At 41.0% G+C, this 57,671-nt stretch carries 39 protein-coding genes and 3 tRNA genes (2 of these 42 only partly in view); 26 read left to right on the top strand and 16 right to left on the bottom strand.

Translation table 11 applies throughout. The annotated features are described in order from the left end of the window. Together AC1XUE_RS02800 and AC1XUE_RS02795 are read right to left on the bottom strand one after the other, a co-directional pair. Window positions 1–1,511, bottom strand: partial view of an ABC transporter ATP-binding protein gene (locus AC1XUE_RS02800; RefSeq protein WP_483354406.1) — the 5' portion only. 265 nt of this gene lie to the left of the window's left edge; 1,511 of the gene's 1,776 nt are visible here — the first part of the coding sequence; it begins with the start codon at window positions 1,509–1,511; the stop codon falls past the left edge of the window. 110 nt (window positions 1,512–1,621) lie between these two features. Further along, window positions 1,622–1,695: transfer RNA gene (locus AC1XUE_RS02795), tRNA-Met, on the bottom strand. 197 nt (window positions 1,696–1,892) lie between these two features. On the opposite strand from AC1XUE_RS02795, the gene AC1XUE_RS02790 reads away from it, so the two are divergent. From AC1XUE_RS02790 to menD, 6 genes are all read left to right on the top strand, one after another. Continuing rightward, window positions 1,893–2,285, top strand: coding sequence for an START-like domain-containing protein (locus tag AC1XUE_RS02790; protein WP_483354405.1), 393 nt, complete (start codon window positions 1,893–1,895; stop codon window positions 2,283–2,285). Continuing rightward, window positions 2,285–3,769: an LptF/LptG family permease gene (locus tag AC1XUE_RS02785; protein WP_483354404.1), complete on the top strand. Its 1,485-nt coding sequence runs from the start codon at window positions 2,285–2,287 to the stop codon at window positions 3,767–3,769. Before AC1XUE_RS02790 ends, AC1XUE_RS02785 begins: the two co-directional genes overlap by 1 nt. 106 nt (window positions 3,770–3,875) lie before the next feature. Further along, window positions 3,876–4,151, top strand: a complete 276-nt coding sequence (gene rpsO, locus AC1XUE_RS02780) for a 30S ribosomal protein S15 (protein WP_115828675.1) — start codon at window positions 3,876–3,878, stop codon at window positions 4,149–4,151. Window positions 4,152–4,261: 110 nt separating this feature from the next. Next, complete coding sequence (locus tag AC1XUE_RS02775) at window positions 4,262–6,397, top strand: polyribonucleotide nucleotidyltransferase (protein ID WP_483354403.1); 2,136 nt, start codon at window positions 4,262–4,264, stop codon at window positions 6,395–6,397. 68 nt (window positions 6,398–6,465) lie between these two features. After that, on the top strand, window positions 6,466–7,329 hold the full coding sequence (locus AC1XUE_RS02770) for a sigma-70 family RNA polymerase sigma factor (RefSeq protein ID WP_115828673.1): 864 nt from the start codon (window positions 6,466–6,468) through the stop codon (window positions 7,327–7,329). A gap of 63 nt (window positions 7,330–7,392) precedes the next feature. Next, window positions 7,393–9,102 carry a 2-succinyl-5-enolpyruvyl-6-hydroxy-3-cyclohexene-1-carboxylic-acid synthase gene (menD, locus tag AC1XUE_RS02765; RefSeq protein WP_483354402.1) on the top strand — a complete coding sequence of 570 codons (1,710 nt, stop codon included), beginning with the start codon at window positions 7,393–7,395 and terminating at the stop codon, window positions 9,100–9,102. A 7-nt stretch (window positions 9,103–9,109) separates the two neighbouring features. Here menD and AC1XUE_RS02760 read toward each other — a convergent pair whose 3' ends face one another. After that, window positions 9,110–10,090 (bottom strand): tetratricopeptide repeat protein, encoded by a 981-nt coding sequence (locus AC1XUE_RS02760; protein ID WP_483354401.1) that lies wholly within the window; start codon window positions 10,088–10,090, stop codon window positions 9,110–9,112. Window positions 10,091–10,185: 95 nt separating this feature from the next. Between AC1XUE_RS02760 and AC1XUE_RS02755 the strand changes: the two genes are divergently transcribed. The 7 genes from AC1XUE_RS02755 to trmB all read left to right on the top strand — a co-directional run bounded on the left by AC1XUE_RS02755 (window position 10,186) and on the right by trmB (window position 19,426). Continuing rightward, the gene (locus AC1XUE_RS02755; RefSeq protein WP_483354400.1) at window positions 10,186–10,437 is read left to right on the top strand and encodes a hypothetical protein; all 252 of its coding nucleotides are present in this window, start codon (window positions 10,186–10,188) and stop codon (window positions 10,435–10,437) included. A gap of 168 nt (window positions 10,438–10,605) precedes the next feature. Continuing rightward, a complete protein-coding gene (locus tag AC1XUE_RS02750; RefSeq protein WP_483354399.1) occupies window positions 10,606–13,617 on the top strand; it encodes a tetratricopeptide repeat protein in 3,012 nt (1,003 codons plus the stop codon). Window positions 13,618–13,649: 32 nt separating this feature from the next. Continuing rightward, window positions 13,650–15,317: a TonB-dependent receptor gene (locus tag AC1XUE_RS02745; protein ID WP_483354398.1), complete on the top strand. Its 1,668-nt coding sequence runs from the start codon at window positions 13,650–13,652 to the stop codon at window positions 15,315–15,317. Window positions 15,318–15,347: 30 nt separating this feature from the next. After that, window positions 15,348–16,391 carry an HU domain-containing protein gene (locus AC1XUE_RS02740; protein ID WP_483354397.1) on the top strand — a complete coding sequence of 348 codons (1,044 nt, stop codon included), beginning with the start codon at window positions 15,348–15,350 and terminating at the stop codon, window positions 16,389–16,391. A gap of 115 nt (window positions 16,392–16,506) precedes the next feature. Continuing rightward, on the top strand, window positions 16,507–17,436 hold the full coding sequence (locus AC1XUE_RS02735; protein ID WP_483354396.1) for a hypothetical protein: 930 nt from the start codon (window positions 16,507–16,509) through the stop codon (window positions 17,434–17,436). 5 nt (window positions 17,437–17,441) lie between these two features. After that, on the top strand, window positions 17,442–18,740 hold the full coding sequence (locus AC1XUE_RS02730; RefSeq protein WP_483354395.1) for a bifunctional folylpolyglutamate synthase/dihydrofolate synthase: 1,299 nt from the start codon (window positions 17,442–17,444) through the stop codon (window positions 18,738–18,740). 26 nt (window positions 18,741–18,766) lie between these two features. After that, window positions 18,767–19,426 carry a tRNA (guanosine(46)-N7)-methyltransferase TrmB gene (gene trmB, locus AC1XUE_RS02725; protein ID WP_483354394.1) on the top strand — a complete coding sequence of 220 codons (660 nt, stop codon included), beginning with the start codon at window positions 18,767–18,769 and terminating at the stop codon, window positions 19,424–19,426. Window positions 19,427–19,514: 88 nt separating this feature from the next. On the opposite strand, the gene gap is transcribed toward trmB, so the two are convergent. Next, window positions 19,515–20,525 (bottom strand): type I glyceraldehyde-3-phosphate dehydrogenase, encoded by a 1,011-nt coding sequence (gene gap / locus AC1XUE_RS02720; RefSeq protein ID WP_483354393.1) that lies wholly within the window; start codon window positions 20,523–20,525, stop codon window positions 19,515–19,517. Window positions 20,526–20,913: 388 nt separating this feature from the next. On the opposite strand from gap, the gene AC1XUE_RS02715 reads away from it, so the two are divergent. Further along, a complete protein-coding gene (locus AC1XUE_RS02715) occupies window positions 20,914–21,729 on the top strand; it encodes a 2,3,4,5-tetrahydropyridine-2,6-dicarboxylate N-succinyltransferase (RefSeq protein ID WP_483354392.1) in 816 nt (271 codons plus the stop codon). 275 nt (window positions 21,730–22,004) lie between these two features. After that, entirely contained in the window at window positions 22,005–22,349 is a 345-nt protein-coding gene (locus AC1XUE_RS02710; protein WP_483354391.1) for a helix-turn-helix transcriptional regulator, read from the top strand. Between the two features lies 1 nt (window position 22,350). On the opposite strand, the gene AC1XUE_RS02705 is transcribed toward AC1XUE_RS02710, so the two are convergent. Continuing rightward, a complete protein-coding gene (locus tag AC1XUE_RS02705) occupies window positions 22,351–24,234 on the bottom strand; it encodes a T9SS type B sorting domain-containing protein (protein WP_483354390.1) in 1,884 nt (627 codons plus the stop codon). A 204-nt stretch (window positions 24,235–24,438) separates the two neighbouring features. On the opposite strand from AC1XUE_RS02705, the gene AC1XUE_RS02700 reads away from it, so the two are divergent. The 7 genes from AC1XUE_RS02700 (at window position 24,439) to AC1XUE_RS02670 (ending at window position 38,578) form a co-directional block, all read left to right on the top strand. Then, window positions 24,439–26,715 (top strand): DUF1549 domain-containing protein, encoded by a 2,277-nt coding sequence (locus AC1XUE_RS02700; RefSeq protein WP_483354389.1) that lies wholly within the window; start codon window positions 24,439–24,441, stop codon window positions 26,713–26,715. A 153-nt stretch (window positions 26,716–26,868) separates the two neighbouring features. Next, window positions 26,869–28,290, top strand: a complete 1,422-nt coding sequence (locus AC1XUE_RS02695; protein WP_483354388.1) for a DUF1501 domain-containing protein — start codon at window positions 26,869–26,871, stop codon at window positions 28,288–28,290. Between the two features lie 456 nt (window positions 28,291–28,746). Further along, window positions 28,747–31,950, top strand: coding sequence for a SusC/RagA family TonB-linked outer membrane protein (locus AC1XUE_RS02690; protein ID WP_483354387.1), 3,204 nt, complete (start codon window positions 28,747–28,749; stop codon window positions 31,948–31,950). A gap of 37 nt (window positions 31,951–31,987) precedes the next feature. Then, window positions 31,988–33,496, top strand: a complete 1,509-nt coding sequence (locus AC1XUE_RS02685) for a RagB/SusD family nutrient uptake outer membrane protein (protein ID WP_483354386.1) — start codon at window positions 31,988–31,990, stop codon at window positions 33,494–33,496. A gap of 276 nt (window positions 33,497–33,772) precedes the next feature. Further along, window positions 33,773–36,478 carry a c-type cytochrome gene (locus AC1XUE_RS02680; protein ID WP_483354385.1) on the top strand — a complete coding sequence of 902 codons (2,706 nt, stop codon included), beginning with the start codon at window positions 33,773–33,775 and terminating at the stop codon, window positions 36,476–36,478. A gap of 303 nt (window positions 36,479–36,781) precedes the next feature. Next, window positions 36,782–37,675: a hydroxypyruvate isomerase family protein gene (locus AC1XUE_RS02675; protein ID WP_483354384.1), complete on the top strand. Its 894-nt coding sequence runs from the start codon at window positions 36,782–36,784 to the stop codon at window positions 37,673–37,675. Between the two features lie 12 nt (window positions 37,676–37,687). Then, the gene (locus AC1XUE_RS02670; RefSeq protein ID WP_483354383.1) at window positions 37,688–38,578 is read left to right on the top strand and encodes a hydroxypyruvate isomerase family protein; all 891 of its coding nucleotides are present in this window, start codon (window positions 37,688–37,690) and stop codon (window positions 38,576–38,578) included. 919 nt (window positions 38,579–39,497) lie between these two features. On the opposite strand, the gene AC1XUE_RS02665 is transcribed toward AC1XUE_RS02670, so the two are convergent. Together AC1XUE_RS02665 and gyrA are read right to left on the bottom strand one after the other, a co-directional pair. Next, on the bottom strand, window positions 39,498–40,952 hold the full coding sequence (locus AC1XUE_RS02665) for a tetratricopeptide repeat protein (RefSeq protein WP_483354382.1): 1,455 nt from the start codon (window positions 40,950–40,952) through the stop codon (window positions 39,498–39,500). A 76-nt stretch (window positions 40,953–41,028) separates the two neighbouring features. Further along, window positions 41,029–43,653 (bottom strand): DNA gyrase subunit A, encoded by a 2,625-nt coding sequence (gene gyrA, locus AC1XUE_RS02660; RefSeq protein WP_483354381.1) that lies wholly within the window; start codon window positions 43,651–43,653, stop codon window positions 41,029–41,031. Window positions 43,654–43,935: 282 nt separating this feature from the next. Between gyrA and AC1XUE_RS02655 the strand changes: the two genes are divergently transcribed. Genes AC1XUE_RS02655 through AC1XUE_RS02645 form a run of 3 tightly spaced genes read left to right on the top strand, consistent with a single transcriptional unit; the run spans window position 43,936 to window position 46,907 of the window. Further along, complete coding sequence (locus AC1XUE_RS02655; protein ID WP_483354380.1) at window positions 43,936–45,240, top strand: gluconate:H+ symporter; 1,305 nt, start codon at window positions 43,936–43,938, stop codon at window positions 45,238–45,240. Window positions 45,241–45,281: 41 nt separating this feature from the next. Further along, window positions 45,282–45,749, top strand: coding sequence for a RidA family protein (locus AC1XUE_RS02650; protein WP_483354379.1), 468 nt, complete (start codon window positions 45,282–45,284; stop codon window positions 45,747–45,749). 48 nt (window positions 45,750–45,797) lie between these two features. Then, window positions 45,798–46,907 carry a D-TA family PLP-dependent enzyme gene (locus tag AC1XUE_RS02645; protein ID WP_483354378.1) on the top strand — a complete coding sequence of 370 codons (1,110 nt, stop codon included), beginning with the start codon at window positions 45,798–45,800 and terminating at the stop codon, window positions 46,905–46,907. Window positions 46,908–47,496: 589 nt separating this feature from the next. On the opposite strand, the gene AC1XUE_RS02640 is transcribed toward AC1XUE_RS02645, so the two are convergent. From AC1XUE_RS02640 to AC1XUE_RS02625, 4 genes are all read right to left on the bottom strand, one after another. Continuing rightward, window positions 47,497–49,734: a bifunctional alpha,alpha-trehalose-phosphate synthase (UDP-forming)/trehalose-phosphatase gene (locus AC1XUE_RS02640; RefSeq protein WP_483354377.1), complete on the bottom strand. Its 2,238-nt coding sequence runs from the start codon at window positions 49,732–49,734 to the stop codon at window positions 47,497–47,499. A 269-nt stretch (window positions 49,735–50,003) separates the two neighbouring features. After that, window positions 50,004–50,076 (bottom strand) — tRNA-Thr (locus AC1XUE_RS02635). A gap of 43 nt (window positions 50,077–50,119) precedes the next feature. After that, window positions 50,120–50,192, bottom strand: a tRNA-Thr gene (locus tag AC1XUE_RS02630). Between the two features lie 113 nt (window positions 50,193–50,305). Then, window positions 50,306–52,216, bottom strand: a complete 1,911-nt coding sequence (locus tag AC1XUE_RS02625; RefSeq protein WP_483354376.1) for a DUF349 domain-containing protein — start codon at window positions 52,214–52,216, stop codon at window positions 50,306–50,308. A gap of 106 nt (window positions 52,217–52,322) precedes the next feature. Between AC1XUE_RS02625 and pdxH the strand changes: the two genes are divergently transcribed. Next, the gene (gene pdxH / locus AC1XUE_RS02620; protein WP_483354375.1) at window positions 52,323–52,961 is read left to right on the top strand and encodes a pyridoxamine 5'-phosphate oxidase; all 639 of its coding nucleotides are present in this window, start codon (window positions 52,323–52,325) and stop codon (window positions 52,959–52,961) included. 107 nt (window positions 52,962–53,068) lie between these two features. Here pdxH and AC1XUE_RS02615 read toward each other — a convergent pair whose 3' ends face one another. From AC1XUE_RS02615 to AC1XUE_RS02595, 5 genes are all read right to left on the bottom strand, one after another. After that, window positions 53,069–54,352, bottom strand: a complete 1,284-nt coding sequence (locus tag AC1XUE_RS02615) for a citrate synthase (RefSeq protein WP_483354374.1) — start codon at window positions 54,350–54,352, stop codon at window positions 53,069–53,071. A gap of 287 nt (window positions 54,353–54,639) precedes the next feature. Beyond that, on the bottom strand, window positions 54,640–55,113 hold the full coding sequence (locus AC1XUE_RS02610) for a hypothetical protein (protein WP_483354373.1): 474 nt from the start codon (window positions 55,111–55,113) through the stop codon (window positions 54,640–54,642). 33 nt (window positions 55,114–55,146) lie between these two features. Further along, the gene (miaA, locus tag AC1XUE_RS02605; RefSeq protein WP_483354372.1) at window positions 55,147–56,091 is read right to left on the bottom strand and encodes a tRNA (adenosine(37)-N6)-dimethylallyltransferase MiaA; all 945 of its coding nucleotides are present in this window, start codon (window positions 56,089–56,091) and stop codon (window positions 55,147–55,149) included. Beyond that, window positions 56,088–56,999 carry a hypothetical protein gene (locus AC1XUE_RS02600; RefSeq protein ID WP_483354371.1) on the bottom strand — a complete coding sequence of 304 codons (912 nt, stop codon included), beginning with the start codon at window positions 56,997–56,999 and terminating at the stop codon, window positions 56,088–56,090. Before AC1XUE_RS02600 ends, miaA begins: the two co-directional genes overlap by 4 nt. A 115-nt stretch (window positions 57,000–57,114) precedes the next feature. Next, window positions 57,115–57,671, bottom strand: the 3' portion of a protein-coding gene (locus tag AC1XUE_RS02595) for a hypothetical protein (protein ID WP_483354370.1). 49 nt of this gene lie beyond the right edge of the window; the window shows 557 of its 606 coding nt (coding positions 50–606); its start codon lies beyond the right edge, outside the window; its stop codon occupies window positions 57,115–57,117.

The raw sequence follows: 57,671 nt of genomic DNA, 5'->3' as shown, positions 1-57,671 counted from the left end.
TCAAAAATCATCAGATTAGGATTTCTCAGCAGTGCACGTGCAATGGACAAACGTTGTCTTTCTCCGCCTGATAGTTTCAATCCACCTTCTCCAATTACTGTTTCTATGCCATTTTCCGCACGACCCAGTAGATTATAACAAGCTGCTTTATAAAGTACATCATTAATCAGTTCATCAGACGCTTCGGGATTTACAAACAGAAGATTCTCCTTGATGGTGCCAGAAAATAGTTGCGTATCCTGAGTAACGAAGCCTATCTTATGTCTCATTTCATCGAAGTCGATTAAGTTACCATCCAGGTTGTTATAGAATAAGGTCCCATTAATAGGATGATATAGGCCAACAAGCAATTTCACCAGCGTTGTTTTACCAGATCCGGACGGCCCGACAAAGGCAATGGTTTCTCCCTTTTTAACGGTAAATGAAATGTCTTCCAGCGCCGGTTTGGTTGCCGACTGATGTTGAAAATGAACGTGATCGAATTTCAGCTCATTGATTTCGTGAATGATCTGTGGGTTAACGGGCTTTCTTTCTACCGGACGTGCCAGGAGCGTCTGTAGATTACCCAAAGAGGCTTCTGCTTCCCTATACGAAAGAATTACATTACCTAGTTCTTGCAGAGGTCCGAAGATGAAAAAAGAATAGAACTGCATCATCATCATTTGTCCAACGGTAATCTGTTCATGAAAGACGTAGAACAGCAATGCAAACATGATGCACTGTTGAAGGAAGTTCACAAAAGTCCCCTGAATGAAACTGATAGACCTGATACTTTTAACCTTCTTGAGTTCCAGTTTAAGGATTTTAAATGTGGTTGTGTTCAGTCTTGAAATCTCCTGTGAAGTCAATCCTAAGCTTTTAATCAATTCAATATTACGAAGCGATTCGGTAGTTGAGCCGGCCAGCGCGGTTGTTTGTTTAACGATGTTCTTTTGTATACTTTTTATTTTCTTGCTTAGAATGCCGGTTAATACAGCGAGTACCACGGATCCTATCAGATAAATAACCGGTAACATGGGACTAAGTTTGAAAGCTACGATCACTACAAACACGATTCCTACCAACGTTGCGAAAAGGACGTTAACGAAGCTGGTGATGAATTTTTCGCAGTCAGCTCTTACTTTTTGTAGTACGGACAGGGTTTCTCCGCTTCTCTGGTCTTCAAAATCCTGAAAGGGCAGGCGCAAAGCATGTTTCAGTCCGTCCGTGTAAAGACTGGCACCGAATTTCTGAATCACGACGTTCACTACATAATCCTGAAATGCTTTGGCGATCCGGGAAACCATGGCCGTACCGATCAGCAATAGCAAACCAATAGATACACCTTTAAAATACGCATTATCCAGGCCGCTGTCCCGGAATTCCTTTGCCTTATTGGCAAAAGGATCTATCAGATAGTTACCTAAAATGTATGGGCTTAATAGAGAGAATATCTGATTCACTGCGGCCAGTAGAAGGGCCAGCAGAATAAGCAATTTATAATTGCCTAAATAGCGTAATAATAGTTTCATGATGTGGTGAGTTTGGGAGAGTAGATAAAGACTCGTCCTGAGGGTAAACTAAAAGAAGGGTAATAAAATTCTGTATCAAAAGAAAAAGGCACCCGTTGAGGTGCCTTTTGTAGCGGGGAGCAGAATCGAACTGCCGACCTTAGGGTTATGAATCCTACGCTCTAACCATCTGAGCTACCCCGCCGTAATCGTGGTGCAAAAGTATGTTAAATAATTTTAATGTACAATTGATTTTGCGAAATAAACGTTAAAAAAAATAATTGAAGAAAAACCGACGCCAACTATAATGCTTTATATAGTTGAATTATGCTATATTACAACTTTTAAATCCGTGTATAAGGCGTATGCTGGTTCTTGCTAACCCTATTTCTTTTTGAAAGTATGGAAAAGTTTAAATTTGTAACTGAGTATGAATTGAGATCATCTCCTAAAGTATTGTTTCCTTATATATCCACGCCTTCCGGGTTAGAACAATGGTATGCTGAGAAGGTGACTGTTTTACCTGATCACCGGTTTGATTTTCAATGGGATGGTGAAAGTCATATTGTCAGACAAACCGGGCTCCGTATCAATAAAGCGGTAAAATTTGAATTTGAGCATACCAGTGACGATGATCTTGATAATGATCATGTGGAACTTAAACTGGAAGTTAGTGAGTTGACCCAAACAACGTTTCTTCGAGTAGTAGATTATTCGAAAAATAAGGATGAGGCGGAACTTGCTTCACTTTGGGACGGCTTTTTAGACAATCTTAGAGAAATAGTAGGGAGTTGATGAAAAAGCTTGATAAGCTTATTTTTATGTCCTTTTGGGGACCTTTTATAATTACAATGTCTGTGGTGGTCTTCGTTTTTTTGATGAGGATCATGATCTTTTATATCGACGATTTCGTTTCGAAGGATCTGGGACTTATAGATTACGGACAGCTGTTTTTTTATTTTAGCCTGATCACTGTTCCGACCGCGTTGCCTTTGGCAATGCTGCTGTCTTCACTGATGGCTTTCGGTAACTTGGGCGAATTCTTTGAACTTACGGCTATCAAGAGTGCAGGGATATCCATTGTGCGTGCGATGGCGCCATTATTTATCATTGCAGTTGGAATCAGTATATTTTCATTTTTCTTTAATGACAGGGTTTCGCCCTGGGCGAATCTGAAAGGTTACAGTTTGCTGTATGACATAAAAACAGCGAAAGCAACACTTAAGATCAAGGATGGTATTTTTTACAATGATTTGCCCGGATACAGTATTAAGGTAGATAAAAAGGAGGACAATGGTAAGCTAGTTGGAATGGTAATATATAAACACTCCAACAGATCCTATGAGATCGGTAATACCGAAATTATTCTTGCGGACTCGGGGCGCATGTATTCTATTAACGAGAACCGATATTTGGTGATTGAGCTTTACAATGGTACACACTATACAGAAGTTGTGAATTCCGGGACGTCAGGGTCATATATTTCTTCGCCTTCCACATCTGTTATACACAACTTTCAGCGTGATGCCTTTAAACACTATAAGTTGACAGAGAGTCTGTCTTCTTTTGGAATGAAACGAACAGATGAGGGGCAGTTCAAGTATCACGAATTTATGAAAAACATCGGCGATTTAACAAAGACTGCAGATTCGCTCAGAAAAGCTTACGATCAAACCAAAAAAGACCTCGTTCCCAATAGTCAGCAATACTACACGTATAACTATAGAAGCAATACTGACAAAACACTTAAGCCTGGGAAGTGGATTGACTCTCTTCTGACAGTTCCGGTAAGTGATAGTTTAAAAAAGGATATTTTGACAACAGCCAAAAATGCTTCCGGAAGTATGTTAAGCTATGCTAACTCTCAGGCGGATTATTTGCAGACTCGGCTGAAAGACGCCAACAAATACGAACTGGAAAAGCATCACAAATATACACAGGCGTTATCCTGTCTGATTATGTTTTTGATCGGGGCGCCTCTGGGGGCTATTATCAAAAAAGGAGGGTTTGGTGTGCCGGTGCTTATCTCAATCATATTTTTTATTCTCCTGTATGTACTTACCAATCAGGGAGACAAATGGGTAAAAGAGGGTATATTGGCGGTTCCGGTCGGGGCATGGCTGGCAAATACCATCCTGTTGTTTACAGGACTTTACTTTGTCGACAGGGCCAGAAGCGATTCCCGGTTGTTTGAGAAGGATGTATATGTTATCTTTTTCAAAAGAATTAAAGATAAATGGATAAGTAGATTTAGAAAAATGAATCTTATACCATCATAGTCAAGATATATTTTCATTTCAAAGAAAAAATTAGTAATTTTGCAACCTTATTTGCAGCAGGGTGCTGTGAATTATATATTAAAAAATTTAATCTGTCGTTACAATCATGTATTTAACCGCGGAAAAGAAGAGAGAGATCTTCGAATCTAAGGGATTCAAGAAAGAAGGTGCTGACACCGGTTCTGCTGAATCACAAATCGCACTTTTCACGTACCGTATCAATTATTTGAACGAGCACTTGAAAACGCACAAAAAAGACAATGATACCAGACTAGGCTTGCTTAAGATGGTAGGAAAGCGTAGAAGATTGTTAGACTATCTTTTCAAAAACGACATTAACCGCTATCGTGCGATTATTGCCGAGTTGAACATACGTAAGTAATTATCGATCAGGGAACTTCTACAAAGATAGTTCCCTGATTTCTTTGCAGGAATTTCATCAAAAGTAACTTTCTGGACGGCGTTCAGCGGTTTTCAAATAACACATATTTTATGCTATTTAATATAGTTAACAAAACTATAACTCTGCCGGATGGTAGAGAAATCACAATTGAAACAGGGAAATTAGCGAAACAAGCGGATGGTTCTGTAGTAGTTCGTATGGGAAATACGATGTTACTTGCTACCGTTGTTGCTAATAAAGATATAAAGGAAGGACTGGATTTTTTACCGCTATCGGTTGATTATCAGGAAAAATTCGCTTCTGCAGGTAGAATCCCTGGTAGCTTCATGCGACGTGAAGGCAAGCTTTCGGATCATGAGGTATTGGTGAGCCGCCTGGTTGACCGTGTATTGCGCCCATTGTTCCCGGATGATTTCCATGCTGAAACACAGGTAAACATTGTTCTTATGTCGGCAGATACAGAAGCATTGCCTGATGCACTTGCTGCACTTGCCGCTTCTGCCGCACTCGCTGCTTCTGATATTCCTTTCGGAGGACCTGTTTCAGAGGTACGTGTTGCAAAAATTGATGGTGAGTTTGTAATCAATCCAGGTTCTGCGGCACTCGAAAGAGCGACACTTGAATTGATGGTAGGAGCAACCTACGATGATATTGCAATGGTTGAAGGAGAAATGGAAGAGGCTACCGAAGAAGAGGTAATCGAAGCATTGAGGCTGGCACATGAGGTGATTAAGCAGCAGTGCCTTGCCCTGAAAGAATTTGAAGCAGCAGTTGGTAAGACAGAAAAGAGAGCATACATAGGTGATGAGCAGGATGAAGAACTGGAAGCGAGAGTAAGAGCTTTTACTTATGACAAAGTTTATGCTGTTACACAACTTGGATCTCAGAATAAAAATGTTCGTAAAGACGGTTTCAAGGCTGTATGGACAGAATTCGTTGAAAGTATCGGTGAAGAGGAAGAAGTAAACGGAGCATTGGCGAAACGTTATTTCAATGATATCGTTTGGGAAGCATCGCGCCGTTTGGTATTGGACGAAAGAAAGCGTCTGGATGGTCGTAAGTTGGATGAAGTTCGCCCTATCGCTTCGGAAGTTGACTTTTTACCGAATGCACATGGATCGGCCCTTTTTACAAGAGGTGAAACTCAATCGTTGACTACTGTCACATTGGGAACCAAAAATGATGAGCAGATCATCGATACTCCATTAAAATACGGATATAGCAAATTCTTGCTACACTATAATTTTCCCGGATTTTCAACTGGAGAAGTGAAACCTAACCGCGGACCTGGTCGCAGAGAAGTAGGACACGGAAATCTGGCACTACGTGCTTTGAAAAAAGTGCTTCCTGCTGTGGAAGATAATCCATATACAATTCGTATCGTTTCTGATATTCTGGAATCTAACGGTTCGTCATCTATGGCGACAGTATGTGCTGGTTCACTTGCATTGATGGATTCAGGTTTGAAAATTAAAGCCCCTGTATCCGGTATTGCAATGGGATTGATCTCTGATGAAAAAACAGGTCAATATGCTGTTTTGTCTGATATTCTTGGAGATGAAGATCACCTTGGCGATATGGACTTCAAAGTAACCGGAACTGAAAAAGGTATCACTGCCTGTCAGATGGATATGAAAGTGAAAGGTCTTTCTTTTGAAGTTTTGACAGAAGCATTGCTTCAGGCAAAAGCCGGCAGATTGCATATTCTGGGTGAAATGAATAAAACAATCACAGAAAGTCGCGCAGAGCTGAAACCTCACACGCCTCGTGCCGTCATAATAAAGATTGACCGCGAGATGATTGGTGCGGTAATCGGGCCGGGTGGTAAAGTTGTTCAGGATATTCAGAAAGAATCGGGTGCTACTGTTTCTATTGAAGAAAAGGATGGTGCTGGTTTTGTAAGTATATTCTCTGCTGATAAGACTTCAATGGATAAAGCAGTTTCACGAATTAAAGGAATCATTCTTGTACCGGAAATCGGTGAGATCTATAGTGGAAAAGTGAAATCAATCATGCCATTCGGAGCTTTTGTAGAGTTCCTTCCTGGTAAAGATGGCCTTCTGCATATTTCTGAAATCAAATGGGAAAGACTCGAAACAATGGATGGTGTACTTGAAGTTGGCGAGGAAGTTCAGGTTAAACTTGTTGAAGTGGATAAGAAAACAGGAAAGTATCGTTTGTCAAGAAAAGCTTTACTTCCTAAACCAGAGAACAAAAACGCATAAAACGGTGTTTTTCTAAACGAGGGCATTGCATGATGCCGTTATTTATACATATTAATATAAGAATGTAGATGAGACAGCTAAAGATCAGTAAGCAAATTACCAACCGAGAAAGTCAGTCATTAGATAAGTATTTGCAAGAAATCGGTAAGGTTGATTTGTTAACGCCGGATGAGGAAGTGACGTTAGCTCAAAAAATACGAGATGGTGATCAGTTCGCACTGGAAAGACTGACAAAGGCGAACCTTCGTTTCGTTGTTTCGGTTGCGAAACAATATCAAAACCAGGGGCTTTCATTGGGTGACCTTATTAATGAAGGAAACCTGGGTCTGATCAAGGCAGCGCAGCGATTTGATGAAACCAGAGGTTTTAAATTTATTTCCTATGCGGTATGGTGGATTCGTCAGTCTATACTTCAGGCATTGGCTGAGCAGTCACGTATTGTTCGTCTTCCACTCAACCGTGTTGGATCTTTGAATAAAATCTCGAAGACTTTCTCCGAGCTTGAACAAAAATTTGAGCGTGAGCCTTCTCCTGAGGAGTTAGCAGAGGTGCTGGAGATATCTTCTTCTGAGGTTGTTGATACAATGAAAATTTCAGGTCGTCACGTATCTATGGATGCACCTTTTGTTCAGGGTGAGGAAAACAGTCTATTAGACGTTTTAGAAAATGACCTTGAAGACAAGCCTGATAGCGGCCTTGTAAACGAATCTTTGAGAAAAGAAGTGCAAAGAGCACTTTGTACACTGACTCAGAGAGAGGCTGACGTAATTGCACTTTACTTTGGATTAAACGGAGAGCATGCTATGACGTTGGAAGAGATTGGTGAAAAATTCAATCTTACCCGTGAGCGTGTTCGTCAGATCAAGGAAAAGGCAATCAGAAGACTGCGTCATGTTTCAAGAAGCAAAGCTTTAAAAACTTATTTAGGATAATATCCAAAATAATTATTGAATAATGAAATAGCCTCGAAAGAGGCTATTTTTGTATCAACCAAGATGGCAATACTTCAACCATTAATTGATTTTGCGGCTGTTAGTTATCTGCATGGAGTTCGTCATGTAGTACTTTCTCCCGGCTCCCGTAGTGCAGCACTTACGCTGTCTTTTTCGCGTCATGGTGGCTTTCAGATACACCCGGTTATAGATGAACGCTCAGCAGGTTTTATCGCGCTGGGGATGGCACAACAGCTTGGCAAACCTGTTGTTTTAATATGTACGTCAGGAAGTGCAGGATATAACTTCGCACCTGCTGTTTCAGAGGCATTTTTTCAGCAAATACCTCTTATTATCCTCACTGCAGACAGGCCGCGGGAATGGACACATCAGTTTGACGGACAGACGATCTATCAATCTGAATTATATGGCAAGCACGTAAAAAAGTTCTTTGAACTTCCCTCAGATTACAGTCACCCTGATTCCATATGGGCTATTAACCGGACAGCAAATGAAGCGGTTAATCTGGCATCACAAGCGCCATATGGGCCTGTACATATAAATGTGCCTGTAAGAGAGCCATTTTATCCAACAGAAGGGGAGGTATTAGCACCTTCACCATCGATCAGGTTAATTCAACAAACTCCTATTGATCGTCGGTTACATCAGAGTCAATGGAACGAGCTGCTTGATGAATGGGAGGATTCTGGAAGAATACTGATTGCAGGAGGGCAACACGTTCATTCTATATTGCTTAACGAATCTTTGTCGCAACTGACAAATGATTTGCAAGTTCCTGTCCTGGCCGATAGCATAGCAAATCTGTCAGGCAATGAGTCGTTTATATCTCACCATGACCTTATACTTTCCGGCGAAAATAACCCTGATCTGGCGCCTGATTTGCTAATTACATACGGATTATCATTCGTATCCAAAGAGCTTAAAACATTTCTGAGAAGAAATCCAGCTATAAAACACTGGCACATCGGCCATGACGGAGTATGGGCGGATCCATTACAATCGGTGACAAGACAAATTGCCGTCGGGCCCGATTATTTTTTCTCTCAATTATTTGAAAAAATTGACTATCAATTATTTACAGAAAATGCTGAGCCTGAGAATGATGCTGGGTTCTTGGACAAATGGTTAAAAAAGGAATATGAAGTAAGGCGTAGAAGTCAGGAGTTTCTGAACAACCTGACCACATTGGTTGATCTATCAGCCATTAATGCTGTATTGTCACAGTTGATGGAAGGGGAGCAATTGCATATTGGTAATAGTATGCCTATCCGTTATGTAAATGCTCTTGGAATGCCAGATTCTGTCAAGGCATTCTGTAACAGAGGAACAAGTGGCATAGACGGGTCGCTCAGTACTGCGATAGGTGCCGCACTGACGAATACCTGCCCGACTACGCTGATCATCGGTGATGTTTCATTTCTCTATGACCGCAACGGTTTGTTGGCCAATTCACTGCCACAAAATTTGAAAATCGTGGTTGTCAATAATGGGGGTGGAAATATATTCCGAATGATAGATGGCCCGGCCAGGCAGCCCGAACTGGAAGAATACTTCGAAACCCGACATCCACATACAGCTCGAAGAACTGCAGAAGATGCCGGTATTACTTATTTTTCTGTCAGTAGGATCGAAGACCTGGCTACTGAGCTGGACGACTTTCGAAGGTGTCAGCAAATATGCTTGTTGGAAATATTTACAAATCCGGAAGAGAACCGGAATGTATGGAAGCAATTCAAGCAATTACTGATCTAAGTGGTCATTATTTGCAATGTAATTTCAGTTCTGAAATAGCCAGATGATCTTTCAGAACCGATCCTTGCTTCCATATTTTACAAGCATTTGCCAAGTCTCCTTTTTTTAAATATGCCTGGCCTGTAAGTCCATAAAGTTCTTCTACGGGCTCTGCTATTTCAATGGCCTTATTGTATTCTGTCAGCGCCCTGTCGGTATCGCCCGACTTCATATAATAAATACCCATGTTGCGAAACGCATATCCATTTGCCGGCATAATATCCAGCGATCTGTCTATTAGTTTTACAGCTTCATCTAAACGACCCAACTGCAGCAGGGTGTAACCTTTATTATTTAGTGCCAGTGCATTGGCGGGGTTCAGATGCAAAATCTGATCAAACAAATCCAGTGCTTCCTCTTGTTTACCCTGATGAATGGCGATAAGCCCCAAATTGTTAAGAGCTTCTATTTGTGAGGGGCGTATAGCGAGCGCTTTGCGAAAGTCGCGCTGAGCTGATTCATAATTCCCCTGATTGTAATATAAAGCTCCACGGTTAACAAGTGCTTCTGCATTATTGCCATCTAACAAAATTGCTTTTTCGTAATCGGTTACGGCTAAGGCGAGATCGCCTCTAGCTTGAAACATATCACCCCGAATCAGATAATAGCGGGTGGAATCCTTGAAGTCTTTTTCAATCAGTTTCAAATCTGCGTCAGCTTCCATGGTTTTACCAATGATAAGTGCAACTTCCGATCGGACGAGATTTGCCTGTGTAAGAGTCGGATCAATTCGTATTGCTTCTGTCAAAACCTCATAAGCTTCGACGGATTGATTCATCTTCATTAGACAGATACCCTTATTCATAAATGCATCAGCAAAGTCAGGATTTTTATTAATTGCTTCGTCATACAGTCGCAGCGCTTCGGTATAATTTTTTTGTTGGAAGGCATGATTGGCTTTAAGAAAAAAATCGGCTGCGTCCTTTTTTTTCTGGTTGCCACATCCCATTGAAATTAATGCTAAAAAAATTAGTAAACATCTGTAAGAAAATTGGAAAGTCATTAGAGTAGTTAATTGATTACTTTTGAGAAAAAATATGTTCAATGAGATATATTAAAGACGTACCCAGTAAAGACTTTAAGATTGGTATATACCAATGGAACAATAAGTACATTATCAAAGTGGAAACCGGAATGTTCGAGCAAACTTACAAAATCGATCAATATGAGGTAGAAAGTGTTGAAGAAATTGAGAAATGTATTGATGAACCATTTCTAAATGCAATAGCAAATACGTTTGACAGCATGGCAGGGCAGTTTCAAGCCACATTGTTCAGAAATGAAGTGATTTTTTAAAACTAATATATGATAAAAACTACCTCCGTACACTGCGTATACGGTTTTGCGGAGGTTTTCGTTAGATACCTGTCCAGTTCTGAAATCAGGGTATTTTATATATAGTACATGGAAGCTTATATGTCGAAAAACAAGAATAAAATACAACAATCCATCAAATCAACCCCTATGCTTCTGAAACATAGCACTTATTCCTTTGGGTTATACCTGGCTTTTGGTGCTTCCGCTGCCGTTGCTCAGAGTACACTTGGAATTACCGAGCCTGACGCACACTTTCGCAATGGCCTTGAATATTATGAAAAATCCAACTTTGTCGCAGCCAGACAAGAGTTTGGAGAGTATCTTAGTTCAGAAGATAAGCTGCTCAGCACAGGCGATTACAACAAAGTTACGGCGGAATATTATATCGCTGTAACCGGCCTTTACTTGAATTATCCTGAGGCAGAAGTACAGGTCGATCGTTTTGTGAAAAATCATAGAGAACATCCCAAAGCCCAGCAGATCTATGGTGACCTTGGAAAATACTATTATGAGGGCGGAGAGTATGAAAAAGCCATAACATACCTTGGTAAGGCTGTGGATCTGCCGGGAAACAATGCTAAAAAGACGGAGAATATCTATCAGCTTGCTATGTCGTATTATAATACGAAGCAGCCTGATGCCGCTCTTCCCTTGTTTAATCAGATCAAGACGGATGCTTCATTTGCGAATGCAGGAGATGCATCTTTCTATGCCGGAGTGATAAACTATCAGAAAAATAATTTCGACGAAGCATATCTGGATTTTGCTCGTGTTGAAAACCACCCGTATTATAAAAATGAGGTACCAAACTGGATTATCTCTTCTTTGTATCAGCAAAAGAAGTACGATCAGCTGCTACAGTACGGTGAAAAGATATTAGCGCAACAAAGAGGTAATACTAAACTGGATGATGTTGCCTTGTATGTGGCTGAAGTCCATTATGAAAAAGGAGATTACGCTGCTGCAGTGAAAGCATACGAGCGCTACAACAAGATGAAGTCCGGAGTTATACCTCCTGCCATAGCCTTGCACTATGGGCATTCACTCTTCCGTAGTAATAATTATGAAGGTACCATACAAGTGTTGAAGAATGCTGGATCAGGCAAAGATTCTGTATCGCAGTACGCATCTTATTTGTTGGGAATCAGTTACTTAAAGACTAATAATTCAACCTTTGCTTTAACGTCCCTGGGTAATGCCGCAAAGCTTGACTTCAACAATGTTGTAAAGGAAGAGGCTTCTTACAACCATGCTAAGATCCAATTAGAGACGGGGAATAACAATGAAGCAATTAAAGAGTTTAATGCTTTCATGACGCAATTCCCACAAAGCAAACATATCGAAGAAGCTACGGAGTTAGTAGCAGAAGGATATTCAGGTGCTAACAATAATGTGGCCGCTATCAGGTACATTGAGAGTCTTACTAAACGAAATGCTAAAATAAATGGTACTTATCAGCGTCTGACATATAATCAAGGTGTATTGGAATTTAACCAACAGCGGTTTGATGCAGCTTTGACGCTGTTCGATAAGTCCTTGAAATTTCCAATCGATGAGGAAGTCTATAATGCAGCCAGCTTTTACAAAGCGGAGTCGGTATATGGTTTGAAAAGAACGGATGAGGCAGTTACACTGTATAACCAGGTTGCTAAAAATCCTAAGGCTGGAATTTATGCTCGTAAAAGTCTGTATGCATTAGGATATGTGTATTACAATCAGAAGAAATACAGCCAGGCATTAGGCTATTTTAAAGATTTCGTCACGAACCTGAACGGAATCGATGCACAAATCATTGAAGATGCGCATGCGCGCTTAGCGGACTGCTATCTGGCGGCAAAAAATTACGATGAAGCTATCCGTACCTATGAAAAGGTGGCCACCAATGGAAAATCGGATAAGGATTACGCAACCTATCAGAAAGCAAGAGCCTATGTGTATATGAACCGTGAGGCTGAAGCGCGCCGTCAGTTTGAATTGTTGATCAGTTCATTCCCGCAATCTCGTTATCTGGACGACGCTTACTTCCAGATTGCAGATATTGATTTTAAGAATCAAAGTTATTCGGCTGCTGTGAAAGGCTTCACCCGTATGATTAATGAGAAACCCAAAAGTGTATTGATTCCAGCCGCCTTACTTCGCAGGGCGCAGTCTTACTATAATCTGCAGGTATATGAACAGGCGATCGTCGATTTCAAAAAAATATTAACAGAGTTTTCCGATTCTCAATCAGCGAGCAGCGCACTGGAAGGTATACAGGAATCTTATTCCGCTGTTGGACGACCTGAAGAGTTTACGCAGGTTTTGGGCGTTGTTCGGAAGAACAATCCCGGAAACGAAAAACTAGAGGAGGTTGAATTCGATAACGTTCGCAATCTTTACTATGCTGAGAAATATGATAATGCCAAAAAGTCTCTGCTGGAGTTTCTAAATACTTATCCGACAAGTAAGCATCAGTATGATGCACGTTATTTTATTGGATCCTCATACGATAAAACCGGGGATGTGGTAGAGGCTCTTAAATACTTCAGCAAGGTAGTTCAGGAGAACAGATCCACTTTCGTGGCAGCAGCAGCACAACGTTCTGCAGAACTGGAAATTGGAAGAGGTAATCACAATAATGCAATTACTAATTTCCGTATTCTGCTTAGAAATGCAGAAAGCAAAAAAGAACAGGCTCAGGCATGGATCGGTTTAATGGATAATTACTATACATTGAAGAGTTACGACTCTACTTTGTACTATGCCCGGGAGGTGATTACGGCCGGAAATATTATTCCGGGTGGTTTAGGGAAAGCACAATTGTATTTGGGAAAGGTGCCCTATGATAAAGGCGACATGACCAAAGCGGCCGAGGAATTTAAGAAAATAGCAGCTACGTCCAAAGATGAATATGGAGCGGAGGCAAGCTACTGGAATGCAGTGATCCTGCACAAGACTAAGAAATATAAGGAAGCAGAAGCTGCAATTATTGAAATGGCAAAAAATTTCGAGGGCTATGACTACTGGCGGGTACGCTCGTTCATTCTGTTGGCAGAAGTATATGTTGGCCTTAATGAAATGGGACAAGCAAAAGCAACTCTTAACTCTATCATCGATAATTCTGACGATGAAGATGCTGTTAAACTAGCCAAGGAAAAGTTGGCTCAGATTTCGAAATAGACCATTAACCCCGTTAAAGTAAAAATACTATTATGATGAATTCAAGCATACTGCGAGGTTCCGTATTCATTTTGACTCTGGGATTTTCTTCGAATTTTGCGATTGCGCAGAGAGGAGAAATCGAAAGCCAGACATACGAGATTGTAAAAGAAAAAAGTATTGAGTTTGCACCTGCTGCACGTATATATGATAAAGTTCAACCGGTTCAGGGTCAAGCCGGTCAAAAGAAAGTGAACTATGAGATATTAGATCCAAACATCAATATTTCCGCCCCTAAACTTACCCCGGCAGTTGGTGTGTCGTCAGATGAAAAAGAGCGATCTGAGATGCCCGGAGTATTAAACAACTACATCAAACTAGGAGCAGGTAATTATGGGCGATTCCTTGGAGAGGGTTTTGTCGGAGCACGACCATCGGAAGACTTGATTTTTACGGCCCAGCTTAAGCACCTGTCAGCAGCAACTGGCCCTGTCGACGGTAAGAATTCAGCCAACGCTTCAACGAATTTGAAAGTTGGAGGCAAATACATTCGCGAGACTTATAAGGTTGAAGCATCTCTGGGTTATGATAGGAAAAATTATTATTTCTATGGATACCAGCCACAGCCGGAAGGTGTGATTGTGAATCGTGACAGTCTTCGCCAGACGATCAACCAGTTTGGTATCAATCTTGGATTTGAAAATACGGATGCTTCTGTTGCCGTGGATTACTCCGTAAAAACAAGTCTTAACACCTTGACAGACCGTTACAACGCGTCTGAATTGGATTGGGGAACTAAGCTGACTGCAGCAGTCCCTATCTCTGAGTCATTTTACGCTCTGCTGGAGGCGGATGCTTTTGTTTCACAGCGTATCGACAGACTAACGTATAACAGGAATTTATTCAGGGTGAAACCTACCTTCAAGTATGCATCTGATATTTTCACGGTAACGGCCGGACTTAACGCTGTTAACGAAACGGATAGTCAACTGGGAATTAACAGAACCAAGGCATTCCCATTAATTAATTTCGATGTAACGCCATTTTCAGGACTACACATATTCGCAGGTTACAACGGAGATATTGTAAGAAATACTTTGAGAAGCATGCTGAGCGAGAATCAATGGCTGGGAGCTAATGTGCTGATTGCCAATACCGAAAAAACAGGAGATATGTATGCGGGTGTGAAAGGTGAAGCAGATGGTTTTAACTATGAGGGAAAAGTCTCCTACGCCAGATACCGCAACTTCTATAATTTCAATAATTCCCTGGCGGACACCTCTAAGTTCTCCATCATCTATGACCCGGGAAAAACCAACGTATTGACTATTTCAGGACAGGCAGGATATAACTTTAATGAAATTTTCAAGACTTCTTTGAAAGTGAATTTCTTTAATTATTCTGTAGGTGTAGTGGAGGAGGCCTGGCACCGTCCTGATCTTACTTTAAATTGGTTTAATGCGATCACTGTAAGTAAGAAACTGTTTGTAACAGCCGATCTTTACACCCAAAGAGGAATCAGAGCGAAAAACTTTCAGTCCGGCGAAGTCACAAAGTTGCCGGTCATTGCGGATCTGAATTTGAAGACAGATTATCTGTTAACCAAGAACTTCTCGGCGTTTGTGGCCATTAACAATGTACTCGGTAAGCAGTATCAGCGATATCAATACTACCCTCAACAGGGACTAAATTTTATTGGAGGATTATCATTTTCTTTCTAATTTCGCCAAATACATCTGAACAAGTACTGCATGACTGCTGTCGAAACGGTAATAAAGAAATTAGTTAGTGATTATGAATTCGTGATTATTCCAGGATTCGGTGCATTGCTCTCAAGGCAGGTACCGGCTCTTTATGATCGGGATTCCGGGATATTTGCCCCGCCTGTTAAAAAACTGGCGTTTAACGAATTTCTTAAACTGGATGACGGTTTTTTAGCGAACTATATTTCAAGGGAAGAGAATATTTCACATTCGGAGGCTATCGCACGAATTAAAGAATATACTGACAATCTGAAAGCTACTCTGACTACCCAAGGTCAGACAGTCATTGAAGGGATAGGGCACTTTAACAAGAATATCGAAGGTAAACTGGTTTTTGAACCAAACGTTACCAACTGCTTTAAAGACGAGTGGTACGGTTTTTCCAAAGTATCAATAAAAATGATGGAAAAGGCAAACCCTGTTAAAGTGGAATTCGTACACGTGCCAGAAGAAGAACAGCACGTTGAAGTACTTGAGCTGGATTCAGTTAAGGTTAATCGGGTTAGCTGGATCAAATGGGCATCGGCTGCCATGCTTGCCGGGCTGATGGTTTACGTGAGTTTCTTTTTGGTGACCGCTAACTCAGGCAATAACAAGAGTACCTTAAATCCATTTGACTTTTCTGCTGATAAACAAGAAACTGTGTTGGTAGATCCGGTTCAGAAGGAGGAAGAAGTAAAAACAGTTTCGCCAGACATTGGCGAAAAAATTGTTGAGACGAAGAAAACTGACTCTTTATCTGTTACACCGGAGCCTGTTGCAGCAGTTGCTACATTACCTGAACCAGCAGCAGAAACAAAAAAGTTCTATCTTATCGCAGGAGCATTCAATGGAATGAAGCGTGCAACCATTATGAAGGAAGATTTGCTGGCTAAGGGTTTTAAAGAGACGATTGTTCTTCCTGCAGGTAAGCATAGTAGAAAATTCACTGTGGCTATTCAGGGCTTTGACGCTGAAAATGAAGCATATGCTGCGTCAGGTAAATTGAAATCTGTGATCGGTGAGCCTGGATGGGTTTTAAAAATGAAATAACCTGGTTTGAAAAGTATAACTTGTATGGAGAGGGAGCCCTAGGCTTCCTCTTTGCGTTTTATACGAAAGTTTTTAATTTTACGTTGTTGAGCCAATTAATAAACATCAAAATATAATGATTGTATTACAGGCAGAAGATCGTCAGAGAATTGCAATGTCCTGGGCTTTGTCCGTAGGGATCACTGTAGCTATTCTTGGATTGTTCTTTTTCATACGATTGAACAGTTCAACACCGAAGGTTGAGCCTCTTGAACTTTTTGTTGAGGTTAACTATGGTACCAGCAAGGTGGGCAAAGGAGATATTCAGACCTTCAATAAACCTAATGATTCGAAGGTAGCTGAGAATATGAAAGCAGATGCTGACGAGGTGAAGAAGGTGAAATCTGTTGCTACCCCAAAGCCAACTCCGCCGACGCCTCCTAAGGTCGAGTCTACCAAACCGACAAAAACGGTTGCTGAAAAGCCCGTTATTACTTCTAAAACGGAAAGTCCTGTTGAAGCGCCTGAGAAAACTGAGACGAAGAAATCCACAGGCAGCGCCACCTCTTCAGCTCCGGCTGTTAAACCTGCGCCGGAAAAAGCGGTGAATAAAGACGCTTTGTTTACAAAATCTTCTGGCAGTAAATCCGGAAGTAATGGCACTAACGGAACAAAGACTGGAATTGGCGGAAATAATAATGGAGATGATGCAGAAGGTGTTGGCGATAAGGGATCCAAAACCGGAAGTTTATTTTCTAAAACATATAAGGGTGAGGGAAGTGGAGGTAACGGAGCAGGAACCAGCCTGAATTTATCAGGATTTGGGATGAGTGGCAGGCCTGTGGTTGACGACAACTCTGATGTGACCGGAGATATTACATTTAAGATAACGGTTGATCGAAACGGGCGGGTTAAGAGTATCATTCAGCAAAATTCGACGGTGACTGACTACGCTGTCATAAATAAATATAAGAATGCAGTGAGAGCTATTGTTTTTGTTCCTAAATCGGCAAATGTACCTGATGAATCAACCGGTACTATCACATTTAAAATACGGTCTCGGTAAATAGAATGAATTATCAGGAAACGATTGAATACCTGTATAGCAGACTTCCGGTTTTTCAGAATATAGGGGCCCGTGCTTATAAGCCGGGCCTTACTACTACACTCGAACTTTGCAAAATACTTGATAATCCACAGGATAAATATAAAACTATCCATGTAGCAGGAACAAACGGCAAGGGAAGTACTTCACACATGATCGCCGCCATTCTGCAGGAAGCAGGCTACAAAGTAGGATTATATACATCGCCTCACCTTAAATCATTTACAGAAAGAATACGGGTAAATGGACAGGAAATCAATGAAGAATTTATCACGACATTTATTGCTGATAATTTATCTAACATTGATAGATTAAGTCCCTCATTCTTTGAAGTTACCGTCGCAATGGCATTTGCTTACTTTGCTCACGAACGGGTAGATGTGGCAGTGATAGAGGTTGGAATGGGCGGAAGACTAGACTCCACCAATGTGATAATACCTGAGCTTTCTGTCATCACGAACGTAAGCCTGGATCACACACAGTTTTTAGGTGATACACTGGAGAAAATTGCTGGAGAAAAGGCGGGTATTATAAAACAGAATGTTCCGGTTGTAGTGAGTGAATATCAGACTGAAACAGCAGAGGTATTCAGATCAATTGCAAAGGAAAAGCAAGCACCTCTATTTTTTGCATCAGAAAAAGTAAAAGTTGAAGAGATAGCGACAGAGGACGGTCTCATGATTGTCAATGCAGGGATAGCGGAAGAATCGGTAACAACCTATCTGAATTTGCGAATAGACCTCGCAGGCTCCTATCAGTTGAAAAATATAGGCGGAGTGCTTCAGTCAGTCCAGATATTGAATACAAAAGGATTTAGGATTGAGCTATCGTCAGTCTATGCTGCTTTAAGTAAAGTTACAACGCTTACAGGCTTGAAGGGCAGATGGCAAAAAATAGGGGATTCACCTGCTGTTTATTGCGATACTGCGCACAATGCTGCAGGACTTACAGAGACATTGAAGCAGTTTGCCAAACTACCAGCAAAAAACCGTCGCTACGTGATTGGTTTCGTTGGAGATAAGGATATCTCGGCAATGTTAGGTATGGTGCCTTCAGATGCTGTTTTTTACTTCACAGAGCCATCTAATTCACGAGCTCTTAAAGCTCAGGATCTACAGCAGCTTGCTGGAAGCTTCGGGCTGCAAGGGAATTACTACGTTAACGTAAATGAAGCGCTCCAAGCTGCTATCAAAGATTCAGAGCCAGAAGACTGTATTTATGTTGGAGGCAGCACGTTTGTGGTGGCAGACCTCGATAATTTATAATTAACTCATTTTTACAAGTTTAAGAAATGTCAAGAAGAAAGTTGGCACATTACGAATTCAGTGCGCGGGCAGACAATGTGATAGAATTAGGGAAACCGTTTTACACTACAGTTAAGGGGAAATGGAATGAACTCTATTTCAAAAACGATAACCCTATTGTACTTGAACTCGCCTGTGGTAAGGGTGAATATACAATAGGACTGGGCAAACAGTTTGCTGATAAGAATTTTATAGGTGTAGATATCAAAGGCGATCGGATTGCCCGAGGAAGTTTAGCAGCAAGTGAAGCGAATTTACAGAACGTGGCATTTCTGCGGGCAGGAATACAGTATTCGGATGAATTCTTCTCGGAAAAAGAAGTGGACGAAATATGGCTTGTTCATCCGGATCCTCAGGTGCGTGACAGAGATGAAAATAAGCGATTGACCAATACGCGCTTTTTGGACATGTATTCCCGATTTCTTAAAGAACAGGGAATGTTTTATTTAAAAACAGATAGTTCATTTTTGTATGATTATAGCTTAGAGACGCTATCCGGCTCAGCTCAGTTTGAGATATTAGAGCATACAGATAACTTATATGAATCAGAGCTGCTTACGGAGCACTACGGTGTTAGAACGCACTACGAACAGATTTTTGTAGGGAAAGGTTATTCAATTAAATACATTAAAGCCAGGCTTAAATAATATTTGGAGGCTGAGTTGATAAACGATAATAAAACAGGGCATTGGATTTGAAATCCAATGCCCTGTTTTATTATAGACAATTGCGCTACTACTTGATCAATTTAGCGAAGTAATAAACGGTACGAACCAATTGTGATACATAAGACATTTCATTGTCATACCAGCTTACAGTTCTAACCAATTGCGTATCACCCACTTTCTGAACTCTTGTTTGAGTAGCATCAAACAGAGATCCGTAGCTGATACCGATGATGTCGCTGCTTACGATTTCGTCCTCAGTATATCCGTAGCTTTCGTTAGCTGCATCTTTCATCGCTGCATTAATCTCTTCAACTGTAGTTTCTTTTCCAAGAATAACAGTCAATTCAGTCAATGAACCTGTAAGAGTAGGAACGCGCTGAGCAGATCCGTCCAATTTGCCTTTCAATGATGGCAACACCAAGCCTATTGCTTTAGCTGCACCAGTACTGTTAGGTACAATGTTCTGAGCAGCTGCACGAGCTCTTCTCAAATCACCTTTTGGATGTGGTGCATCCTGAGTGTTCTGATCATTCGTGTAAGCGTGGATAGTTGTCATTAAGCCATTCACGATACCAAACTTATCTTCCAATACCTGTGCCATTGGCGCAAGACAGTTAGTAGTACATGATGCACCACTGATGATCGTTTCGGAACCATCAAGAATGTTGTGATTCACGTTATAAACGATTGTCTTAAGATCGCCGGTAGCAGGAGCAGAGATTACAACTTTTTTCGCACCTGCAGTAATGTGCGCACTTGCAGACTCCTGGCTTGTAAAGAAGCCGGTACATTCAAGAACCACATCTACTTCATGAGATGCCCATGGAATTTGAGCTGGGTCTCTCTGAGCGTAGATTACTATATTTTCGCCGTTTACAACGATTGAGTTTTCAGTGGATTTAACCTCTGCGTCAAAACGGCCCTGAGCTGTGTCGTACTTAAGAAGGTGTGATAAAACCTTTGGACTTGTAAGATCGTTTATTGCTACGATCTCGATGCCTTCCATGTTATAGATTTGACGATACACAAGGCGTCCAATACGCCCGAAGCCATTAATTGCAACTTTTACTGTAGACATGTCTAGATTGATTTTGTTATTTCTTACGAGCAAATTTAATAAAAAGGAATGGTATGTCAAAGGTTTCCGGCCCAGTTCATTGCAGCCGATGATCTGTGCTTGTTCATGGTGAAATAGCATTTGTTTATTAGTCAGCTGCTAAGGAGTTTTCTTAATTTATTCCTGAAAAGGTTATTTTAAAATATTTGGTGCGATATTTGCAGTATGGTAAATAGGACTATCTATTAGGAAAAATTTGCGATTCCAGTAGCTGGTTCACTTCTACTATTTGAATTCATAAGTACCCATTCAAGGGCACTCACGGGCTGGCATATATTGTTTTGTTAAGGTCTGTGTATATGCTGTAAATCAAGTCGTTAAATATATTTAATTAAACAGTTTAATTAGCATGAACTTCGCAAGTAAGATTGAAGAAGTATGGTCAAATCGTGAGCTATTAAAAGACTCATCAGTAGTAAAACTTATCTCTGATATTATTGAAGAAGTAGATAAAGGAAGACTCAGAGTTGCAGAGCCGCAAGAAGATGGTAGCTGGACAGTGAACGAAGCTCTGAAAAAAGCCATTATCCTTTATTTCCCTATACGTCAAATGCAGGTGAGCGAGGTAGGTATTTTCGAATATCATGATAAAATGAAACTCAAGACAGGTTACGAAGAATTGGGTGTGAGGGTTGTACCTCCGGCTGTAGCACGTTATGGTGCCTACATTTCTAAAGGTGTAATCTTAATGCCTTCTTACGTAAATATTGGCGCTTATGTGGATGAGGGAACTATGGTTGATACCTGGGCAACAGTGGGAAGTTGTGCTCAAATAGGCAAAAATGTGCATTTGAGTGGTGGAGTAGGTATAGGAGGGGTTTTAGAGCCTGTGCAGGCTTCCCCGGTAATTATTGAAGACGGCGCTTTTATAGGATCCAGATGTATAGTAGTTGAAGGCGCGCGCGTAGGAAAGAGAGCTGTTCTCGGAGCGGGTGTTACGATTACCGGTAGTTCAAAGATTATAGACGTGACAGGTGATCAGCCGATCGAATACAAAGGATTCGTTCCGGAAGACTCAGTAGTAATCCCTGGTTCTATCCCAAAAACATTCGCATCAGGGACTTATCAGGTTCCATGTGCGCTCATCATTGGTAAGCGTAAGGCTAGTACCGATCTAAAAACTTCTCTTAATGACGCCCTTCGTGACAACGGTGTGGCGGTGTAATAATCTAAATTCTTATAGTATGAATAAAGCAGCACCATATAGTGCTGCTTTATTTTTGTCAATTATTTGAGTTTAATAATATAAACACACATAGTTTACTAAAATAAGCTTAAAGCATTTTTGATATTTATTAATGTATATTGTACTATTGTAATAGATTTACATAATTAATGTACGTATAGATGGACTTAAGTGAGAAAATTAAATTGATACTATCTGGCAAGAATATATCTCCGTCAATTTTTGCGGATGAAATTGGAGTGCAAAGATCAAGTATGTCCCATATTCTGGCGGGTAGAAATAAGCCCAGCCTGGATATAGTGCAAAAAATAATAAAGAGATTTCCGGATCTGGGTGTGAATTGGATTATGGATGACCAGGACTTGCCCCTTTTGAGTTCGGAAGTATCAAAGTCCATATTAAATGAAGGCAGTCATGGCATGTCTTCGACCCCTGAGAGTGAGTTAAAAGCTGGTTTGAATGAAGCAAAGTATGCAGAAAAGCCTGTTCAGCACGATCCGATGCCCCATACCGTAGCACAAGCTGCCGGAAAGGCTGTAACCAAAATTATGGTTTTCTATTCTGACGGAACATTTCAGGAATTGAATCCCACTGGCTGACTTACCGTATGATCAGCAACTCACCCGTGTAAACTCTATCCTTCGCTTTAATGGTATACGGATAGCTTCCGGCATTGACCTTTGAGTTGTTGAAAGTACCGTCCCAGGGAATCTTATATCCATTTGAACGAAAAATTACCTGCCCCCAACGGTTGAAAATCGTAACTTCTGTTATACGATCTTTATCATTGAATATTTGGAATGTATCGTTGAGTCCGTCATTATCTGGAGTGAATGCTCTTGGGATATAAAGTGGGCTGAGAACCCGGATGAACACCGATGCAGATGAAATGCAGCCTGTTGGAGATATGGCATGGAGCATATAAGGGGTATCCTCTGTCAACCCTACAGAAAGATTTTTGGTGGACGTAAAAATGGCTGGATTGTCACTTCTTGTCCAGGAATATTGATTGTCAACATGTTCAGGTGAAATTTTCGGTTGTATCGAAATGTGCTCGCCTTCGTTGCCTGTGATCGTATCAGGCATAGATACTGATATATTACCTGGGGATATGTAGATTGAATGTTCTGATTTACAACCAGAACTGATATCTTCTGCTATTAGTTTGTAATCTCCGGATTCGCTGATAGGAAGCTCCTTTATTGAGCTGGCTAGTTCCTTATTGTTGTGAAACCATTTGTAAATAAACCGGTCCGGGTTGTCAATATTTGCAGATAGAATCATCGTATCATCCAGACAAATGCTGTTTACGGGCGACGTAATTTCGATTTCCGGAAGTGTTTGCAGTAGGACGCGGACAGATGCAGATGCTGTATCACGGGTACATTTTTTGGTATAACTTTTTATAACCGAATAGCTACCGGTGTCAGTTACCACGATGTTAGAATAGATAGCACCCGGAAGATTAAATCCATTTTTCTGCCATTGGTAAGTCCAGTCGGGTTCTTGTGTAATGGCTAGTGTAACCGGGCGCATCGAACAAATGGTAACATCAGTAACAGGTATATCACTAACAGTTACTATAGGAACATCCGGAGCCTCATCATCGCAATCAATGACCATCAACTGAAAGTCCCTGCGTACAACCCCTATTCTTTTTTCATTTCTGTATTCCTCGCATTGTATGGCAAATACAAACAGACCAGTTACATTGGCATTCACGTGCAGTATGCCATTTGGGTCAATAGAAAGAGGTTTGTTTCCCGGGATAATTTTTTGCAATGAAAATCCGTTGGACCAGATTACTTCCGGATAACCATTTTTAATGCTGTTATCACCGTTTGCCTGCCTTGTGCTTGTGTATCCGCGTAACGGCGTTACAAGGGAGTATTTAAGATTATCACCGTCACTGTCAATAGCCGACATATTCATCGCGAAGTCGCGATTTGTACAGATGTATTGTCCATTCGGAATCTGGAATTGCGGAGAAGAGTTGCTGACTGTGACCGGAGGAAATTCCAGATAAAATGTGATACCATTGGTTTGGGGCTCTTTGATATTGGTAATATCTGAATTCCTGCAACAACGTTCCCACACCATATAATAGCCCTCGGGGTCACTGTATCGATTCGGACTCAGGGTAATGCTTCCGTTATAAGTTCCTGCAGATGTATTCAAAGATTTAAATGTAGCGCACGCTTTGTTCTGATACTCAATTTCCTTCGTTGAAGTGTAATAAGCTATCACCTGATCCATGTAGGCGTTAGTCCTTTTACTATATATGAAAATGGCCACACTGTTGTCACGGTTGCCATTGGTTGTATTAGTTGGAATTACAAGGTTGTTGCCGTCCCAGAACTGAATCAGAGAAACATCATAGCGGTTGCCTACTGATAATTTCATTCTCAATTCTCCACCTACGATATGATCTGCAAATAGTGGAAAGTACAAGGGCAGAATAAATAAGAGTAATAACTTTTTCATAAGCTAAATAGTATTAAAGAGAAGGGATATTATTTTAAAATTACAATTATTAATATTAATTTATCAATATTTATCTCGTCAACACGTTATGTTCTGCACCTTTTGATTTCTGAATGATATCCATGCTGTCACAATCCACCGAAACATTTTGGCTGGCAATTTTTGGGAAGGCTTCACCCGTTAGTTGTTCATTTTCCAATATGCTTGCTTGCTGTAGCGCTCGTACTCGAATTAATAGACTGGCGCAAAAAAGACAGTAACTTTCGTGGGGCAAGTCAGGCACTTTTGGCAATAGGAACGGCAACTGCTATCATGGCTGTAATCTTAGGCTTGTTATTGGCTGCCGATGGAGATTATGGCGCTTCTGCATTAGATATACATCAATGGGCAGGAATAAGTACTGCATCATTATCGCTAGGTGCTTGTTATTTTCTTTATCGGAATAAGATCAAAGTATACAGAGGAATCCTGATACTGGCAGTGATAGGCGTTTCTGTTGCCGGTCACTATGGTGCTATGCTCACGCATGGTGATGACTATCTCACCAGTGTACTACCAAATGATGGAAATGAAGGTGAAGACCCGGTTATTACAAGCGCAAATTTTGTGCTTACCAATACCGGAGAGTTGACTGATCAGCAGCTTCAGGATCTGAACGTGCAGGTGAGGACCATGCTGGCTCATAATTGTTACAGTTGTCACGGAGAAGCAAAATCGAAAGGAGATTTGCGTCTGGACGGAAAAGAATCAATTATGAAGGGTGGAGAGGGAGGTGTTATTGTAATACCTAACCATCCGGACAAAAGCGAACTTATCCGTAGGATCACTTTGCCTCATGGTCATAAAGAGGCAATGCCAACAAAGGGTAAGAGACTAACTACCAAAGAAGTTGATATATTGAAGTTTTGGATTGAAAAAGGAGCGCCATGGCCTGATGGTAAAGAAAAAAGCATTTACCGGTCAGCGCGGCTGGAACCACGGGATCCGGAAATTCCGCCGGTAAGTGGTGATAACGTACAGCCTGTTGATCGTTTTGTTAATGCGTATTTCCGGAAGAATAAAATTGCCTGGAAGCCCTTAGTGAACGACAGGACCTATATCCGCAGAGTATATCTCGACGTTGTAGGTTTACTTCCCACTCCCTCACAAGTTGCCACTTTTTTAGCAGATAAAAGTCCTGATAAGAGAGCAAGATTAGCCCAGGAGCTACTTTCGAGAGATGATCAATATACCCAACACTGGCTTTCATTCTGGAATGATGCTTTGAGAAATGATTATTCTGGTACAGGGTATATTACAGGTGGGCGGTTTGATATTACTAAATGGTTGTATAGCTCACTTGAAAAAAATAAGCCTTATAATCAATTGGTTAAAGAGTTGGTAAGTCCTGTAAAGGGCTCGGAAGGTTTTATAAATGGTATTAAATGGAGAGGTACTATTAATAGTAGCCAGCGAACTGAGATGCAGGCCGCACAAAATGTATCCCAAGTGTTGCTGGGCCTAAATCTCAAATGTGCTTCATGCCATGACAGCTTTATCAGTGATTGGAAATTGGAAGAGGCTTATGCCTTTGCCAACATTTTTGCAGATACGCTCCTGGAAATTAACAGGTGTGATAAGTCAACCGGAAAAATTGCGGGAACAGGGATGTTGTTTCCCGAGCTGGGAGAAATAACTGTTACCAAAGATAAGGAATTAAGATTGCGACAGCTGGCTGATTTGCTGGTTCAACCTAAAAATGGAAGGCTCTACAGAACGGTGGTGAATCGGATTTGGGCACAGTTACTCGGAAGAGGAATGATAGAGCCAGTAGATATGATGGATAATCTTCCATGGAGTGAAGATCTGCTGGATTGGTTGGCGTCAGACTTTGCTGCGAATGGATATGACATTAGAAAACTGATCTATACCATTGTAACATCCAGAACCTATCAGCTGCCTTCATCATCTGTAAAGGAAGCTGATGAAATCATGTCAGAATCCTATATGTTCACAGGTATGGTAAGAAAAAGATTGACAGCTGAACAATTCAGTGATGCGATAAGCACATCATTTGAACCTATGTATGCCGACACTGCTATAGTTTATAAGTTCCTCCCTGAAAATCTGAAGCAGAACGGAAGATTTCCGCGCGCAGCTCTGGTAAAGAATGATCATTTTTTAACGGCTTTGGGTAGACCTAACCGTGAGACAGTCAGTACGAGCCGAATCTCTCAAGCCAACTTATTGCAAGCACTGGAGTTAACCAATGGTTCTAAATTTACAGAAACCCTGAAAAGAGGTTCACGTCACTGGAAAGGCAAATACCCGACCTCGGATGTGCTTATTGCTGAGCTCTACCAAACGATGCTGGGACGAATACCAGTACCAAAAGAACTGGCGGCGGCAAGGAAAATAGTAGGTCAGACCTCAACGGAAGAAGGTGTTCAGGATCTGGTCTGGGCGATAGCTCTGACACCGGAATTCCAATTAATCTATTGACACAGTATGAATTATGCTTTTTAAATAAATTTAAAGGATAGTATGTAATGAATGTTTAATAAGCTATATACTTTTAAGAAGTTTAATACATTTAATAATTTAAAAAAGTATTATTACTGTTTATTGTAAATCAGCATGTTATAGTAAGATGGTATGAATAATTATTGGAATAGGAGAGAGTTTCTGCGAAAAACCAGTGCTGCAACTATGGCTGCCTTAGCTGCAGGATCACCCGTTGCCAACCTATTATCAGGCTGTAAACCTGGATCAAATTCCAAAGCAGATACAGTTATTTTACTTTGGATGGCAGGCGGCATGGCCCACACGGAAACATTCGACCCGAAAAAATTCACACCTTTTGAAAAAGGTATGAAGGGAAATCGTGTGCTGAGTACATTCCGATCCGTACCTACCGTACTGGATGGTATACATTTCTCTGAAGGTCTGCAGTCCATTGGAAGTGTGATGGACATGGGCACTTTGATACGATCTTATGTGGAAGCAGACATGGGACACATTCTGCATTCCAGGCATCAATACCATTGGCACACCTGCTATGAACCCCCTCAAACAGTTGCTGCGCCACATATGGGATCCTGGATTGCAAAGGAACTCGGACCGAAGAATCCGGTAATTCCCGCGTTTATTGATATTGGTCAGCGGTTTACTTTAGGAGAAGCTGAGGAGTTAAAAGCATTCCATACAGCAGGATTCCTGGGCAATGAGTTCGGACCATTTTTCATTCCTGATCCTACACAAGGCCTTGAAAGCGTACGGCCACCTGTAGGTATGGATGCAAAACGTTTTGAGAAACGTAATCAATTATACAATGAGTTGATTAACAATAGTCCGATCGGAGAGTTCGGAAGCGATTATCAGAGAGAGTTGTTAAAAAGGTCTATGGAGCAGGCTTATGCATTACTGAATTCTCCAGAATCTAAAGCTTTTAATCTGAGTGCAGAACCAACAGAAAGCTACAACATCTATAACACAGGAAGATTTGGTTTGGGATGCTTGCTTGCAAGAAGACTCACGGAGCAAGGAGCACGATTTATTAGTGTGACCACCGAATATGAGCCATTTAAAGGCTGGGACACACATGAAAATGGTCATACCCGGTTGATTGAAATGAAGCGTCAGATCGATGGGCCCGTTGCCCAATTGGTCAAGGATCTGGATAAACAAGGCTTGCTCGATCGGACAATGATTGTGTTGGCCAGTGAGTTCAGCAGAGATATGATGGTGGAAGGCAGGCCTGATGTGAAAGTGCAGGAGCAGGTAGCACAACCCGATATCCTAACAGACCTGAAATTTTACGGAATGCACAGGCATTTTACCGATGGTTGCTCGGTGCTCATGTTTGGAGGAGGAGCAAAGAAAGGATTTGTATATGGTAAAACTGCAGATGAGCGACCCTGTAAGACAATCGAAAATCCAATTAAAATCGACCAGTTGCATCAAACAATTTATCATGCCTTGGGAATATCCGAAGATACACAATACGAAGTTGAAAAAAGGCCGTTCTATACAACCCCCGATGGTAAAGGAAAGGCAGTTTTAGATTTACTCACATAATTTTTCAGAATACTTTGATATGTGTACCGGTTGCTCATACAGCCGGTATTTTTTTGTTTTCATTTTTCAATTTATTGCAGAACCTCACTCCATTTTGATATATTACATGATATAGTTCAATAAAAACTTATTTTAAAAATATTTGTAAAAACCGGACACAGCAGGATAGTCTCAGTCAATAATAGCGCTACTATTGCGAATAATACTATTTGAAATAGGTATTGTTATATTAATAGATACAAGGTATACGTCCTGATGTGCATACGTTTCAGTTTTTCCAGTTTTCAGGCAGGACCTAAACTAAACAGATGGTCTGTGCTTTGGCTATATAGAACATTCTTCAGTACGACATTTCCACGTCCCACCAAAACCTAAGCCTATGTAACATTTACCATGAAAAGTAAAGATCCTCAAGACAACTGAAACAAATTTTAATTTTCTAAACCTATCAATTTTATGATTCAATCTGGACTATTCGATGAAAGTACAGGAAGAAAGGACAGGGGGAGATTGCTCTGGCTTACATGTATGGCCACGCTTGCCCTTTGTTCTTATGCCGAAAGTAAGCCATTGTTAACCAAAGCTCGCTACTCAAGAGAAATCAGCGTAGTCAACAAGACTGTTACCGGTAAGGTTACCGACGAAAACGGTGAATCTCTGCCAGGTGCCAGTGTGCTGTTGAAGGGCACCAATACAGGAACAGTTTCTGATACAGACGGGAATTTTTCGCTCAGTGTACCAGATGCAGGTGGAACATTGGTAATATCTTCCGTGGGTTATTTGTCCAAAGAGGTTGTTATAGGCAATAATGCTACAATAAATATTCAGCTGGATGCTGATTCAAAGGCACTTACAGAGGTTGTGGTGGTTGGATATGGTAGTCAGCTAAAAAAGGAAATCACGGGGTCAGTGCAAACTGTGAAGAGTGAAGAGTTGAAAGACATTCCTGTATCGCAGGTTACTCAAAAGTTACAAGGAAGACTGGCCGGTGTCCAGATTAACCAGACAACCGGCAAGCCAGGGCAGGGGATGTCGGTGCGTATTCGTGGTCAGGTATCCGTATCTGCAGGTAGCGACCCTCTTTATGTGATTGATGGTTTTCCTATAACCGGTAATATAGGAGCGATGAATCCGGATGAGATTGAAGATATTTCGATTCTTAAAGATGCGGCTTCAACTTCGCTGTATGGATCGAGAGCTGCTAACGGGGTGGTACTTATCACCACGAAGAAACCAAAGGCAGGTCAAACAAATGTGAGTTTGAATGCATTCTATGGAACGCAGAATGTTCCTCAAAAGGGCCGGGTGAAAATGTTGAATGCTGTGGAGTTTGCTCAGTTTAAGAAGGAATACTATGAAGATGAAAACAGAACTGTTCCCGAAGAGTTCAGAGACCCTTCTATTTACGAGGGAAAAAACAACGACTGGTATGATGCAGTGCTTCGCAGGGCTCCGATCCAGAGTTACAATATTACAGTAACTTCAAGTAAAGAGAATATGCGAACATCGCTGGTAGGAGGGATTTTCAACCAGGAAGGTGTAGTTAGAAACAACACCTATAAGCGCTATTCACTCAGGATGAATACCGATTATGATCTTTCTAAAAGAATTAAGGTGGGATTCAACATAGCTCCTCAGTATGTTTATGATAATACACCAAGAACGGATGGAGACCGTGGAACAGGTATTTTGTTCAATGCGCTCCATACGTGGCCTGTCATGCCTATCCGGGATGCAAACGGGGAATTGACGAAATTCAATCGTTTTCCGGAGAGCACAGGTAATATCTATGCTTATCCGAACTGGGTGAGAGCAGCTGATGAGCTTACTAATGAGAATAAGAACGTCAAAATATTGGGTAATACCTACTTACAAGTTAATCCTTTGCCTGGTCTTAACATCAGAACGACCCTGAACATTGAATTTGAGAATAATAGATTTTTCTTCTTCAATCCGTCAACGGCGACCAGTGCTATCAACGTTCCTATTCCAACAACAGCGGTATCTATTCGTCAGGCTCTTACCAATACCGGCTGGTTGAATGAAAATACAGCTACTTACCAGAAAAGATTTGGTGAGCACAATTTCGAATTGCTGGCAGGTTTTACTCAGCAAGGTTATCGACAGGAATTTGAGCGTATACAAACAGACACTTACGCGGATGATCGCCTTCCAACAATTCAGGGTGCAGTAAATGTGAACCGTCCCGGATCTTTCAATGGTGTGAGTGAATGGAAGCTTACTTCTTACCTGTCACGTCTTTCATATAATTTTAAAGGAAAATATCTGTTCACAGCCGCATTGAGAACTGATGGTTCGTCCAGATTTGGGAATGACAAACTATGGGGAACTTTTCCTTCCGCATCAGCAGGTTGGGTGATGTCTGATGAGAATTTTCTTAATACTTCGAGACACATATCATTTGCGAAAATTCGTGGTAGTATCGGGGTGATTGGAAATAATAACATTGGTAATTATACCCAGTATGCCCGCGTAAGCAATACGCTTAATGCTGTATTTGGAGAGACGGTTTCTACTGGTGCAGGTGTGGTATCCTTAGCTAACCGGAACCTGAGTTGGGAAACAACAAGACAAATGGATTTGGGTCTTGATCTTGGTTTGCTCAACGACCGGATTCAGTTGGTGTATGATTTCTATACAAAACGTACAACCAATCTGTTATATGCAGTGCAAGTACCTCAGGAATCTGGATTTGCTAACTATTTTGATAACATCGGAGAAATTAAACTTTGGGGACATGAGATTGCACTGACTACCAGAAATCTGGAAGGAAAGCTGAAATGGACAACGAATGCCAACATCGCTTTTAACAGAAACAAGGTATTGGCCCTGGCTCCCGGCATCGACAGAGTATATGGTACATTCCACATCACGCAGGTTGGTCAGCCATTCGGTATGTTCTATGGTTTGCAAAAAGAAGGTTTTTACATGAGTCAGGAGGAGCTGAGAACTTCTCCAGTCATTCCGGGACGTTCGGCTATTGGCACTGTGAAATTTAAAGATGTGAACGGTGACGGCGTCATTACGAATGGTGGAGATAATGATGACCGCACAATCATCGGTAACCCATTCCCGAAATTCACTTATGGTATAGTAAATAACCTGAGTTATGGCAAATGGGACCTGTCGATTGTAGGTTCAGGATCTCATGGCAATGATTTATGGGTAAGACACTTATATAGCACAGCTAACCTGGATGGCGTATTTAATATGGTAGCCGGAGTAAAAGATCGTTTCCGTGTAAAGAATGTGACAGATGCGAATGGCAAAGGAACCGCCACGACAATAATCACCCCAGGTAATGGTATGTTTGGAGCGACCAATAATGGCGGAAATTTCACTGGTATTGAGCGTGACTGGAATAGTTCTCATTTCGTAGCAAAAGCCTCTTACTTCACTATTAAGAATATTACGCTGGGCTATAACGTTGGAAAAATTAACAAGGTATTCAAATCGGCACGGATCTATGGTTCTGTTCAGCAAGCATGGGTTTTCACAAATTATACCGGCGGACCTAACCCTGAAACAAGTGCGCAGGCGGATGGAAATGGTGATGGTGGTAACCTGAGTCAGGGTGTTGATTTCTCAAACTATCCGGTTCCACGTACCTGGACATTGGGTGTAAATCTCAACTTCTAAAACCAGGCCGTTTATCATTTATAAAATCAGATCAGATATGAAAATAAAATATATAGGAGCCTGCATGTTAGCATTGAGTTTGGCAGGTTGTAACGAGGGTTTCCTTAGTGTTCTTCCTGAAACAGAACTTACTACAGAAACATTTTTCAGAACGCAGGCTGACTTTCAGCAGGGAGTTAACGCTATTTATGCGCCACTTCGTCAGATGTTTAACGAGCGTGCTTGGGTATTGGAAGAAATGCATTCCGATAATACATATTATGCAAGGAATACGTTGTTCGGAGCAGTAGATGCTACCGAAAATGTCGCTGACTTCGCCGTTCCAACGGCAAATGGTACTACGCCTAATGACAACGTATTGGTTCAATATCGCCTGAACTATCTGATTATTGCCAGGGCTAATCAGGTATTAACCACAATTGATGCTGCTGATTTTGATGCTGAAATAAAGAAAAACCTGAAGGGGGAAGCCCTATTTTTGCGTGCTTTTGCTTACTTCGATTTAGTTAGGTTATTTGGTAAAGTACCCATGCACCTAACTCCTGTGACAGGAAGGGAAGATGCAGCTCAACCTTTGGCATCTACTGAGGATATTTATGCTCAGATTGAACTTGACGCTAAACTAGCCAGCACGTTATTACTGAATAAAGCAAAGCAGCAAGCTGGTAGAGCCACATCCGGGGCAGCTAAAACGCTATTGGCTAATCTGTATTTAACCCAAAAGAAATGGGCTGATGTAGAAAAGCTTACGAGGGAAGTCATCACCAATGATGGCTACAGTCTTATGCCGGACTATAATAATGCATTCTCATTTACAAGTTCCAATAAGAATAATCAAGAGTCTGTTTTTGAAATACAGTATATGGAAGGTGCTGCCGGATTTAACGGCAACCAGATTTATCGCTTCATACCGGCACCCATTAAGGCAGAAGAGTTAAAGCCTATTGTGGGAACAGGCAATACGCAGGGGGTTTCGCAGGAAAGTAATAATATTCCAACTCCTGATTTGATACAAGCGTATGAAGCAGGAGACAAGCGTAAGGATATTTCGATTGGTTATGTAACACTAAGTGGTAGTCTTGCTACAAACAAAACTTATCCATACATAAAAAAATATGCAAGAACACATGCTTTGCACAATAATACTGGTCAGAACTGGCCCGTTTATCGTTATTCCGAAGTATTATTGTTTTTAGCAGAATCGCTGAACGAGCAAGGTAAACCTGCCGATGCAGCAACCTATATCAATCAGGTAAGAACCAGAGCAGGTTTGCCCGCTACTACCGCTACCAGTCAGACAGCGATGCGGGAAGCTATATTCAAGGAAAGACGTGTTGAACTTGCTTTTGAAAACAAACGGTGGTTCGATCTGACCAGAACCGGTCGTGTGAAGGAAATTATAGGTGCGTATGGTGCAAAGGTTAAAGCTAATCCGGCAGCATACTATTTCCCTCCGGGAGCTGTTCCACCAAGTAATGCTTTCACCGTTTTGGATGACTATTACGGATTGCCAGCTGTTGAAGCAGCACTGACACCGCATTTCTAGAATTAATTAAAGATTCTGATTATGTTAATTAACCAGAGAGTTATAGAGCAATCACAAGCCCTGGCTCTCTGGTTAATTTTGTTAGAATACACTTAGAAACTACAAAGTACAGACACAACAGGATAGTGGCCTGACATATTACTCCTATAATTGCACTCGATAGACTATTCCAAGTTTTATTTTGCTTTATCCGAGAATGATTACGATAAAGTGCATTTCTAGGTTACATCATAACTACAAAATCTATATTGAATTACTTAAACTCTGAATTGTAAAATGTACACAAAGAAAAAATGGTTAAAACTATCAACCACGCTGGCAGTTATTGTGGCCGTTGGAGTTGGTAGTGGCGTGCTGGTGAGTAACCGGTCCGCAAAACACCGGCCTCCGGGGTCGTCAAAGGTTGATAAAATTAAACTTCCCGAAGGCTTTAAGGCTGAGCATTTATATAGCCCTTCAGAGGAGAAAAATGGATCCTGGGTTTCGATGGCATTTGATGATAAAGGCAGAATGATCACCTCTGATCAGTACGGAGGACTTTTCCGTCTCGTGCTTCCGGCAATCGGCTCTACAGATAAACCTCAGGTAGAAGCGTTGCGTGTGGAAGGAGATACAGCTAAGGTAGCTATGGGATTTGCTCACGGTCTGTTGTATGCATTCAATAGTTTGTATGTGATGATCAATAACAGGGAAAATCCAAAATTCCCTAAAGGTAGTGGATTGTACCGTTTACAGGATACTGACAATAATGATCAGTATGATAAAATTACATTAATAAAACCACTGGTAGGTGAAGGTGAGCATGGGCCGCACAGCATTGTGCTTTCACCGGACAAAAAATCGCTTTACGTTGTAGCGGGTAACTTCACGGATCTGCCTAAAATGGATATCTACCGGTTGTTACCTAACTGGAAAAACGATAACCTCTTTCCCTTTATCAAAGACCCTCGCGGACATGCCGGTGACAGACATGCGCCAGGCGGCTGGATAGCTAAAACTGATCCCGAGGGAAAAAGCTGGGAGCTGGTAAGTGCAGGTTACCGCAATGCATATGATATTGCTTTCAATGAAGCAGGGGATCTGTTCATATATGATTCAGATATGGAGTGGGATTTTGGTACACCCTGGTATCGTCCGACACGTGTCTGTCATGCAACGAGTGGTGGTGATTATGGATGGAGAACGGGATCTGCTAATACGTCCCCTTCGTTTGCTGATTTCCTTTCACCCGTGATGAATATTGGTCAGGGGTCTCCAACCAATCTTATTTACCTGGACAAAGCGAGATTTCCTGCGAAATATAAAAATACACTACTGGCATTTGACTGGAGCTTTGGAATTGTGCATGGATTGCATCTCAAGCCACAAGGTTCTACCTACACGGCCGATCACCAGGAATTTTTATCTGGTGCACCGCTGCCTTTAACGGATGGAGCAATTGGCCCGGACGGAGCCTTGTATTTTTTAACCGGAGGGCGTCGTCTGGAATCTGACCTTTATCGTGTGTATTACGAAGACTATAAGAACATTCCAGCAGGTGCCAATACGGTAACCCCGGTACTTACGAGTGAGCATAAACAGCGTACTGAACTGGAAAAATTCCATGTGAAAAAAGACCCCAAGGCAGTTGAGACAGCATGGCCGTACCTGAAAAGTTCTGACCGTTTCCTACGTTTTGCTGCTCGTTTAGCAATTGAACATCAACCTGTTGCGGACTGGCAAAATAAAGTGTATGCAGAGAAAGATCCGCAGACATTGATCTATTCATCTATAGCACTGGCGCGTAATGGTGACTCAACGAAAGTAGGAGGGCCGATCCTGAGTGGACTGTCAAAAATAGACTATGCCAAACTGGATGATCTGCAAAAACAAGCGTTACTGCGCGCTGTAGAAGTGACTCTGTATCGTACTGGTCAGCCTGATGCGGCGACAAAGCAGGCTTTGATTGCCTACCTGAATCCCAAATTTCCGTCTCCGAATGCGTTGCAAAATCGATTTCTTAGCAAAATTTTGATCACACTTGAAGCGCCGAAGGCGGTAGAAAAGACGATTTCTCTCATCGAAAAAAATGAAAAATTTGATGATAAAGACAATGAAATGGTGACCGCTTCTGCTGATCTTATTTTAAGAAATCCGCAATATGGACTGGATTTAGCTGGTTTATTAGAAAAAATGCCTCCTCAACAGCAGATGTATTATGCCATGATGCTGAGCAGTGCCAAAACCGGATGGACGCCGCAGCTAAGAGAGCAATACTTTAAATGGTATCACAAAGCATTCAGTTATCAGGGAGGACGTAGCTATATTGGCTTTATCGACAAAGCCCGACAGCTTGCATTGAAAAATGTTCCGAAGGATAAAGTTGAATACTATAATAAATTGTCTGGTGCTGAGCTACTTTCTGGCACTGGAAATGATCTTGCTAAATTGTATACTCCGAAAGGGCCTGGCCGCAGCTGGAAACTGAAAGATGCTGTGGTGGCTGTACAGGATAGCTTGGCAAATAGTGATTTTGAAAGAGGGAAGATGATTTACTCAGCAGTTCTTTGTAACCGTTGTCATAGTATCCAGGGTGAAGGTGCTGATGTGGGACCTGATTTGACACAATTGGGTACTCGCTTCTCTGCAAAGGACATGTTGGAGGCAATCATCGAACCTGATAAAACAATCTCCGATCAATTCGGCTCGATCTCCTATACGCTAAAAAATGGAGAATCCGTTGTGGGTCGTCAGTTGAACGAAGATGCCAATTTCTATTACATTGCGCAAAATCCTTTCGACTCCAAGACGGTGAGGAAACTAAGCAAAAAAGAAGTAGCCTCAAGTAAATTGTCTACTGTTTCAGTGATGCTTCCAGGACTAATAAATGGTTTAAATCCTGGTGAACTTAGAGATCTTGTTGCATATCTCATGTCTGGTGGAAATAAGAATAATCCTATTTACTCTGAAAAGGCCGGAGCAGAAAAGAAAGCTGGAAAATGATAATTATAGAGTAGAATTACAATAAATCTTCTTGTTAAAGTGGTGCCGTAAAATTGACATATAGTCACTAACGGCACCACTTTTGTTTGGTTTTGAAATTTTTTGAGCTAAGAAAGTTTTAATATTTTGCGCTTTTTAGGTCAAATCTTTATAGATTCGATGATCAAAATTTAAGTGTTTATGTTACACTTTATTGATTTTTAAGTATTTGACTTGCAGTATTTTACATATTTTCGAATAGGCAAGGGTAGGGATTTCCGGGATTTATTGAACCGCATTATTAACTAAAAAGTATAAAAAAAAATGACCTTGGGTTCCAGTAGAAGGGAAGTAATAAAAAGTATGGTGGCTGGAGCAATTGCTCTTCCGCCTTTGACAATGAGCGCTGTCTTTGCAAAAAATAATGAGGTACTTGGCGAAAAGTTAAATGGAAAAATTAATCACTCAGTATGCAGATGGTGCTACAGTAAAATTCCATTGGAGACCCTTGCGCAGGAAGCAAAAAAAATTGGCATCACTTCGATTGAATTGTGTGGACCAGAAGAGTGGCCTGTTTTGAAGAAGAATGGATTAACTTGTGCTTTGCCTTGGGGAGAAGGAGCTACGAGAAGTTTGGATAAAGGGTTTTGCGATCCGGCCAACCATGAAGCATTGATAAGAGATTTTACAGACGTAATTCCAAAAGTTCAGGCAGCCGGATATGACAAGATTATCTGTTTTTCAGGAAACCGACGCGGCATGAGCGATATTGATGGGATGAGAAATTCTGCAACTGGGATTAGAAAATTGATACCCCTTGCAGAGAAACATAATGTCACTTTGGTAATGGAATTGCTAAATAGCAAAGTGGATCACAGGGATTACATGTGTGATCATACTTCTTGGGGAGCCGCCTTATGCGAAATGGTAGGTTCTAAAAAATTTAAATTGCTATATGACATTTATCATATGCAGATCATGGAGGGCGATGTAATCGCCACAATCAAAAAATACAATAAATATATTGCTCACTATCATACAGGAGGTGTTCCGGGTAGAAAGGAAATTGATGAAACGCAGGAAATTTATTATCCGGCTGTCATGAAAGCCATTGTTGAGACTGGATACACAGGGTACGTAGGGCAGGAGTTTGTTCCAAGTCGCGGTAATGATATTGCATCACTAAGCCAGGCAATTAAGATTTGTGACATTCTTTAAATTGAAAAAAATATGAAATCTAACTTTTCCAGGAGGCAATTGATCAAAGGAATAGCAGTTGCATCCGGAGCGGCAGTAATACCACAGTCTTTAACCGCAGCCATTACAAAAGCTGAAACCATTCTGGGCCCGGAGCTTAAGGGCAAAATAAACCATTCAGTATGTAAATGGTGTTATGGAAAAATTCCACTAGAAACTTTTGCGCAAGAGTGCAAGAAAATGGGAATTAAGTCTATTGAACTTCTGGGACCTGAAGAATGGCCAATTTTGAAAAAGCACGGTTTGACCTGCGCTTTACCAAATGGAGCAGGAATGGGAATTGAAAAAGGATTTAACGATTTGGCTCTTCACGATGAACTGGTAAAAAGTTACGAAGAATTATTTCCTAAGCTGCAGGCTGCAGGCTATACAACCGTTATTTGTTTTTCTGGTAATAGACGGGGAATGTCAGATGTAGACGGAATGAGAAATTGTGCAATTGGTCTGCGACGTCTGATGCCCGCTGCTGAAAAATACAATATTACTATGATCATGGAATTACTCAATAGTAAAGTCAATCACCGTGATTATATGTGTGACAGAACTGAATGGGGAGCAGGTCTTTGCGAGATGATTGGTTCAGAAAAATTCAAATTGCTTTATGACATCTATCATATGCAAATCATGGAAGGCGATGTGATAGCTACCATAAAAAAGTATCATAAGTATATCGGTCATTATCATACTGGCGGAGTTCCTGGTAGAAACGAAATCGATGAAACTCAGGAGTTATATTATCCTGCAATTATGAAAGCAATAGTGGAGACAGGATACAAAGGCTTTGTGGCTCAGGAGTTTATCCCAAAAAGAGCTGATCAAATAGCTTCGTTAAAGCAGGGTATAGAGATTTGCGATGTAGCTTAAACAGCGTCAGAGATAAGCATTCGCTCGTAAAATTCATTTTATGAGCGAATTTTTTTGTCAATGTATTGTTAATTAACTATTTAATTATCAGCATATTATATCGTATATTTTGCGATACGACCTATCTTAGAATCGAATGAAAATCAAAGTCTGCATACTAGGTCGCTGTGATAAAATGTAAGCGGCTAAAGGTTCATATTATGTTAAATAGAATTGATCGTCTCTGAAGTTAGGCCAGCCATAAATTGACAGGATACTACCAGTATGATAATTCTTGATATGCTTTTGACGACATTCTAAATTTTGAAAAGAAAATATCTGAATGCTGATAGATTATGTCAGTTTACAAATTAATGGATTTTGAGTTTTTCCTATCTTTCCATCTAACCAGTCCAATCTCTAGTTCATTAGCAATAGTTAGTTTGATTATTGGGCTTGGTCATGTTTCAAATAATTAAAGCTCGTTTGCGGATTTCGTCTTATTTGTGGCATTTAACTGCTTTATACATTTAGGAGAAATACTTTGTTTAGCTTTAGCGAGGCAGCAGTTCTAAATTCTTAGTGTCAATGCTACACAGTTCTATCAGATTTCCAATTGCAGTGGTGATACTCTACTAATTCATCATATGGTAAAAGACCCAGCCCTGCATGGCTATGAATTTTTTGAAACACTCTAATTAGCTCAAAAGCCATTGATCAGAATCTAAGCCAGATCGACAAAGATGGATCAGTTAAACTTAAAATTTAAATTTTTTTGTAAAAATAGCTAACGTGCTCATTTTTATTGACTTATACGGCAATTAAACCTACATTAAGTCACTATAATTTGTTGTATAATTTATATTATGTTAAATAGAACGGTATTTGTAAGAAAGGGGGATTACTAATTATCCCCCTTTCTTATTGTTTCTGCAGTTTTTTACTCTACACAAGTAATACCTTTTCCTGCAAACTGCTCAAGTACGCTATTCACAGTAGCAAGATTTTCTTTTGCTTCTGATTCATCCTTTGCAGCTACTGCTTTTTCAAAAAACGGCTTAGCTTTCTGGAATTTTCCACATACACGACCTTCAACCTCTTTACCTTTTTGCTGATACTCAGTCATATTCATGTTATCAACTTCGCCTTTCAACTGTACAGCTTCATTGAAATAGAAAACGCCAAGGTTGTAAAGCGCATCATAGTTAGTCGCTTCCAGTTCGAGAACCTTCTTGTAACTTTCTATAGCTTTTGATGATGCATTTGCTTGTTTGGTCTTCAAGTCGGCCAGCTCTTTTTCCAAACCAGTCTTATCTGTGTTAGCTGATGCTTCGGCAGCTGTTTTCGCTTCGGCTTCCAAGGTAGCTATAGCAGCGGTCGCTTCTTTCTTTTTGTTAGTAACGTCAGCCAGCTGGCGTTTCAAATCTGCATTTTTGGGTTGCTTTTTGATCAGCGCTGAAATACGTTTGATCTCACCATCAAATACTTCGATCTTTCCTTTCTCGGCTTCTAAATTTTTAGCTGCATTTGCTGCCTTGTTTGAGCCTGTGCCTAGCTTACCGTTAATTTCCTTAATTTTTTGCGTAGCCCTTGTATTTGTGTTATCATACAAAATGGCAAGGTTAACCAAATTCTGAACATTGCTTGGATCAGATGTAGTCAACGCAGTTAGTTCCGCAATTGCCTGATCTTCCTTGCCGGATGCCAGCAAAATATTAACAATCTCGGATTTAAGATCTTTATTACCTGGCGACTTTTCCAAACCCTTATTCAACGTTTCGATTGCTTTGTCGAAGTCGTTATCTGCACGATACAGCTGTGCCAAGCCATAGAATACGCTTGGGTCTTTACCTCCATTATTGATGTAAGTCGCAAACTGAGTTTTTGCATCATCTTTTTTCTCAAGCTGTTGGGCTGCAATACCTCCGTAAAGTGCGGCTGTTGTATCCTTCTTGTTCACCTCTTGAGCTAACTGGAACATTTCCAGAGCGCCATTCAGGTTTTTATTCTGGTATTTTTCAGCACCCTGCTTAACGAAAGCATTAAAAAGTGAGGTACCCTCTTCCCCATTCAAAGCTTTGGTAGCTTCCTTTGAAGATTTACCAGGCTCTCCTTTTTTGGTCAAATCGAGTTCTACAACTTTCTTGTACGCATCAAGTGCGGTTTTTGCAGCGCTTGAATCAACTTCCGATCCTGACATTGCTATATTTTCATATAACTTCGCTCTCTCCATCCAAAAACTTGCTTTAGCACTTGCTTTGGGATCTGATGCGTCCTTATCACTTTTATCTTTGTCCTTACGAAATTGATCTACCATCGCCTTGTTCACTGCATCCTGCGAAAAGGCAGTAAAGCTGGCAAGAGTGAGTGCAGAAACAAAAAACATTTTTTTCATAGATATCCTTACTTTTATTGTGATTGATAATTCGAAATGCTAAATATAGGGTATAAAACTGCAAATTCTACAAAAATCATACCTCATCATCGGTGTCCACCTCCTCTGACTGGTCTTCAGCCTCTTCATCATCATCGATAACTTCTTCTGACTCAACATCGGTTAATTCCTGATCGTCCACAGGGATAATGTCCGGTGATGTCGTAATAATTGGATTACCATTTTCATCAAACTCTTCAACCTGCTTCTCGTCCGGGTCTTTTAGAATTCGTGTGACTGACGTTATCTCATCACTGTTATTCAAACGGATCAGTTTCACACCTTGCGTGTTTCTTCCAGCCAGACGAATATCCAGAACACTCATCCTGATAGCAATACCATTTCTGGTGATGATCATCAGGTCGTCCTGTTCAGTGACTTCGCGAATAGCTACCAGCTTACCAACTTTGTCTGTCGCATTCATGGTCGAAACCCCTTTGCCACCGCGTTTGGTTACCCTGTAAGTATCTATATTTGAACGCTTTCCAAAACCATTTTCAGAAACAACCAGTAACTGAGCATCTTCGCGACTGATACAAACCATGCCGATTACCTTATTACCTGCATCGGTCAGATTAATACCACGCACACCGGCAGCAGTTCTTCCCATTGGTCTAACCCCTGTCTCATTGAATCGTACGGCGCGGCCTGCACTGGAAGCAATTACAATGTCATTGTCGCCGTTGGTCAATGCAACATTGAGCAACCTGTCACCCTCATTAATTGAGATAGCAATGATACCATTGGTACGCGGACGAGAATAGGCTTCAAGCAATGTTTTCTTGATTGTTCCCTGTTCAGTACACATAATGAGGTAGTTATTTTTGATATAATCCTCATTAGTCAACGTCTTGACGTTAATTACTGAACGTATCGAATCCCCATTCTCCAGGCTGATCAAATTCTGAATCGGACGGCCTTTCGAAGTTTTGCTTCCTTCCGGAACTTCGTAAACCTTCATCCAGAAAAGTTTCCCGTACTCTGTAAATATAAGTAGGTAATTGAGCATGGTTGCTGAGAACAAGTGTTCTGTAAAATCAGAATCTTTTGTTTTCACGCCACGGGATCCAACTCCACCCCTTGTTTGCGTACGATATTCTGCAAGCGGAGTACGCTTAATGTATCCTTCATGAGAAATAGTGATCAACATTTCATCATCAGGAATCATGTCTTCATCACTAAATTCTTCAGCGGCAAACTCAATTGCGGTGCGACGGCCATCACCGTAGCGGTCCTTAATTTCGTTAAGTTCAGCTTTAATAATCTCAAACTTACGCCATTCATTTGCAAGAATATCTTTCAAATCTGTGATGAGAGCCATTATTTCCTCGTACTCTTTTACGATTTTCTCTCTCTCAAGACCTGTCAAACGCTGCAGACGAAGTTCAAGAATTGCTTTTGCCTGAATTTCGCTTAGGCCAAATTGTCCTATCAGACCATTTTTTGCAGTTTCCGGGTCACGGGCACTTCTGATCAGATTGATCACCGCATCCAGATTATCCAATGCAATCAGCAATCCTTGTAGAATATGGGCTCGTTTTTCTGCTTCACGAAGCTCATACTCAGTTCTACGTGTAATAACCACTACACGGTGCTCTACATAATGCTTGATCAGGTCTTTTAAATTCAGGAGAACAGGACGTCCCTTTACAAGAGCAACGTTGTTAACACCGAATGAAGATTGAAGCGGAGTATATTTGTAAAGGTGATTCAGCACAATATTAGGAATCGCATCTTTTTTCAAATCGAAAACAATACGCATTCCATCTCTATCCGACTCATCACGGATGTCCGAGATACCGTCTAATTTTTTGTCATTAATAAGACCTGCAATTCTTTCGATCATTGCAGCCTTATTGGTCATATAAGGAATTTCGGTTATGATAATCTGTTCCTTACCCGTTTTAGAAACTTCGAAATTAGCTTTTGAACGAATAATGATACTACCACGTCCCGTTTCGAAAGCCGATCTTACACCTTGATAACCATATATCATACCACCAGTCGGAAAATCCGGCGCTTTTACGTACTCCATCAATTCCGGTATGGTAATTTCGGTATTCTCGACATACGCCAAAACACCATCAATTACCTCCGATAGATTGTGAGGAGCCATGTTTGTAGCCATACCTACTGCAATACCCGAAGATCCGTTTACAAGCAGGTTGGGAAATTTGGCAGGTAATACGGAAGGCTCAGACAGAGAATCATCAAAGTTGGGTTGAAAGTCAACAGTGTCTTTACCCAGATCGTTTAGTAATTCATCAGCCAGTCTTTTAAGACGTGCTTCTGTATAACGCATCGCAGCTGGATTATCACCATCCACCGATCCAAAGTTCCCTTGCCCGTCAACAAGCGGGTAGCGCAACGACCACGGTTGGGCCATACGCACCATCGTGTTATACACCGATGAGTCACCATGTGGGTGATACTTTCCTAATACTTCACCAACTATACGTGCAGATTTTTTATGGGCTCTGTTATAGTTAACACCCAAATCAGACATACCATACAATACGCGGCGGTGTACAGGTTTTAAACCATCTCTTACATCCGGAAGAGCACGTGAGATAATAACGGACATCGAATAATCGATATACGCACCACGCATTTCTTCCTCAATATTGATGGGAATAATGTTTTCACCAGGAGATTCTGCCATAGATAATTAGAAAAGAATCAGAATTTATGTGAGAAGTTAAAATTATACCAACTCTCACGTGATTAATCCAAAATTGTTAGTTATAAGGATACAAATTTCGTCATTTTTAAGCACTTGGACAAACTATTTGAAGGCTATTCCGGTTGCCGATGTCATATTGCGATGATACACCGCATTTTACATTTATTCATATCGTTAAAAAAAGTAAAACGTCTTGTAATCATTAAATTTGGGTCAGTATATTCTTATAGTATCAAGTTCACGTTTCAAACCTATCGATAAATGCCTTTACTACTTACTTTTCTTGCCATCATTCTTCTCGTTCTGCTTATTGCCTGGCTAAAAATTGACACCTTCATTTCGTTTCTTTTGATATCTATTGGTCTCGGGCTTGCCAGTGGATTGGACGTAGCCACGATTGGAAAGGCCATTCAGAAAGGAGTTGGCGGTACATTAGGAGATCTGGTATTGATTGTGGGGTTCGGCGCGATGCTAGGTAAAATGGTAGCGGACAGCGGTGCAGCTCAGCGAATAACCGATGCACTAATAGGTATTTTTGGTACTAAAAACATTCAATGGGGAATGGCATTGGCTGGTTTTGTGATTGGAATTCCCCTGTTTTATAATGCGGGTTTTGTAATTGTGATTCCGCTTATATTTATGATCAGTGCTACTGCAAAACTACCGCTTCTGTATATAGGAGTTCCTATGTTGTCAGCACTTTCCGTTGCACATGGCTATTTGCCCCCTCACCCATCCCCTGCTGCCATTGCCAGTCAATTGAATGCTGATTTAGGAAAAACGTTATTATACGGTTTGATAGTTTCAGTTCCTGCTATTGCTATTGCCGGTCCTATGTTTGGCAAGACACTCAAAAGATTCCAGCCGAAACCGGATGAAGATCTTTTTAATGTAAAGCCGCGTCCCTCCAATGAGTTACCTGGTTTAGGTATCAGTATTATAACAGCCCTGCTTCCTGTGTTCCTGCTAACAAGCATGTCTGCTTTGAAGAGTGTAATGCCAGGCAACACCTTGGTTGCGCTTCTTGCTGAGCCTTATTTTGGAATGTTGCTATCAGTTCTGTTTGCCGCCTATTCTCTAGGACTGGTACGTGGAATGAATATGAAGGCGATTACAAAATCTATGGAAGAAGCCTTCAAGGGGGTATCCGTAATTTTGCTGATCATAGCTGGTGCTGGTGTTTTCAAAGAAATTATGACCGTGGGTGGTGTAAGTAATTATATCGCTGAAAGTCTTAAATACGTCGACGTTTCACCGCTGCTTTTGAGCTGGGGAATAGCGGCGATTATCAGGGTTTGTGTGGGATCCGCAACAGTGGCCGGCCTTACAACAGTGGGGATTCTGTCTCCTTTATTGGTTCATTCCACTGTATCACCGGAATTATTGGTTTTGGCCATAGGTTCAGGAAGTTTGATGTTTTCTCACGTAAATGATGGAGGGTTCTGGCTTTTTAAGGAGTATTTCAATCTGAGTATTAAAGACACGCTACTTACTTGGTCGGTAATGGAAACCATTGTTTCGATCATGGGACTATTGGGTGTTCTCATTTTAAATTTGTTTATTTAAGACTTTACAATTATTGCAATAGTATCAACGAAAATTAGCTTATGAGTGCAGAATCAAATTTTGAAAAACTTGGCCTTTCTCTTCCACCAGCACCAAAGCCACTTGGAGTTTACAAACCATACCTGATTGTTGATGACCGCTGGCTATATGTATCCGGACATGGTACGGTTCAGGATGATGGCTCTCTGATCATAGGTCGAATAGGAGAAGATATGGACATCGAAGCAGGTAAGAAAGCAGCTGAACAAGTTGGCCTCACTATATTGTCAACTTTGAAAGCGAACATTGGGAGTCTAAACCGAATCAAACGGGTAGTGAAGATTTTGGGTATGGTAAACTGTACTGCCGATTTTGAGAAACATCCTTATATCATTAACGGATGCAGTGAATTGTTCGCTAAGATTTGGGGTGAAGAAAATGGTATCGGGGTTCGTAGTGCCGTGGGAATGGGTTCGTTGCCCGACAATATTCCTGTAGAAATAGAAGCTATGTTTGAACTCGAGGTTTAACAACCCGTTATCAGCAGATTAATCTTTCACTTTACTCCTATTCATTATATGTGGTATAACATTGACCACACAGAAAATATTTTATCGCCCTCGCTCCTGTTCTATAAGGAAAGAATCGAATCTAATATTGATCATATGATCAGTATTGCAGGTGGTACATCAAGGTTGATTCCACACGTCAAGACACATAAATGTGGTGATGTTGTGAAATTGCAATTGGCAAAAGGAATAACCAAATTCAAATGCGCAACTATTGCAGAGGCGGAAATGCTTGCCCAAGCTGGAGCTAAATGGATTTTGCTGGCTTATCAGTTGATTGGTCCAAATCAGGAGCGGCTGGTAGCGCTTACTAAAGCCTACAGTGATGTTCAGTTTTTTTGTCTGGTTGACAATGAATATACTGCTCAATCTCTGAATGATGTTGCGGAAGAAAACCATCTTCAATTGGGAGTGTTCATCGATGTAAACAATGGTATGAACCGAACAGGACATATCACTGATGAAGCCTTGCCTGACCTTCTGGGTATACTTCAGAGGTTCAAAAATCTGCATGTAGCCGGAGTTCATGTTTACGATGGACATATCGGAGATTCTGATTTTGCTGAACGTAAGCTCAACGTGGATTCGGCCTTCGATACGGTCCGTAAATTGCTGGATACATTCGATTCACAAGTTAGTGAACAACCTATTGTAATTGCCGGAGGCTCTCCCTCTTTTACAGTTCATGCGCAAAGAGCGTACGTATTCCTGAGTCCAGGAACGAATGTACTTTGGGACTGGGGTTATGAAATGAAGCTTCCTGAACAATCTTTTGATCATGCTGCGCTACTGCTCACAAGAGTAATATCAAAACCTAAACCCGGTATCATTACCATCGACTTAGGGCACAAGGCTGTTGCGGCTGAAAATCCGATTGAAAGGAGATTTAAAATTCTGAATCTTGATAATTACACTGTACTAAGTCAGAGCGAGGAGCATGGCGTCATCGAAGTGGATGTCAATCAATGGAAAGATATCAAAGTTGGTGCTATTTATTACGCCTTGCCGTACCATATTTGCCCTACTGTCGCGCTTCATGACTATGCAACTGTAATAGAAAACAATATAGCGACTACTGAATGGAAAATTTCTGCGAGAAGCAGAAGAATCCATATCTGAGTTTTATGTTTTTCATTATGGCCAGCCTCCTTACAGAATCATTATACCTGAATGACCATAGGCTGCAGCCAGTCATGTCGTATCAAAGTAATGGTAATTCGTTTGATTTATCTGTAAAATAACATTGGCTTAATGCATTTGTGTGAAAAGCTTCGCAATTTTCGGACATTCCGATGCGAAGCTTTTTTATTTTGATATCCGTAGTAATATCGATCTATTTTATTTGGAATTATTATAAATAAAGCGCATCTTTGAATACCCTATCCAGTACAAATTTTACAGTTACATGAATGAGCGCAATATATAAAATTTCATATCGAACAAAGCTGAAAAACAGTCGTTCCTTTCAGCGGTTACATGACTGCCTTACACGACTCAATGTAAAACATTGGGCTTATGATTTTCAGGATTTCATTCTCACTTTGACATCTGATCTATCCGATTTTAGAAAAATCCAGGCCGTATTGCGGTCAAGCGGCTATGATTGTCAATTTGTCAAATTGGAAAACTTAGCAGAATCCCGTTGATGGTATAATTGTTAATGAAATGCTATAAAACGGGGATCACGATTGCGTGATCCCCGTTTTATCTATTCAGGAAGGCTGGAAACCATAAAACTCAGAAAGTGGAACACTTCCTCCTGACTACGAATATGATTTCGAGCAGCAGACAGATCATCACCAACCTTAATGGTATATGAGGTTTCGGGTAATGCTTCAAACATATCTTCATCCGTGGTATCATCTCCGATAGCCAAAATAAAGTCATAATCACCAACTTCAACAAAACTTCTCGCTGCGGTACCTTTATTAAAAGCGGTTTTCTTAACTTCTACAACTTTGTTACCATCAATGATCTGAAGATTCAGCTCGGGTTGGATAAAGTTTTTCAGCTGCCAGGATAATTCCTGAGCCCGTCGTGACGCATATTCCTTATCGTCAGCGGTACGGTAATGCCAAGCCAGAGACGTCTCTTTTTCTTCGACAAACGCGCCGGGGCATCTTTTAGCATACATATTCAGTATCGGCTTGATACTATCTTTCCAGTTCTCTTCATAACTCTCATTGAGTGTCCATTCATCACTACCCTTTGTTTTAATCAGCGCACCATGTTCTGCAATGATGTGTACCGGCAAGCCTTTAAAATGTATATCAAGGAATCTTCTGTCACGTCCACTTATGATGACTACCGTATCCCTTTTGGCGATGTCAAGAAGTAATTTCCTGATATCCTCGGAAATAATGGCCTGAGCCGGATCCGGAACGATGGGTGCCAGAGTACCGTCATAATCGAAGAACAATATCCTTTTGGAAGTAGCATCATATGCCTTGCGGATATTATCAATTCCTTTATTGGTTAGGAAAACCTGTTTTAATCGTTCGTGTTCTTGTTCTAACATAAGCATTTGGGTAAAAAAGTCATTGGTCCATGCAAATACATCGTAGTCATGAATCCTTTCACGCATGGCTCTCATGCGCTTCTGCTGTTCTGTCGGCTCCATCAACAGCGCCTCATTGATGGCATCTGCTATGCCTTGGTTATCCAGCGGGTTAATGATAAGCGCCTCACCCAGTTCTTCCGCCGCTCCGGCCATCTCACTGAGTATCAGTACGCCCTGTTCATCTTTTCGACTAGCGACATATTCTTTACAAACCAGGTTCATGCCATCGCGGACAGGCGTGATAAGTGCAATGTCACTTGCTGTGTACATGCCAACCAATTCATGGTAGTTCATGGAGCGGTATTGATAAATGATCGGTTGCCAGTATATGTTACCAAAGCTCGCATTAATAGCACCAACCGTCTGATCAATTTCCATTTTCATGTTTTGGTATTGTTCAATCGTATCCCTTGAAGGAACAACCACCATCACAAAACACACTCTCTCATGCCACTCAGGATGATTTTCCAGGAATCGCATAAAACCCTGTAATCGATGTAAAATGCCTTTTGAATAGTCGAGGCGATCCACCGAGAATATAATCTTCTCTTTAAGCGACTCCCTTGCCTCCTGACGGGCAGAAACTACTTCCTGAGTGTCGTAGGCATTATTAAATTGTCCAAAGTCAATGCTGATTGGAAAAGAATCGACCTTGACGATCCTATTGCTCATATTGATGTAATGCAGCTTGTTTCCATAGCCTGAGACAAGCCTTGCCGCTTTAAGGAAGTACTCAACGTAATCGTTGGTATGAAAGCCAACCACGTCTGCACCCAAAATGCCGTCAATTATGGACTTACGCCAGTTAACGGGAAGCATTCTGAAGAGTTCGTAGGATGGAAACGGTATATGGAAGAAAAATCCAATTTTATTAAGTGGATGTTGCTGTCGGATCATATCAGGTAGTAACATGAGCTGGTAATCCTGAACCCATACCACATCACCTGGTTGAATGATTTCATTAACCTTATCGAAAAAAAGCTTGTTTGCAATTTGATAAGCGTCAAAGTAGGCATCGTCGAAACGGGCCAAAGAAGGGAAATAATGGCATAAAGGCCATATCAGATTGTTGCAGAACCCCTCATAGTAATTTTCATTGATGTCCTCTGATATAAACACCGGATGTGCTTGAAATGACTCATTGGCCATGGATTGTCCTTCCAGTTCTTCAGGTGTATTCTCGCTAAAGCCAATCCACTGAATCTTTTCTTTCGCACTGAAAATTGAATCCTCCTGTTCGCTTACCAGAGACAATACAGCCGAAACCAATCCTCCGGAATTCTGAACAAGCTTGGATTGATCTTCTTCCTGAACTATTTTAAAAGGTAATCGATAGGCAACAATGATTAATCTTCCCGAATTGTTTGAATTATTGTAATCTTTCATAATGTTCAAAGCGCTAGCCTAAGCTGACACGTTTGATTAGAAATAGGATGAATGGCCCGAAAAGCAAACTGGGCCGTAATTAGAATTTATTAAAGCAAAGAACGCTTTGGATCTACAACAGCACAAATCATGCCATGACTATACGTGGCACTTTCAACTGACTTAGATGAAGAAAATTATTGAATGTACCTGAATGGTACGTAAAGTGCAGCTGTTCGTTGCTTAGATTTTAAATCAAAAAACCTGACAAAACTTGCCAGGTTTTTCAGAGCCTCCAGTCGGGATCGAACCAACGACCTACTGATTACAAGTCAGTTGCTCTACCAGCTGAGCTATGGAGGCTTTTATTGATATTCGGTAACTTATGTATTGGCAAAATTATTAGAGCCTCCAGTCGGGATCGAACCAACGACCTACTGATTACAAGTCAGTTGCTCTACCAGCTGAGCTATGGAGGCCTTTTATTTTTTGCCGATACTGTTTGTTATTCCGTTATCGTGCTGCAAAAGTAGAGTAACAGAATAACAAACGCAAGGGTTTTAAAGCCTTTTTTACTATTTTTTTTTCTGAATTATATAGCTTCCTGAATAATAGATAGTTGGTGTTTCAGCTCATTCAGCTGCTCCAGCGCATTATTTATCTTTCTTTCAAAATCGGCTTTGAGTTTGTCCGAAGTTTTTGACTTCGCAAAGAACTCAATATTGTTTTGCCATAAAGCAATGTCATTTTCGAGCTGAGTTACCTTGCGACGAATATCACCTTCTTTACGGACAAGATTGCGGCTGCTATCTCCCCCGTCGCGAACAAGTTCAACTTCACTTTCGAGTACAGCCTGTTCCTTTTCTTTTGTGGAAAGTTGTCCAATCGCACTCACATAGGTATTTATTGCCCCAATGTAACGTTTTTGAATAGCTTGCATGTCCTTTTTGGGCACGAATCCAATTGAAGACCATTCGCTCTTAAAAGCAGACAGCAAATTCAGTGTGGACTCCACCTTATCATTTGCAGCAGACTCAATGCGCTCAATAAGATCGACTTTCTTCGCAAGGTTTTCTTCAAATCCCTCCTCTACTTCTTTGTTTTTAGCACGTTTCTGATCAAAATAAGCATCACAAGCTTTTTTGAAGCGGTCATATATTGTATCCTTGAATTTCTCAGGAACCTGCCCTACTCCCTTCCACTTCTTTTGCAGCTCAATAATTTTCTGCGTATTAGATGCACTGTCTTCGCCTGATGCCAATATAGCTTCTGCTTCTTCACATAATTGATTCTTTTGTTCAAGATTCTGCTCGCGTTTGCTTTCCAGCTGACGGAAAAACTCCCCCTTATTGTTAAAGAATGTCTTCAGGCTTGCCCAGAACTTCTTGCTAAGCTCTTTCCCCTCTTCTCTCGGCATAATGCCTTTCAAGGCAACCCACTGGTCCTGAAACGCCATAATTTCCTTTGTTTTGGCATTCCACTCTTTAATGCTTCCGGAATTGTAGGAAGTAAAAGGAACGATCTGTTCGTAGATTTTTGCCTTCTGTTCGTAATTCTCCTGCATGGATTTTTTCTGTTCAGCGAACTGCTCACGCTGCGCATTATAAAGCACATCCATGGCTACCTTGAAACGCTGCCATAGCTTTTCCTGGTCTTCTTTTGGAGCTGGACCCAAGTGCTTATAATCCTCAAAAATATGATTTGCTTCATTGAGTATTTCACGAGACATCGGACGCCCTTCCAAGGATTTGCCTAGTTCCTCCACTTTTTCACAAAGCTCCGCTTTCAATTCTGCATTTCTTCTGCGATCAAGTTCTTTGAGCTCGAAATAGATATTTCTATTTGAAAAATATCTGTCGATCAATGCATTGTAAGTTGCCCAGAGCGTGCCGTTATGAGGAGATGCGATATTACCTGCATTTTTCCACTCCTCCTGAATCTTCTTAAATTCTTCCCAGCTGGATTTCAGACCGGAAGCATCTGTTTCCTTAGAACCTTCGTCTTCCAGTAATTCACGAAGCTTCTGAAGCAACGCTGTTTTTACATTGAAGTTCTTTTCCTTCTCTTTTTCCTGTCCCTGGTAATAGGCGTTCTTTAGACCGCGAATTTCTCTGGTTAAAGTGTCAATACGTTGTATATCAACATTATATTTAAACTCGAAGCCGTCTTCATCGCCGTTTTCTGCAACAAAAGATTTCAGAGCTGTTTCGCGCTCTGTTTGTTTAATCTGATCAAGTACCGGACGTATTTCACGAACCACCGACTCAGCCTTTTTAAGCAACGCGGGCTTCGAACCTTCTCCCTGAACGGCAGCCAGTTCGTTCTCCAGTAATTTTACAAGTTGCTCTTTGGATAGTTGACTGTAATCTACATCCGATGTAGATTCTTCCTCATGTTCCTCAGCCAGCTCAGTGTTAAGATCAATATCGAGGGTATCAATAGTTTTAGGTGTCAGGTCTTCCTGCTCGTTGCTTTCGACCCCTTCGTTTTGTTCTTGTGCCATCGTGATTCGTGTTTCGTAAGTACGTGTCTTATTGATTACAAATCTAATAATCTTTCCATTGAATTGGCTACTTTTGACATCCTAACATTGAACATATTCATCGGAAATGAACCATAAAATAGCAAATATCAGAAGTGACTACACTTTGAAGGGGTTGCACGAGTCGGATTTACACGCTGATCCGTTAAAACAGTTTGAAAAGTGGTTTGAAGAGGTACTTGCTTCCGGCCTGGAAGAGCCTAATGCGATGGTGTTAAGTACTGTGAAAGATGGAAAACCAGCAGCTCGTGTGGTACTGCTGAAAGACCTGGACATGGGCTTTAAATTCTTTACCAACTACGAGAGTAAAAAAGGTCGGGAGATAGAAAAAAATCCTTCAGTAGCATTGACTTTCTTCTGGAAAGAATTAGAAAGACAAGTACGTATCGAAGGAAAAGTTGAGAGGGTGGATCCGAAAGACTCCGATGAGTATTTTAAAAGTCGTCCGAGAGGAAGCCAGATTGGCGCTTGGGTATCGCATCAGAGTTCAGAGATACCAGGTCGTGAGGTGCTGGAAGCTACCAATGCAGAGTTGGAATTGAGATTTGAAGGTAAAAATATTCCAAGACCTGATCACTGGGGAGGATACCGTGTTATTCCCGATTACATAGAATTCTGGCAGGGGCGGCCAAGCAGATTGCACGATCGGTTGGCTTATACCAAAACGGAAGGGGCGAGCTGGAAGATTGACAGGCTTTCTCCTTAGGTATTATTTGGCACCGGAGCATGATGGTGCAAATGGTATTTTACAGAAAATAAAAGAGCGTACTGATTCACATCAGTACGCTCTAGGCAACCATCAATATTTTTAAACTATCGCTCGTTAATTGACACGAATGCTCTTTTAGGAGCACCAACGTAAACCTGACGAGGACGACCGATTGGCTCTTTATTAGTACGCATTTCTTTCCACTGTGCGATCCAACCTGGTAGACGTCCGATTGCAAACATTACAGTAAACATGTTGGTAGGAATACCTAATGCACGATAAATAATACCTGAATAGAAATCTACGTTCGGATACAGTTTGCGTGATACGAAATATTCATCTTCTAGAGCCGCTTTCTCTAACTGCTGGGCAATTTCCAGAACCGGGTCATTGATGCCCAGCTTGCTCAATACATCATCAGCTGCTTTTTTAATGATACGTGCACGTGGATCAAAGTTTTTGTAAACACGGTGGCCAAAACCAAACAGACGGAATCCGCTTGTTTTATCTTTGGCCATATCAATGTACTTCTGCGTATCTCCACCATCCTGACGAATAGCTTCAAGCATCTCAATTACTTCCTGGTTGGCACCACCGTGAAGCGGCCCCCACAGTGCACTGATTCCGGATGAAATAGATGAATAGATGTTAGCATGCGATGAACCTACCAATCTTACCGTAGAGGTCGAGCAATTTTGTTCGTGATCAGCGTGCAGTATCAAAAGTTTATTCAAAGCCGCAGATACAACAGGATCCACCTCATAGTTAGCTACTGGTAGAGAAAACATCATGTTCAGGAAATTTGAACAATAGTCAAGGTCATTTTTTGGGTAATTAACCGGATGCCCCTGTGATTTTTTATAGGACCAGGTTGCGATAGTAGGAAGCTTTGAAAGCAAACGAATGATATGCAATTGCGTAACTTCTTCAGGATCTTGATCCGCATTTTCGGGATAGAAAGCGCTCATAGCACTAACCAATGAAGATAATACACCCATCGGATGCGCATTTACCGGAAATCCTTCGAAAATCTTACGCATATCTTCATTAACAAGTGTATGCGTCTTTATTTCGTATTCAAAATCTGCAAATTGTTGTGCTGTAGGTAGTTCGCCATAAATCAGCAGATAAGCTACTTCCAGGAATGACGATTTTTCTGCAAGTTCCTCAATAGAATAACCCCTGTAATTCAGTACACCTTCTTCTCCGTCAAGAAAAGTAATAGCACTTTTTGTTGCGCCGGTATTTTTGTAACCAGCATCAATTGTAATATATCCGGTTTGATCACGCAGTTTCGCTATATCAATCGCTTTTTCCTGTTCACTACCTTCTACAATCGGGAATTGGTAAGTTTTACCTTCAAGGGTTAATTCAGCTATTTGGGACATATTAATTAGATAAAATAAAAATGTTAATGTAATAAAGTGTTGATGACATCGTAGTAACACAAAGGACTAAAAACCTTGAAAATTACCTACTCAACAAAATTAAATTTGTGTTAATTCCTATTTTCGTACGAATAGGAATGAGAAAAACACAAGCTGCAATATCTTAAAAAACGCTGTACTTTCTATTATTATCTCTGTTTTATTTGTAGGAATTCAAGATAAAACCCATATTATTTCACAATTCAAAGGAATAATAACATTATTCTATCGAAACTAAATTCTACTTATTATGGAATAATGTGGGTACTGCCAAGGGTTTCAGCACGGCCCTGCCCTTTTCCTGGTTCTACTTTGTTAAAGTATGCGAAAACTGCTTTAACAAGATATCGCGCATACATTCCTCCTAGTATTACCGGCAGTAAATGAGCACCATAAATAAAGGCTTTGCCTGTGATACGATACGAAAACGTAGAAAACGTGTTGTAAACATAAGCCAGCCAGATGAGAGAAACAATTAAAAACAAGGAAAAACAAATTAACTGAACTTTCTGCTTAGCATACCTGCGAACGCCTTCACATAGCAATAATGAGATTCCTACAACTAAAAATACGGTTATCAAGGCAGTAGGAAAATTCTTGATGTAAGTGTGTTTATAGATGAAAATGCCCAGTTTCCCGATCAGATTAGGATGCGATAACAGGTAAGCGTCGGTAATTATAAGGAGAAGAAGCAGTAACAGGCTACTTATTTTTCGGTTCATTGAATTAAAAATGATGTGTTTGATTAAAGTACTTTAATGTAACTGAACAATTCCTTCTTCATAATGAGAGACGATAAACTCTGCCTGTTTCCCTGTCTCCATCGAGGTATCAAGCCATTGAATATGCAAACCATCTTTTTCCATTTTTCTGAAAAAGGTCATCTGGCGCTTGGCAAAGCGGTGAATTTCTGTTTCCAGTCGGGCGATCATCTCTGCATAATTAATCTGTTTCGTCAGATACAGGGTAATGTATTTGTATTCCAGTCCGTAATAGATCAATTGTTCTGGAAGTAGGCCCGAATCAAGTAAATGCTGAACCTCTTTCACCAATCCTTCATTTAACCGCTGTTTCAATCTGGCGCTGATTTTTGCTCTTCTCGTTTCTACCTGAGGGTTAAGACCATATATCATGGCTTTCGGCGGACCAGGTTCATAGTTCCATTGCTGATCCAAATCAGGGTTGTCGGTAAGGTATTTGGAGATCTCGATAGCACGAATCAGCCGCTTATGAGTGGTAGTATCGGCCAGCTTTGTATATATCGTGTTGTACTCAGCAAATCGGACTGCAAGATCTTCTCGTGATAGATTAACTAACGACGTTCGAAGGGCATCATTTACAGGAATGGCGTTAAAAGCATGACCGGTTAAAATAGAATGAATATAAAAACCTGTGCCGCCGCAAGCTACAGCCGTTGAATTCCGTCCATCAATATCAAAATAAGCATCTGCAAAATCCTGATGAAAATCTTTTACGTTGTATTGTTCACCTGCATCACGGATGTCAATCAGATGATAAGGGATTTCAATTCCTCTAAATGTATACTCCTGCAAATCCTTCCCGGTGCCAATATCCATACCACGGTATATTTGTCGGGAGTCGACACTAATTACTTCTCCCCCTATAAGGTGACACACTTCAACGGCAAGTTTGGTTTTGCCACTGGCTGTTGGGCCTAAAATGACGAGTAATGGTTTCAATGGTTAACTGCTTTTACAAATTTGTTACTTCCCGCATTGGTAATCGGTACCTTGTCAGATGCTTTTTCATCATGGGTGGATGTATATCTCATATGATTTTGCATATCCAAATGAAATGATACACCTGCCCTTTCAGAAATATATTCGAAATCCAGTTTTTCATAAGAGCGACCATCAGACCATTCCAGGTCTACATACGTCATGATGTCGTCAGGTTTAAAATCCTCGGTAAAAGCCTTCAATATTTTGTTCATACCACCAACAACTGTGGTATCACAATGATTGGCAAACCGGATTAGTTCACAAGAACGATGTGAATCCCCTGCATCACGTACAAATATTTTAGCGTTACTGAACGTAGCCACGGCAACCAGCAAGTCCTGATTGGCATTGTCAATGGGGAAATCCTTTGCAAGTATTCTGAAATAACGAATTGGCAAGAATAATCCGTATCTGTATTTAGCCGATACATTACCTTGTAAATGATGCGTATTTAGGAAACTCTCTGCCGTTGACTTATTAATACGTGCCGTGTAGGTGAGTCTGCCCGGAATACGGACGGAAATCCCAAGCAATGCCTTTATCCTTGATACGACGATGTTACGGGATCGATGCCATTGATCTTCCCATATTATAACAGAAGTAATACCGTGGAATCTTGACTTAGCTACGAAAAGGAAGACGTTATTGTATCTGCTAAATGCATCCGATAATAGCCATTTTTCGTAATCGATCACGATGAGGTTCATCACCGGTTGCTCACTCCTGAATATGGTAAAACACAAAAAATCGCTGTCTCCGGCAAGTCCTGATGTCCATGGATATCCCAACGCTGTAAGCCAATCTTTTATCTGATCAACAAATGAGCAGGAAGCGTCTGAAGTACCAGTATCTTGAACAAGAGGCATACTTAAGTTTTGAATGAGTGATGAAACAAAGGTATGTTGCTTTCGGTCATTCGACCAAAAAGAAGAGGATACCCGATTTGGATATCCTCAATATAATTCATGGAGTGTGTGTGATTTACTTTCCCCCTAATCCGAAGATAAGACCGACATTCACACCGCCGAATTTTGAAGTTGATTCAAAATCTACATTGTTAGCCGATCCTGTAGTTGCGCTGTGATTCTTATTTCCAAACACAAAATGATAGATACCTTCCACTTGAATTCCCAGATTACCAAAAGCAAAAACAAACCCTGCTCTTGGCGCTGCTCCAAAATTGCTGTGTTTCTGAGATTCTAAAACGGTATTGCCGTTGTATTTGGCATCGTAGCCTGAGAAATAAACACCTGCATCACCACCGATATATGGTCTCACGACACCTGTGGTAAAGAAGTAGTCAATCGTTCCGGTAACTGGTGTCACCCTTCCGGTTGTTTCAAAAGTCTGCCCGGCAAAAGTATACTTACTTCCATCCGCATAAATCTTTCCTGCTACGCCAATCGCTACCTGGGGAGTAGCAAATACACGAAGGTTAAGACCGCCACCTGCAATGGTTTTGGAGTCCTCTACGTTGGATTTCGCGACTCCGCCTTGCAGTCCAATAGAAAATTGTGCAAAGCTGGCAGTCGTAACTC

The organism is Dyadobacter sp. HNCC25DJ187, assembly GCF_056895255.1.
This window is presented reverse-complemented; position numbering and strand designations above follow the sequence as displayed.

Bases quoted from the DNA above. Each gene is read 5' to 3' on its own strand.
- AC1XUE_RS02790 (WP_483354405.1), top strand. From the start codon at position 1,893: ATGGAAAAGTTTAAATTTGTAACTGAGTATGAATTGAGATCATCTCCT.
- AC1XUE_RS02785 (WP_483354404.1), top strand. From the start codon at position 2,285: ATGAAAAAGCTTGATAAGCTTATTTTTATGTCCTTTTGGGGACCTTTT.
- rpsO (WP_115828675.1), top strand. From the start codon at position 3,876: ATGTATTTAACCGCGGAAAAGAAGAGAGAGATCTTCGAATCTAAGGGA.
- AC1XUE_RS02775 (WP_483354403.1), top strand. From the start codon at position 4,262: ATGCTATTTAATATAGTTAACAAAACTATAACTCTGCCGGATGGTAGA.
- AC1XUE_RS02770 (WP_115828673.1), top strand. From the start codon at position 6,466: ATGAGACAGCTAAAGATCAGTAAGCAAATTACCAACCGAGAAAGTCAG.
- menD (WP_483354402.1), top strand. From the start codon at position 7,393: ATGGCAATACTTCAACCATTAATTGATTTTGCGGCTGTTAGTTATCTG.
- AC1XUE_RS02760 (WP_483354401.1), bottom strand. From the start codon at position 10,090: ATGGGATGTGGCAACCAGAAAAAAAAGGACGCAGCCGATTTTTTTCTT.
- AC1XUE_RS02755 (WP_483354400.1), top strand. From the start codon at position 10,186: ATGAGATATATTAAAGACGTACCCAGTAAAGACTTTAAGATTGGTATA.
- AC1XUE_RS02750 (WP_483354399.1), top strand. From the start codon at position 10,606: ATGCTTCTGAAACATAGCACTTATTCCTTTGGGTTATACCTGGCTTTT.
- AC1XUE_RS02745 (WP_483354398.1), top strand. From the start codon at position 13,650: ATGATGAATTCAAGCATACTGCGAGGTTCCGTATTCATTTTGACTCTG.
- AC1XUE_RS02740 (WP_483354397.1), top strand. From the start codon at position 15,348: ATGACTGCTGTCGAAACGGTAATAAAGAAATTAGTTAGTGATTATGAA.
- AC1XUE_RS02735 (WP_483354396.1), top strand. From the start codon at position 16,507: ATGATTGTATTACAGGCAGAAGATCGTCAGAGAATTGCAATGTCCTGG.
- AC1XUE_RS02730 (WP_483354395.1), top strand. From the start codon at position 17,442: ATGAATTATCAGGAAACGATTGAATACCTGTATAGCAGACTTCCGGTT.
- trmB (WP_483354394.1), top strand. From the start codon at position 18,767: ATGTCAAGAAGAAAGTTGGCACATTACGAATTCAGTGCGCGGGCAGAC.
- gap (WP_483354393.1), bottom strand. From the start codon at position 20,525: ATGTCTACAGTAAAAGTTGCAATTAATGGCTTCGGGCGTATTGGACGC.
- AC1XUE_RS02715 (WP_483354392.1), top strand. From the start codon at position 20,914: ATGAACTTCGCAAGTAAGATTGAAGAAGTATGGTCAAATCGTGAGCTA.
- AC1XUE_RS02710 (WP_483354391.1), top strand. From the start codon at position 22,005: ATGTCCCATATTCTGGCGGGTAGAAATAAGCCCAGCCTGGATATAGTG.
- AC1XUE_RS02705 (WP_483354390.1), bottom strand. From the start codon at position 24,234: ATGAAAAAGTTATTACTCTTATTTATTCTGCCCTTGTACTTTCCACTA.
- AC1XUE_RS02695 (WP_483354388.1), top strand. From the start codon at position 26,869: ATGAATAATTATTGGAATAGGAGAGAGTTTCTGCGAAAAACCAGTGCT.
- AC1XUE_RS02690 (WP_483354387.1), top strand. From the start codon at position 28,747: ATGATTCAATCTGGACTATTCGATGAAAGTACAGGAAGAAAGGACAGG.
- AC1XUE_RS02685 (WP_483354386.1), top strand. From the start codon at position 31,988: ATGAAAATAAAATATATAGGAGCCTGCATGTTAGCATTGAGTTTGGCA.
- AC1XUE_RS02680 (WP_483354385.1), top strand. From the start codon at position 33,773: ATGTACACAAAGAAAAAATGGTTAAAACTATCAACCACGCTGGCAGTT.
- AC1XUE_RS02675 (WP_483354384.1), top strand. From the start codon at position 36,782: ATGACCTTGGGTTCCAGTAGAAGGGAAGTAATAAAAAGTATGGTGGCT.
- AC1XUE_RS02670 (WP_483354383.1), top strand. From the start codon at position 37,688: ATGAAATCTAACTTTTCCAGGAGGCAATTGATCAAAGGAATAGCAGTT.
- AC1XUE_RS02665 (WP_483354382.1), bottom strand. From the start codon at position 40,952: ATGAAAAAAATGTTTTTTGTTTCTGCACTCACTCTTGCCAGCTTTACT.
- gyrA (WP_483354381.1), bottom strand. From the start codon at position 43,653: ATGGCAGAATCTCCTGGTGAAAACATTATTCCCATCAATATTGAGGAA.
- AC1XUE_RS02655 (WP_483354380.1), top strand. From the start codon at position 43,936: ATGCCTTTACTACTTACTTTTCTTGCCATCATTCTTCTCGTTCTGCTT.
- AC1XUE_RS02650 (WP_483354379.1), top strand. From the start codon at position 45,282: ATGAGTGCAGAATCAAATTTTGAAAAACTTGGCCTTTCTCTTCCACCA.
- AC1XUE_RS02645 (WP_483354378.1), top strand. From the start codon at position 45,798: ATGTGGTATAACATTGACCACACAGAAAATATTTTATCGCCCTCGCTC.
- AC1XUE_RS02640 (WP_483354377.1), bottom strand. From the start codon at position 49,734: ATGAAAGATTACAATAATTCAAACAATTCGGGAAGATTAATCATTGTT.
- AC1XUE_RS02625 (WP_483354376.1), bottom strand. From the start codon at position 52,216: ATGGCACAAGAACAAAACGAAGGGGTCGAAAGCAACGAGCAGGAAGAC.
- pdxH (WP_483354375.1), top strand. From the start codon at position 52,323: ATGAACCATAAAATAGCAAATATCAGAAGTGACTACACTTTGAAGGGG.
- AC1XUE_RS02615 (WP_483354374.1), bottom strand. From the start codon at position 54,352: ATGTCCCAAATAGCTGAATTAACCCTTGAAGGTAAAACTTACCAATTC.
- AC1XUE_RS02610 (WP_483354373.1), bottom strand. From the start codon at position 55,113: ATGAACCGAAAAATAAGTAGCCTGTTACTGCTTCTTCTCCTTATAATT.
- AC1XUE_RS02600 (WP_483354371.1), bottom strand. From the start codon at position 56,999: ATGCCTCTTGTTCAAGATACTGGTACTTCAGACGCTTCCTGCTCATTT.